Annotated in this window: 30 protein-coding genes; 19 read left to right on the top strand and 11 right to left on the bottom strand. The window is 60.7% G+C overall.

The genetic code is table 11. From position 1 onward, the window contains the following. Positions 1–58: 58 nt before the first annotated feature. Positions 59–2047: an alpha-1,4-glucan--maltose-1-phosphate maltosyltransferase gene (locus tag WBR57_RS25365; protein WP_424087725.1), complete on the bottom strand. Its 1989-nt coding sequence runs from the start codon at positions 2045–2047 to the stop codon at positions 59–61. Between the two features lie 204 nt (positions 2048–2251). Here WBR57_RS25365 and WBR57_RS25370 point away from each other — a divergent pair, with 204 nt between their 5' ends. Both WBR57_RS25370 and WBR57_RS25375 read left to right on the top strand, forming a co-directional pair. Further along, positions 2252–2410, top strand: coding sequence for a hypothetical protein (locus WBR57_RS25370; protein WP_424087727.1), 159 nt, complete (start codon positions 2252–2254; stop codon positions 2408–2410). Positions 2411–2628: 218 nt separating this feature from the next. Continuing rightward, entirely contained in the window at positions 2629–3645 is a 1017-nt protein-coding gene (locus WBR57_RS25375; RefSeq protein ID WP_424087729.1) for a M10 family metallopeptidase C-terminal domain-containing protein, read from the top strand. A gap of 7 nt (positions 3646–3652) precedes the next feature. On the opposite strand, the gene WBR57_RS25380 is transcribed toward WBR57_RS25375, so the two are convergent. After that, entirely contained in the window at positions 3653–4147 is a 495-nt protein-coding gene (locus tag WBR57_RS25380; protein ID WP_424087731.1) for an MgtC/SapB family protein, read from the bottom strand. A gap of 121 nt (positions 4148–4268) precedes the next feature. On the opposite strand from WBR57_RS25380, the gene WBR57_RS25385 reads away from it, so the two are divergent. The 3 genes from WBR57_RS25385 (at position 4269) to mapR (ending at position 7530) form a co-directional block, all read left to right on the top strand. After that, positions 4269–4508, top strand: a complete 240-nt coding sequence (locus WBR57_RS25385; protein ID WP_424087733.1) for a DUF3203 family protein — start codon at positions 4269–4271, stop codon at positions 4506–4508. 184 nt (positions 4509–4692) lie between these two features. Next, positions 4693–6087 carry a cytochrome c oxidase accessory protein CcoG gene (gene ccoG / locus WBR57_RS25390; protein WP_424087735.1) on the top strand — a complete coding sequence of 465 codons (1395 nt, stop codon included), beginning with the start codon at positions 4693–4695 and terminating at the stop codon, positions 6085–6087. A gap of 33 nt (positions 6088–6120) precedes the next feature. Then, positions 6121–7530 carry a GntR family transcriptional regulator MpaR gene (mapR, locus tag WBR57_RS25395; protein WP_424087737.1) on the top strand — a complete coding sequence of 470 codons (1410 nt, stop codon included), beginning with the start codon at positions 6121–6123 and terminating at the stop codon, positions 7528–7530. 22 nt (positions 7531–7552) lie between these two features. On the opposite strand, the gene WBR57_RS25400 is transcribed toward mapR, so the two are convergent. The 7 genes from WBR57_RS25400 to tpx all read right to left on the bottom strand — a co-directional run bounded on the left by WBR57_RS25400 (position 7553) and on the right by tpx (position 20430). Further along, positions 7553–8299, bottom strand: coding sequence for an SDR family oxidoreductase (locus tag WBR57_RS25400; RefSeq protein WP_424087739.1), 747 nt, complete (start codon positions 8297–8299; stop codon positions 7553–7555). A 54-nt stretch (positions 8300–8353) separates the two neighbouring features. Continuing rightward, the gene (locus WBR57_RS25405; RefSeq protein WP_424087741.1) at positions 8354–10450 is read right to left on the bottom strand and encodes a putative bifunctional diguanylate cyclase/phosphodiesterase; all 2097 of its coding nucleotides are present in this window, start codon (positions 10448–10450) and stop codon (positions 8354–8356) included. A 274-nt stretch (positions 10451–10724) separates the two neighbouring features. Beyond that, on the bottom strand, positions 10725–12200 hold the full coding sequence (locus tag WBR57_RS25410; protein WP_424087743.1) for an efflux transporter outer membrane subunit: 1476 nt from the start codon (positions 12198–12200) through the stop codon (positions 10725–10727). Next, positions 12197–15304 (bottom strand): efflux RND transporter permease subunit, encoded by a 3108-nt coding sequence (locus WBR57_RS25415; RefSeq protein ID WP_424087745.1) that lies wholly within the window; start codon positions 15302–15304, stop codon positions 12197–12199. Before WBR57_RS25415 ends, WBR57_RS25410 begins: the two co-directional genes overlap by 4 nt. Further along, positions 15301–18402 (bottom strand): MdtB/MuxB family multidrug efflux RND transporter permease subunit, encoded by a 3102-nt coding sequence (locus WBR57_RS25420; RefSeq protein WP_424087747.1) that lies wholly within the window; start codon positions 18400–18402, stop codon positions 15301–15303. Before WBR57_RS25420 ends, WBR57_RS25415 begins: the two co-directional genes overlap by 4 nt. Continuing rightward, the gene (locus WBR57_RS25425) at positions 18399–19697 is read right to left on the bottom strand and encodes an MdtA/MuxA family multidrug efflux RND transporter periplasmic adaptor subunit (RefSeq protein ID WP_424087749.1); all 1299 of its coding nucleotides are present in this window, start codon (positions 19695–19697) and stop codon (positions 18399–18401) included. The genes WBR57_RS25420 and WBR57_RS25425 overlap by 4 nt, the downstream gene beginning before the upstream one ends. 232 nt (positions 19698–19929) lie before the next feature. Next, positions 19930–20430, bottom strand: coding sequence for a thiol peroxidase (gene tpx / locus WBR57_RS25430; RefSeq protein ID WP_424087751.1), 501 nt, complete (start codon positions 20428–20430; stop codon positions 19930–19932). A gap of 159 nt (positions 20431–20589) precedes the next feature. Between tpx and WBR57_RS25435 the strand changes: the two genes are divergently transcribed. The 12 genes from WBR57_RS25435 (at position 20590) to WBR57_RS25490 (ending at position 39082) form a co-directional block, all read left to right on the top strand. Beyond that, entirely contained in the window at positions 20590–21879 is a 1290-nt protein-coding gene (locus WBR57_RS25435) for a glycosyltransferase (protein ID WP_424087753.1), read from the top strand. Between the two features lie 72 nt (positions 21880–21951). Then, entirely contained in the window at positions 21952–22857 is a 906-nt protein-coding gene (locus WBR57_RS25440; RefSeq protein ID WP_424087755.1) for a helix-turn-helix domain-containing protein, read from the top strand. Between the two features lie 151 nt (positions 22858–23008). Next, the gene (locus WBR57_RS25445) at positions 23009–29557 is read left to right on the top strand and encodes a hypothetical protein (protein WP_424087757.1); all 6549 of its coding nucleotides are present in this window, start codon (positions 23009–23011) and stop codon (positions 29555–29557) included. Positions 29558–29799: 242 nt separating this feature from the next. Then, positions 29800–31110 carry an ABC transporter substrate-binding protein gene (locus tag WBR57_RS25450; RefSeq protein WP_424087759.1) on the top strand — a complete coding sequence of 437 codons (1311 nt, stop codon included), beginning with the start codon at positions 29800–29802 and terminating at the stop codon, positions 31108–31110. 161 nt (positions 31111–31271) lie between these two features. Next, positions 31272–32198, top strand: a complete 927-nt coding sequence (locus WBR57_RS25455) for a carbohydrate ABC transporter permease (protein ID WP_424087761.1) — start codon at positions 31272–31274, stop codon at positions 32196–32198. A gap of 10 nt (positions 32199–32208) precedes the next feature. After that, positions 32209–33039, top strand: a complete 831-nt coding sequence (locus tag WBR57_RS25460; protein ID WP_003215312.1) for a carbohydrate ABC transporter permease — start codon at positions 32209–32211, stop codon at positions 33037–33039. Between the two features lie 23 nt (positions 33040–33062). After that, positions 33063–34166 (top strand): ABC transporter ATP-binding protein, encoded by a 1104-nt coding sequence (locus WBR57_RS25465; protein ID WP_424087763.1) that lies wholly within the window; start codon positions 33063–33065, stop codon positions 34164–34166. A gap of 15 nt (positions 34167–34181) precedes the next feature. Further along, positions 34182–35663: a mannitol dehydrogenase family protein gene (locus WBR57_RS25470; RefSeq protein WP_424087765.1), complete on the top strand. Its 1482-nt coding sequence runs from the start codon at positions 34182–34184 to the stop codon at positions 35661–35663. 140 nt (positions 35664–35803) lie between these two features. Then, positions 35804–37285 carry a xylulokinase gene (gene xylB / locus WBR57_RS25475; protein WP_424087767.1) on the top strand — a complete coding sequence of 494 codons (1482 nt, stop codon included), beginning with the start codon at positions 35804–35806 and terminating at the stop codon, positions 37283–37285. A gap of 12 nt (positions 37286–37297) precedes the next feature. Further along, positions 37298–38236, top strand: coding sequence for a carbohydrate kinase family protein (locus tag WBR57_RS25480; RefSeq protein ID WP_424087769.1), 939 nt, complete (start codon positions 37298–37300; stop codon positions 38234–38236). Positions 38237–38335: 99 nt separating this feature from the next. Further along, the gene (locus WBR57_RS25485) at positions 38336–38605 is read left to right on the top strand and encodes a DUF2790 domain-containing protein (RefSeq protein WP_424087771.1); all 270 of its coding nucleotides are present in this window, start codon (positions 38336–38338) and stop codon (positions 38603–38605) included. A gap of 78 nt (positions 38606–38683) precedes the next feature. After that, entirely contained in the window at positions 38684–39082 is a 399-nt protein-coding gene (locus tag WBR57_RS25490; protein ID WP_424087772.1) for a hypothetical protein, read from the top strand. A gap of 7 nt (positions 39083–39089) precedes the next feature. Here the strand turns inward: WBR57_RS25490 and WBR57_RS25495 are convergent, their stop codons facing one another. Then, on the bottom strand, positions 39090–39359 hold the full coding sequence (locus WBR57_RS25495; protein WP_424087773.1) for a DUF1652 domain-containing protein: 270 nt from the start codon (positions 39357–39359) through the stop codon (positions 39090–39092). A gap of 244 nt (positions 39360–39603) precedes the next feature. Beyond that, positions 39604–40626 (bottom strand): threonine ammonia-lyase, biosynthetic, encoded by a 1023-nt coding sequence (ilvA, locus tag WBR57_RS25500; protein WP_424087775.1) that lies wholly within the window; start codon positions 40624–40626, stop codon positions 39604–39606. 274 nt (positions 40627–40900) lie between these two features. Between ilvA and WBR57_RS25505 the strand changes: the two genes are divergently transcribed. Further along, positions 40901–41101 (top strand): ParD-like family protein, encoded by a 201-nt coding sequence (locus tag WBR57_RS25505; RefSeq protein WP_003173664.1) that lies wholly within the window; start codon positions 40901–40903, stop codon positions 41099–41101. Continuing rightward, entirely contained in the window at positions 41101–41856 is a 756-nt protein-coding gene (gene map / locus WBR57_RS25510) for a type I methionyl aminopeptidase (RefSeq protein WP_424087778.1), read from the top strand. The genes WBR57_RS25505 and map overlap by 1 nt, the downstream gene beginning before the upstream one ends. Positions 41857–42085: the final 229 nt, after the last annotated feature.

The following is a 42085-nucleotide window of genomic DNA, read 5'->3' on the forward strand; positions in this document are numbered from 1 at the left end:
CCGCTATCGCAGGCAAGCCAGCTCCCACATTTGATCTCACTTGGATTGAAGATCAGCTTCAGGAAACAGTGATGCGCCAGATGCCAAACGGCATCTGCGGGTCCAGGCGGGTCCACTGGGTCTTGCCGTACCACGTCCAGCGGTGGCCGTTCATCAAGTCTTCGCCTTGCACCTGGGCATCGTCTGGCAAGCCCAACTCCCACAAAGGCAACTCGAAATTCGCCTCTTGGGCGTTGAACGGATCGAGGTTGACCGCCACCAGGATGAAGTTGCCGCCATCCTCGCTGCGCTTGCCGAAATACAGGATGTTGTCATTCCAGGCGTTGTAGAGCTTGAGCCCCAGGTGCGTCTGCAGCGCCGGGTTCTGCCGGCGGATGCGGTTGAGCTGGGCGATCTCGGCAATAATGTTGCCGGGCGCGGTGTAATCCCGAGGGCGGATTTCGTATTTCTCCGAGTCCAGGTATTCCTCTTTGCCCGGCACCGGCGCCGCTTCGCACAGCTCGAAGCCCGAGTACATGCCCCACAGGCCTGAGCCCATGGTGGCCAACGCCGCGCGGATCAAGAAGCCTGGGCGGCCGGATTCGTGCAGGAAGCCTGGGTTGATGTCCGGTGTGTTGACGAAGAAGTTCGGCCGGTAGCATTCGCGCCACGGCGACTGGTTCAACTGCGTCAGATATTCGGCCAGCTCGGCCTTGGTGTTGCGCCAGGTGAAATACGTGTAGCTCTGGGAATAACCGACTTTGCCCAGGCGCGCCATCATGGCCGGCGTGGTAAACGCTTCGGCGAGGAAAATCACCTCGGGGTACTTTGAACGCACGTCACTGATCAGCCATTGCCAGAACGGCAGCGGCTTGGTGTGCGGGTTGTCGACACGGAAAGTCTTCACGCCCTCTTCCACCCAGCCGACCACCACGTCGCGCAACTCGGTCCACAGGCTGGGGATCGCGTCCGCTGCATAGAAGTCGACGTTGACGATGTCCTGGTATTTTTTCGGCGGGTTTTCCGCGTATTTGATCGTGCCGTCCGGGCGCCAGTTGAACCAGCCCGGATGCTGTTTGAGCCACGGGTGGTCCTGGGAGCACTGGATCGCGAAATCCAGGGCGATTTCCAGGCCATGGTCGGCGGCGGCCTTGACCAGGCGCCGGAAGTCATCGCGGGAGCCCAGTTGCGGGTGAATCGCGTCGTGGCCGCCGTCTTCACTGCCGATTGCGTACGGGCTGCCGGGGTCATCCGGGCCAGCGGTCAGGGAATTGTTCTTGCCCTTGCGATGGCTGCGGCCGATCGGATGGATCGGCGGGAAGTACAGCACGTCAAAGCCCATGTCATGGATCATCGACAGCCGCGAGTGCACGTCATTGAAGGTGCCATGGCGCGCAGGATCATCGGTGATCGAGCGGGGAAACAGCTCGTACCAGCTGGCAAATTGCGCCGCGGTGCGTTCCACATCGATCGGGTACGCGGGGCTGATGCTCAAGTAGGCGCGATGGTCGGCCTGGGTCATCAGGTGTGCACTGTCTTCGTGCAGAAATTGCGCGACCTGCTCGGTTTCCAGCAGGCCGGAGAGTTCATGGTGCAGCAGCATCAGGCGGTCACGCAGCTCGTTGTCGCTGCGTTCGGCGGCTTGCAGCACCAGGCTGCGACCTTCCTGCAGCTCCAGGCTGACCGGCACCCCGGCCTCATGTTTCTTACGCAGCTCGTAGCAAAAGCTGGCAAACACATCGATCCAGGCTTCGATGCAGTACTGGTGAGGGCCCTGTTCGGTCACCGTAAACGCGCCTTCCCAGCCATTATTGCCGACATCAGCCATGACCACGCTGTGCCAGCTTTCCTCATGCAACGCGCGCCAGCGAATCAGCACGGCGAGCTTGTCATGGCCGTCGGCGAACACCTTGCTGGTGACGTTGACCCGCTGGCCGACCACGGCCTTGACGGCAAATTCGCCGCCGTCGATCACGGGTGTGGTGCTTTCAATCGCAATCCTGGGCAGCAACAACGCCTGGGACAGCGGCAAGATTGAGTCTTCTGGAACCTGTGTTTCAGCAGTCATCGAGCATCTTCCCCTTACGCCTTGTGGACGCTGTTTGCTTGATCCGAATTCTGAGCCGGCGACACTCTCCCTGAGCAGGGCCGTATAGGGTCCGAGCCTGCGCCGCAGGGAAAAGTTCAGGTGAATGTGCCGCCATTGGGCGGGGAATCAATTCGCCCCGGTGGATGTCCACCGTAAGAGCAAAGCACAAAGGAGGCCATACCGATGAATATCCCGATCCCCGCTGAAACCCCTGATCCAAACATCGACAACCCGACCCTGCCGCCGACCGAACCCGAGCCTATTCCCGAGCAGGAACCGCCGGAAAACGAGCCGCCACCGGTGCAGGAGCCACCGACGACGATGCCTCCGGTGATTGTCTGATCGGTTATTACAGGTCCAGCGTCCGCTGGTAGCGTCGGTACAACGCTGACCGTCGACCCGCAAGCGGACGTTAATAGGTAATAGGTGAAATTTCCCACTTACTTAAGAGGGAAAACCTAGATCCAACTCACTTGATCGTTCTCATACTAGTGTTGCGCTAGCTTCAAATCACAGCCCATTCGGCAAAGCGTTATTACATCCTTTTGTGAGAAATGAACATGTCGAACGTCAACTCTGTTTCGCGTCATCCTTCAGAATCCCCAGTCAACCGTATGCATTTTCCGCCTGCCCCCGCTTCAGCTACGCAGGTGCACGCGAACGATTTGAAATCGCTACTGGAGTCAGGCCCGAACCAGGCTCGGCGGGCCAAGATGCCGGACACACTCAAGCCATCACCCGCCAATCGGTCATTGATTGAGCAACAGATTGACGACCTGGGCGCTCAGTTGAACCACAAGACTATTGAACGCATGCTGCGCGCGCCTGACGCCGAAGACTCACAAGCCTGCCTCAACAAGCTCGACACACTGTTAACCAAAGACAACATCAAGGCATTGTTGAAAGGCCCCAACGCCAGCGCGAACGCAGAGACCTTTGCCAGAATCGAGGCACAACTGAATAAAGGCTCGATCGCCGCGATGGTGAATCCGATTGAGACCGAAAACGTAGATACCTATCGCAAGCACGTGGACTCGGAAATGTTCAACTTGAAGGCCAGCCTGATGAAAGCTTCGCCGGAAAGTCGCTTTGCAATGGTTCGCGCTTTCTCACGTAAAGAAGATCCCACCCTGACGAACATTCAAAACTATGTGAATGGCCTGAAGATCAAGAGTGAGCATCTTTGCGATGTTGCCACGCAGGTGAAAGAGGCAATCGGGTCGCTTCAATACCCGCATGACGATCATTGGGTCACCAATGAACGCTATGATCCCACCGTCAAGCCGCACGTCAGGACTTACAGTTTCACCCACATGGCTGAATCCACTCAGGACAACCCCAGCGAAATCAGGAATTTCTCAACCGATCAAGACAAACTGGATCTTACGGGTATTGGTAAGCAACTGAATAAACCGCTGCTGTTCGTCAATCAGCTCTCCGGAAGCAGCGGCGAAATACAGTTGCATCACTCCCACGCAAAAAACACCACCGTCGTGGCCATTTCCGGCAACCCGGGGCAGCCGCCATTTGTCTTGAAGGTATTCGGCCATGTGAAAGAAAAGGACATGGTGATTTGACCGATGCTCAATCACGCTTCTCGAAAGCCTTGACAATCCTGGGCATCACACTGAACACCGCCAGCGCCAACAACGTACTGAGCACCGCTGTAGATTCCCGCCCCAATCCCGCCGCCACACCAATGGCGGCGGTCATCCATAGGCCGGCAGCAGTGGTCAGCCCTTTGACGTGACCCTCTTCATCGTCCTTGCCCTTGAGGATGGTGCCGGCGCCCAAAAAGCCGATCCCTGCGATCACCCCCTGCACCACCCGGCTCATGGCGTCCGCCTGGTTGCCGGACATCTGCGGCACCAGCACAAACAGCGCAGCGCCCAAGGCTACCAGCATGTGGGTACGCACCCCGGCCGCCTTGCCCTTGTGCTCGCGCTCAAACCCGAGAATGCCGCCCAGGATCGCGGCGATCAGCAGGCGCACGGTGATCTGGGTCAGCTGCTTTGCATCACCGATATCCGCGAACTCGGTTTGCAAGGTTTGCCACGCTTCGTGCCACCAGGCATCCATGATGTTTTCCTTTTTAATTGTGGGTGGAGGATGGACAGCGTCGACCGCCAGTCAGTTGCCTGGAACGTCCGGCAACCGACTCAACCCTAAGAGTAAATAGTCGATAAAAAAGGAGATCACCATGCCCGTACGTATCGAAAACCAGACGTGCTACTTCAAGCTCAACGAAAACGGCGAAGAACAAGGCCTGCCGGCGACCGAAGTGACGGTCAGTACGGATATTCCGAAGGCCATGTCGTATGTGGAGCTGAATGCCGAGCGCATCTACATTACCGAGCAGGAAGCCGATGCACTGACAGTGGCCGGCGCCACCGATGGACGCCAGCACAAGAAGGTCACCGAGCCTGGTTCGGCGATTTAATTGATCTGTATCAGCACCGGCCGAACCCAGCTGCACCCTAGGCCACACGGGGTGCAGCGGTTTGTCGCAGAGCAGCCGGGCCTGCCCATCTGATCCGCTTTTTAACGCCTTACCTGAGTCTGTTATGCAAACAGCCTGGCGCCCATAGTTCATCAGCCTGATGGAGGCTGATGAGCGGACGACCATGAGCGAAATTATCCCAACCGTCATTCACCCAAAGACGGTGAAGGCCAAATCCAGCGACAACCTGATCCATACCCGCAGTTTTACCGGGCTGTTCCGCACCTTGCGCGTGAGCGGTGCCGGTATGCTGTTCCTGGTCTTTTTCGGCACTGTGTGGCTGAACTGGGGTGGGCGGCAGGCGGTACTGTGGGACTTGGCTGAAAGCAAATTCCACATCTTCGGCGCCACCTTCTGGCCGCAGGATTTCATCCTGCTCTCCGCCCTGCTGATCATCTGCGCCTTTGGCCTGTTTGCCATCACCGTGTTTGCCGGCCGCGTATGGTGCGGCTACACCTGCCCGCAAAGCTCGTTTACCTGGCTGTTCATGTGGTGCGAAAAAGTCACCGAGGGCGAACGCAACCAGCGCATCAAGCTGCACGCCGCGCCCTGGAGCCTGAATAAACTGGCGCGGCGCTCGGCCAAACATACCTTGTGGCTGGGCATCAGCGTGCTCACAGGGCTGACTTTCGTCGGCTACTTCACCCCGATTCGCCCCCTGGCCAGCGAACTGCTGAGCTGGCAACTGGGCGGCGTGAGCCTGTTCTGGGTGCTGTTTTTCACCGCGGCCACTTACCTCAACGCCGGTTGGCTGCGCGAGGCGGTGTGCATGCACATGTGCCCGTATGCACGCTTCCAGAGCGTGATGTTCGACAAAGATACCCTGACCATCGCCTATGACGCCGCCCGTGGCGAACGCCGTGGCCCGCGCAAACGCGAGGCCAGGCCCGCCGACGTCGGCCTCGGCGACTGCATCGACTGCCAGCTGTGCGTGCAGGTATGCCCCACCGGCATCGACATCCGCGACGGCCTGCAAATGGAATGCATCGGCTGCGCGGCGTGCATCGACGCCTGTGATTCGATCATGGACAAGATGGGCTACGCCCCTGGCCTGGTGAGCTACACCAGCGAACACCAACTGCAGGGCGGCAAAACCCACCTGCTCAGGCCACGCCTGATCGGCTACAGTGCGGTGCTGCTGGTGATGATCGTTGCGCTGGTGGTGGCCCTGGTCGGGCGGCCGATGGTGTCGCTGGACGTGACCAAGGACCGTGGCCTGTTCCGCGAAAATGCCCTGGGCCAGATCGAAAATATCTACAGTTTGAAGGTCATCAACAAGACCCAACAGCGCCAGGATTACCGCCTGGAACTGGTGGAGGCCGATGGCTTCCAGCTGCAGGGCAAGACCGAATTCAGCCTGGCGCCGGGAGAAATCAGCGATGTGCCGGTGTCGGTGGCGCTGCTGGCTGAAAAACCGGCGAGCAGCTCGCAGACCCTGCGCTTCAAGGTCACGGATGTGGACGAACCCTGGGTCTACAGCGCCGCCGACAGCCGCTTTGTAGCGCCGTTGCATAGATAAGTCATCCCACAAGACCGACCGTACTGAGCCACCATGAAACGCTACGAAAAATTCGCCGACGACATTGCAGAACTGATCCGCTCCGGCGTACTCGGCCCCGGCCAGCGTGTGCCCTCGGTGCGTTACGCCAGCCAGACCTACGGCGTCAGCCCCTCCACGGTGTTCCAGGCCTACTACCTGCTGGAGCGGCGCGGGCTGATCCGTGCACGACCGCGCTCAGGCTACTTCGTCAACACCCATGCGCCCAGCCCGTTCTCCGAGCCGGTGGTGAGTGAACATGTGCATGAGTCCACCGAAGTCGATGTCAGCGAATTGGTGTTCTCGGTGCTCGATTCGATCAAGGACCCGAACACCGTGCCGTTCGGCTCGGCGTTTCCCAGCCCGATGCTGTTCCCGCTGCCGCGCCTGGCGCGCTCCCTGGCCAGCGCCAGCCGCGAGATGGACCCACGCCTGGTGGTCACCGACATGTCACCGGGCAACCCGCAGCTGCGTCGGCAAATTGCCCTGCGCTACATGGTCGGCGGCCTGATGCTGCCGATGGAAGAACTGCTGATCACCAACGGCGCCCTGGAAGCGCTGAACCTGTGCCTGCAAGCCGTCACCGAACCCGGCGACCTGGTGGCGATTGAAGCCCCGGCGTTCTACGCCTGCCTGCAAGTGCTCGAACGCCTGAAGCTCAAGGCGGTGGAAATTCCGGTGCACCCGCGCGATGGCATCGACCTCAACGCCCTGGCGCAAACGCTGGAGCGCTACCCGATCAAAGCCTGCTGGACCATGACCAGCTTTCAGAACCCCATGGGCGCAACCCTGCCGGAAGCCAGCAAGCAGGCGCTGGTGGAACTGCTGCGCAGCCATCAAGTGCCGCTGATCGAAGACGATGTGTACGCTGAGTTGTACTACGGGCAGCACGCGCCAAAACCGGCCAAGGCCTTCGACACCGAAGGCCTGGTGATGCACTGCGGCTCCTTTGCCAAGAGCCTGGCGCCCGGCTATCGCGTGGGCTGGGTGGCGGCCGGGCGCTATGCGCAGAAGGTCGAACGCTTGAAGCTGATGACCTCACTGTGCCCGTCGATGCCGGCCCAGGCGGCGATTGCCGATTACCTGCAACACGGCGGCTATGACCGCCACCTGCGTAAATTGCGCTATGCCCTGGAAGAACAGCAAAGCGCCATGCTCGCCGCCATCGCGCGCTACTTTCCGGCGCAGACGCGCGTCAGTCAGCCGGCCGGCGGGTATTTCCTGTGGCTGGAACTGCCCGAGCAGACCGACTCATTAAAGCTGTTCCAGATGGCCCTGGCCCAGGGCATCAGCATCGCGCCGGGGCCGATTTTCTCCGCGACCCGGCGCTTCAGGAACTGTATTCGCTTGAATTACGGCAGCCCATGGACCGAGGCCGCGGAACAGGCCATGGAGACGCTGGGGCGGATCGTGCGCTCGTTTTGAGCATCGCCCCGATTGCGCCTGATCAGCGGCCGCCGCCCAAATCCAGGAAGGTCCCGGTGGTATACGAAGCCTTGTCCGACAGCAACCAGATGATCGCTTCCGCCACTTCATCCGGGCGGCCGCCACGGGCCATGGGGATCCCGGACTCAAGCTTGCTGACCCGGTCCGGGTCGCCGCTCAGGGCATGGAAGTCGGTGAAGATATAGCCGGGGCGTACCGCATTGACGCGAATGCCCTCGCCCGCCACTTCCTTGGACAGGCCCAGGGTGAACGTATCGACTGCGCCCTTGGAGGCCGCGTAATCGACGTATTCGCCCGGCGAGCCCAAACGCGCCGCCACCGACGACACATTGACGATACTACCGCCCTGCCCGCCATGCTTGGGCGACATGCGCAGCACCGCATGCTTGGCGCACAGGATCGGCCCCAGCACATTAGTCTTGATGATTTTCAGGATACGGAATTCAGACATCTCATCGACCCGCGACTTTTGCGCCACGGTGCCGGCGTTGTTGACCAATGCGGTGACGCGGCCCAGCTCGGCGTCGACGCGATGGAACAGCGCGATCACCTCGTCTTCGATGCTGACATCCGCGCGCACGGCAATGGCCTGGGCGCCCAGGGCACGGACCTGTTCAAGTACGCGATGGGCGGCTTGTTCATCGCAGTGGTAGTTGATGCAAATGCGGTAGCCCTCGCGAGCGGCCAGCAATGCGGTCTCGGCGCCAATCCCGCGGCTGCCCCCGGTGATGATGACAACTTTGTCCATGGGTGCGGTCTCCTCATCCAACTTGATGTCAGTGGTTGGATCCAATACTAACCGTCACCCACGACCTTTGTCAGGCGCCAGCGCTTCTTCGGCGCGCTGGATATCGGCCATGAAACCGTCGGCCGGCAACGGGTGGCCGAGCAGGTAGCCCTGCAGGGAATTACATCCCAGCCGCGTGAGGAACGTCTGCTGCACGTCGGTCTCCACGCCTTCGGCGACGATCCGCAGCCCCAGGGCCTGGCCCAGGGCGACAATGGCCGAGACGATCGCCGCGTCGTCGCTGTCGTGTTCCAGGTCGCGCACAAAACCCCGGTCGATCTTCAGTTCATTGGCCGGCAAGCGCTTGAGGTACATCAGGCTGGAATAGCCGGTGCCAAAGTCATCGATGGACAGGTCGACGCCCATGTCCGACAACTGCTGCAACACCGTCATGCTCGCGTCGGCGTCGCTCATGGCGGTGGTTTCAGTGATTTCCAGGGTCAGGCTGTTGGCCGGCAACTGGTGACGCTCAAGCGCGGTGGCCACACTCTTGACCAGCCCGGCGTGGCAGAACTGCAGCGCCGACAGGTTCACCGCGATGCGCCAGTCCTCATAACCCTGCACGTACCACAGGCGCATCTGGCGGCAGGCTTCATCCAGTACCCACTCGCCAATCGAAATAATCAACCCGGTCTTTTCCGCCAGCTCGATAAAGGTGGCTGGCAACAGCAGCCCCTGTGACGGATGCTCCCAGCGCAGCAGGGCCTCAGCACCGACCGGTATACCGCTGAGCGCGTCGAACTTGGGCTGGTAGTAGAGGCGAAATTGCCGCTGCTCAAGCGCATTGCGCAGGTCCTGCAGCAACTGCAACTGCTTGCGCGCATTGGTGTTCATCGATGCATCAAAGAAGCTGTAGCCGTTCTTGCCCACGCCCTTGGCGTGGTACATCGCGGCATCGGCGTTCATCAGCAATTCTTGCGGGCTGTTGCCGTTGCCGGGGAACATGGCGATCCCCACGCTGGCGGAGATTTTCAGCTCGTGCTCGGCCACCTGGAACGCGCGGTTGATCAGCATCACCTGGCGCTCGGCAAGGCCAAGGGCGTCATCCGGCTGGGTCAGTTGCACCAGCAAGACAAACTCGTCACCGCCGATACGCGCGAGGGTGTCATGGCTGCGCAGGTCTTCGCGCAGGCGCAGGCCGACTTCGCGCAGCAACTGGTCGCCCATATGATGGCCAAAGGCATCGTTGACCGGTTTGAAGCCGTCCAGGTCGATGAACATCAAGGCGAAGCAACCGCCCTGCTCCGTCACGGCCTGCATGGCTTGCTGGATGCGATCGGCAAGCAACGTTCGATTCGGCAGGCCGGTGAGCATGTCGTGCAGGGCCAGGTGGGTCAGCTCCTGGTTGGCCTGGCTGAGGGAGTTGGCGAGCACGGCGGTGCGCGCTTCCAGGCGTGCGTCGAGCAATGACGTCAGCAAGGCGATGGCCAGCACGGCCAAGGTGGTGACCAGTACCAGGTTATCCAGGCCTTTACCGCTCAGGCCTTCCAGCGCTGCGCCACAGAAACTCTCGTCGGCAAACTGCGCCGCCGCCATGCCGGTGTAGTGCATGCCGACAATCGCAAAGCCCATGACCACCGCCGCACCGCCCCGCGCCAGGCGCACGTAGGGCGTGTTGCGGCGTAAATTGAACGCAATCCACAGCGCCGCGCCGGACGCCACGACCGCGATCAGCAACGAGGCGCCAAACAGCGTCGGGTCATAGTCGATACCTGGGGTCATGCGCATCGCGGCCATGCCGGTGTAGTGCATGCTGGCGATGCCGGCGCCCATGATCAGTGCGCCGAACGCCAGCTGCCAGGCCGGCAAACGCGGCTGGCTGACCAGCCACAGCGCAAAGCCGCTGGATAACACGGCGATCAACAGTGACAGCGCGGTAATCCCCAGGTCGAAACCCAGGGTAAACGGCAGGCGCAGCGCCAACATGCCGATAAAGTGCATGGACCACACGCCCACCCCCATCGCCAACGCCCCGCCGGCCATCCACAGGTAGACGGCGCGGCCCTTGGCGGTCGCGAGGCGGCCGGCAAGATCCAGCGCAGTGTAGGAAGCGAGGATCGCGACAAACAGCGAAATCACGACCAGGGAGGGGGAATAACTACCGATAAGCATGGGACTTCTCGTGAACGACGGGCCTGCTGGGCACGTGTCAGGGCTGGCAAAGCGGCGGATTGTAGCGAGAATAATTCTTGAGCACTTGATTAATTATCAGAGGGCCATCAGTGGCCTTTTGACGTCAAATAGCCGGCTCGAATTGATAAAAAAGTGGGAGGGGGCTCGCCCCCGATTGCGCTGTTTCAGCCAATGAAAGCTTGGCTGGAAGACCGCTATCGGGGGCAAGCCCCCTCCCACACTTGACTGGCGTCAGGCTTGAAAAACAGGGGCGTCAGTCCTTTTCGGCGATCGGCGTCTGCCCATCCCAGCCACCGCCCAGTGCAGCGATCAGTTGCACACTCGCTACCAGCCGCGTTTGCAGCAGGGTCAACACCGTGCGCTCGTTACTCAGCGCAGTGGCCTGCACTTGCACCACGTCCAGGTAAGCAATCAGCCCGGCCTTGTACTGGTTCTGCGTCAGGCGCAGGGATTCGCGCGCGGCATCCAGCGCTTCATTGCTGACCACCGCCTCGTCTTCCAGCACCTTCAATTGCACCATGTAGTTTTCCACTTCACGGAAGCCGTCGAGCACGGTCTGGCGGTACTTGGCCACGGTTTCATCATAGGACGCCACCGTGCGGTCGACCTCGGCCGAGCGCTGGCCGCCGTCAAACAGGGTCATGGCCAGTTTCGGCCCCACCGACCAGAACCGGTTCGGCAAGCTGATCCAATCCGAATAGGTGCTGCTGGAGTAACCACCGGCCAGGCTCAAGCTCAGGTCCGGGTAATAGGCCGCCTTGGCCACGCCGATATTCGCGTTGGCCGCGATCACCGAGCGCTCGGCCGAGGCAATATCCGGGCGGCGCTCAAGCAGTTGCGACGGCAGGCTGACCGGAATCTGCGGCAGCGCCGGGATGTCCTTGCTCACCGCCAGGTTGAAGTTGGCCGGTGCTTCGCCGATCAACACGGCAATCGCGTTTTCCAGCTGGGCGCGTTGCCAGATCAGGTCGATCAGGCTGGCCTGGGTGGTCTTGAGCTGGGTTTGCGCCTGGGCGACCGCGTCCTTGCCGGAAACGCCCGCGCGGTATTGGTTTTCGGTCATCTGCAGCGAGCGCTGATAGGTCTCCAGCGTGGCTTGCAACAAGCGCGTCTGTTCGTCCATGACGCGCAATTGCAGGTAGCTCTGCACCAGTTCCGACTGCTGGCTCAGGCGCATCGCGGCCAAGTCGGCCGAGCTGGCTTCGGCGCTGGCCTCGTTGGCCTCCAGGCCACGGCGCAGCTTGCCCCAGATGTCCGCTTCCCAACTCACGCCCAATTGCGCGTTGAGCGTGTCGCGAATGCCGCTGCTGGAACTGCTGAGGCTCGCGCTGCTGCTGCCGGTGCCCTGGCTGGCACGGGTTTTACCGACGCTCAGGTCGACGGTGGGGTAAAACGCCCCGCGCGAGCTGCGCACCAGTGCCTGGGCCTGACGGAAGCGCGCCTCGGCCTGGGCCACGGTCTGGTTGGCGTTGTTCAGGCGCAGCACCAGGTCATTCAGCTGGCGGTCGCCGTACAACTCCCACCAGGCGCCACGGGCCAGCGAATCACTGGGCGTAGCCTGGCGCCAGCCCTGGGCTTGCTTGAATTGCGCCGGCTCGACGACCTCCGGGCGCTGGTAGTCCGGGCCGACGGCGCAGGCGCTGAGCAGCACGCCGCAGAGCAGCAGGCTGGCGACACGCGAACCACGTGGCATGCTCATGGCCAATTTGGCAAAGGTTGAATCGGTCATAGCGCGGTGTCCAGGGCAGCATCGGTACGCACGCCGCGCCAGGCGTTGAAGCGGTGGCGCGCGCGGTCGAGATAAAGGTAAACCACCGGGGTGGTGTAAAGGGTCAGGACCTGGCTGAACACCAGGCCGCCAATGATGGTCAGGCCCAGCGGGTGGCGCATTTCCGCGCCATCGCCAGTGCCGAGCAACAGCGGCAAGGCGCCGAGGATCGCCGCCAATGTGGTCATCAGGATCGGCCGCAGCCGCAGCAGGCAGGCGCTGCGGATCGACTCCAGCGGCCCCAGGCCTTCATTGCGTTCCAGCTGCAAGGCCAGGTCGATCATCAGGATCGCGTTCTTTTTCACCACGCCGATCAGCAGGAACAGCCCGAGCAAGGAGATCAGGCTGAACTCGCCTCCCGTGAGGTAGATGGCGAGCATCGCGCCGACCCCCGCCGACGGCAAGGTCGAGAGAATCGTCAGCGGGTGGATATAGCTTTCATACAAAATCCCCAGCACCAGGTACACCGCCACCAGCGCACCGAGGATCATGAACGGCTGGCCCTTCTGCGTCGCGGCGAAGGCATCGGCGGTGCCGGCCATCTTGGCGATCACGTCTTCGGGCAAGCCGACCTTGGCAATCGCCCGCTCGATGGCGGCCGTGCCCTGCTCCACCGTCACCCCAGGCGACATGTCGAAGGCAATGTTTTCCGAAGCGAACTGGCCTTCATGGCTGACGCGGTCATCCGCCAGGCTGTTCTCGTAGTGGGCGATGGTCGACAACGGCACCCGCGCGCCATCGGCGGTGATCACCTGCATCTGGTTGAGGGTGATCGGGTCCTGGGCGTATTTGGGGTTGACCTCCATGACCACCTGGTACTGGTTGAGGCTGTCGTAGATCGTCGAAATCTGCCGCTGGCTGTAGGCGTTGTTCAGCACTGCGGTGACCATGTCCATGTCGATCCCCAGGCGCTTGGCCTGGTCGCGGTCGACAATCAGCGTGACCTGGGCCGCGCCCCGGCCTTCGCGGGCGTCGATGGCAGTCAGCTCCGGCAGCTCGCGCAACGCCGCCACCACTTTCGGGTACCACAGGCGCAGGGCGGCCAGATCGCCACTTTGCAGGATGTAGGAATACTGCGCGCTGGTCTGGTCGCGGCTGCCGCCAAATTGCAGGTCCTGGTCGGCCATCAGGAACAGGCGCCCGCCCGGCACCAGCGGCACGTCCTTGCGCAGGCGCTCGATCACCGCTTGCGCGGACACCTTGCGTTCGCTGATCGGCTTGAGGCGTACCAGCATCACCGCGTTATTGGTGCCGTTGTTGCCGCCGATAAAGCCGGCCACGCTGAGCACCGCCGGGTCGTTGAGCACGGCCTTGCGGAAGGTTTCCATCTTCGGCTGCATCACACTGAAGGACAGCCCGTCATCGCCGCGCACAAAGCCGATCAACTGGCCGGTGTCCTGCTGCGGCATAAAGGTCTTCGGCACCACGACGTACAGCGCGACGTTGACGCCAATGGTCAGCAACAGGCTGAGCAGCGTCAGGCGACGGTGGCGCAGCACCCAGTCGAGGCTGGTGGCATAACCCGCGACCATGCGGTCGTTGACCTTCTGGCTCCAGCGTTGCAAACCGGTCATCTGGCCTTTGACATGCGGCTTGAGCCAGCGCGCGCAGAGCATCGGCGTCAGGGTCAGCGAGACAATCAGCGACACGATGATCGCCGCCGACAGGGTGATCGAAAACTCGCGGAACAGGTTGGTGACGATCCCGCCCATAAACAGAATGGACAGGAACACCGCCACCAGCGACACGTTCATCGACAGCAAGGTAAAGCCGACTTCCTCGGCGCCCAGGTACGCCGCCTTCATCGGCGGCACGCCTTCGTCGATATGCCGGGAGATGTTCTCCAGCACCACGATGGCGTCGTCCACCACCAGCCCGGTCGCCAGGATCAGCGCCATCAACGAGAAATTGTTCAGCGAAAAACCGTACAGGTACATGATCGCGAAGGTGCCCACCAGCGACACCGGCACCGCCAGGGTCGGAATCAGCGAGGCGCGGAAGTTGCCGAGGAACAGGTAGACCACCAGGATCACCAGCCCTACCGCGATCAACAGGGTCATCTCGGCTTCGTGCAGGGTCGCGGTGATCACCGGCGAGCGGTCCATCGCCAGGCTGAGCTTGACGCTGGACGGCAGCACGGCCTGCAACGCCGGCAACTGCGCCTTGATCTGCCTGACGGTCTCGATGATGTTGGCGCCGGACTGGCGGTTGATCACCAGCAGCACCGCCGAATCATTGTTGAAGAAACCACTGTTGTAGCGGTCTTCGACGCCATCGGTGATCTTCGCCACGTCCTTGAGACGCAACGCGGCGCCGTCCTGGTAACGAATCAGCAGCGGTTCGTAGTCCTTGGCTTTTTCCAGCTGGTCATTGGCCTGGATCTGCCAGTTGCGCTCGCTGTCCTCCACCGAGCCCTTGGGTCGGCGCTGGTTGGCATTGGCGATGGTGTTGCGCACGTCATCCAGGGCCACGCCGTACTGGTCGAGGGCCTTGGGCTCCAGTTCAATGCGCACCGCCGGCAAGGAGCTGCCGCCGATCTGCACTTCGCCCACGCCCGGCACCTGGGACAGGCTTTGCGACAGAATGGTCGAGGCCAAGTCATACAGCTGGCCCTTCTGCAACACGTCAGAGGTCAGCGACAGCACCATGATCGGCGCCTGGGACGGGTTGATTTTCTTGTAGGTGGGCATGCTGCGCATGCCGCTCGGCAGCAGGTTGCGCGAGGCATTGATCGCCGCCTGCACCTCGCGCGCCGCGCCGTTGATATCACGGTCGGAGTCGAACGCCAGGATCACTCGGGTCGAGCCCTGGCTCGACGAACTGCTCATGGTGGTGATGCCGGCGATCGCGCCGAACGAGCGCTCCAGCGGCGTGGCCACGGTGGACGCCATCACCTCCGGGCTTGCACCGGGCAGGCTGGCCGACACCACGATCACCGGGAAGTCGATCTGCGGCAGCGGCGACACCGGCAACAGGTTGAAACTGACGCCGCCCAGCAACATGATCGCCAGGCTCAGCAGCAGGGTCGCTACCGGCCGGCGAATAAAAGGTCCGGACAGGTTCATGACTCAACCGGCTCCAGGCTTTGCGGCTCTTTGCGCCAGCGACGGCCAAGGCGGTCGAAATACAGGTAGATCACCGGCGTGGTGAACAGGGTCAGCACCTGGCTGACCAACAAACCGCCGACCATCACCAGGCCCAGGGGTTGGCGCAGCTCCGCACCGGAACCAGTGGCGAGCATCAGCGGCACGGCGCCGAACAAGGCCGCCAGGGTAGTCATCAGGATCGGCCGGAAGCGCAACAGCGCCGCCTGGTAGATCGCGGTCTGTGGGTCGAGGCCCTGGTTGCGTTCAGCGTCGAGGGCGAAGTCGATCATCATGATCGCGTTCTTTTTCACGATACCGATCAGCAAGATGATGCCGATAATCGCGATCATCCCCAGGTCATTGCCGCTCAGCAGCAAGGCCAGCAAGGCCCCGACCGCCGCCGACGGCAAGGTCGAGAGAATGGTGATCGGGTGGATATAGCTCTCATAGAGCACGCCAAGCACGATGTACATGGTCACCACCGCCGCCAGGATCAGCAACAAGGTGCTCGACAGCGACGCCTCGAACGCCTGGGCCGCGCCCTGGAACTGGGTCTGCACGCCCACCGGCATGCCAATGTCTTTCTGCGCCTGGTTGATCAGCTCCACGCCTTTGCCCAGCGCAACGCCGGGCGCCAGGTTGAACGACATCATCACCGCCGGGAACTGGCCGATATGCGCGATCGCCAACTGCGCCTGGCGCTGCTCTACATGGGCCAGGCTGGACAGGCGCACCTGGCCGCCGTCGGTGGTTTTCACGTGGATCTGGTTCAGTGCCGCCGGCCCCAGGGTTTCCCCGGATTGGGCCTGCAAGACCACGCGGTACTGGCTGGCCTGGGTGTAGATAGTGGAAATCTGCCGCTGGCCGAAAGCGTCGTACAGTGCATCGGTGATGGTCGATACGCTGACACCCAGGCGTGAGGCCGCATCGCGGTCGATCACCAGGTACACCTGCAGGCCTTTGTCCTGCAGGTCGCTGGCGACGTCGGTGAGTTCCGGCATCTGGCTCAGGGTGTGCACCAGCTTGTCGCTCCACAGCGCCAGCAGGTCGGCGTCCGGCGAGGACAGGCTGAACTGGTACTGGGTGCGGCTGACGCGGTCTTCGATGGTCAGGTCCTGCACCGGCTGCATGAACAGGCGAATGCCCACCAGCTTGTCGATTTCCGGTTGCAGGCGGGTGATCACCTCGGCCGCACTCAGGTCACGCTGGCCATGGGGCTTGAGGTTGATCAGCAAGCGGCCGCTGTTGAGCGTGGCGTTATCGCCATCCACACCGATATAAGACGACAGGCTCTGCACCGCCGGGTCGGCCAGGATGATCTTGGCCAGGTCCTGCTGGCGCTGGCTCATCGCCGCAAAGGAAATCGACTGCGGCGCCTCGGAAATACCCTGGATCACCCCGGTGTCCTGCACCGGGAAAAAGCCCTTGGGCACCACCATGTACAGGAATACCGTCAGGCCCAGCGTGGCGATAGCCACCAGCAGCGTCAGCGGCTGGTGCTTGAGAACCCACTGCAATCTGCGCCCGTAGGCCGCGATCAGCCAGTCGATCCAGGCACCGCTGGCTTTGTAGAAACGGCTTTGCTCCTCTTCCTTGGGTTCGCGCTTGAGCAACCGCGCGCACATCATCGGCGTGAGGGTCAGGGACACCACCAGGGAAATCAGGATCGCCACCGCCAGGGTGATGGCGAATTCGCGGAACAACCGCCCCACCACGTCAGCCATGAACAGCAGCGGGATCAATACGGCAATCAGCGACAGGGTCAGGGAGATCAGGGTAAAGCCAATCTGCCTGGCGCCCTTGAGCGCCGCCGCCATCGGCGTCTCGCCTTCCTCGATGTAACGCGAGATGTTCTCCAGCATCACAATCGCATCGTCGACCACAAAACCCGTAGCGATGGTCAGGGCCATCAGCGTCAGGTTGTTGATGGAGAAACCGGCCAGGTACATCACGCCAAAAGTGCCGACCAGCGACAGCGGCACGGCAATCGACGGAATGATCGTGGCGCTGACCCGGCGCAGGAACAGGAACGTCACCATCACCACCAGGGCAATGGCGATCAGCAATTCGTGTTGCACATCGGTGACCGAGGCGCGAATGGTCTGGGTGCGGTCGGTGAGCACCGCCACGTCGAGGCCGGCCGGCAGGTTGTCGGTGATGCTCGGCAGCAACGCCTTGATACGGTCGACCACCTCAATCACGTTAGCGCCCGGCTGGCGCTGGATATTCAGCAGCACGGCCTGGTTTTCATTGGCCCAGGCGGCGAGGCGCTCGTTTTCGGCGCCGTCGACGATCTCCGCCACGTCTTTCAGGCGTAATGGCGCGCCATTGTTGTAAGCCAGGATCAGTTCGGCATATTGCTGCGGCGAGACCAACTGGTCGTTGGCATCCAGCATCGACACACGAGTCGGGCCGTCGAAGTTGCCCTTGGGCTGGTTGACGTTGGAGGCGGCGATCAGGGTGCGCACATCCGAAAGGTTCAGGCCGTTGGCCGCCAGGGCCTCGGGGTTGACCTTGATCCGCACCGCCTGGCGCTGGCCACCGGCAATGCTGACCATGCCGACACCGCTGATCTGCGCAATTTTCTGCGCCATGCGCGTATCCACCAAGTCATTGAGCTTGGGCAGCAGCATGGTTTTGGAGGTGATGGCCAGGGTCAGCACCGGGGTATCGGCCGGGTTGACCTTGTTGTACACCGGCGGCGCCGGCAAATCCTTGGGCAGCAGATTGGTGGCGGCGTTGATCGCGGCCTGCACCTGTTGCTCGGCGACATCCATATTGATGTCGAGGTTGAACCGCAAGGTCAGCACCGACGCGCCGCCGGAGCTGGTGGACGCCATCTGGGTCAGGCCGGGCATTTGCCCGAACTGGCGCTCCAGCGGCGCGGTGACCGCGCTGGTCATCACATCGGGGCTGGCGCCGGGGTACAGGGTCATCACGCGGATCGTCGGGTAGTCCACCTGGGGCAAGGCGGACACCGGCAGCAGGCGATACGAGATGATGCCGGCCAACACAATCGCCAACATGCTCAGCGTGGTGGCGACCGGGCGCAGGATAAACAGCCGCGACAGGTTCATGAACCGACCTTTTGCGCCTTGCCGGCGGTGGTGCCGGTCTCCCCTTTAGCCGCCGGCTTGCCTTGCAGGTGTTCGGTTGGCGTGGTCGGCACTTCACTGCTGTCGTTGACCACGTCGATTTCGCTGCCGTCCTTCAGGCGGTCAGTGCCCTCCAGCACCACGCGGTCGCCGGCCTTCAGGCCTTGCTTGATCACGGTGTTTTCGCCATCGGTGTCGCCGACTACCAGTGGCTGGACCTTGACCTTCTTGTCACCGTCGAGCACATAGACAAAGGTGCCGGTGTTGCCGAACTGGATCGCCGCCGACGGCGCCAGCACCACGTTATGCAGGGTATCGGCAAGCAGGTGCACATTGACGAACTGGTTGGGGAACAGCGCCTGGTCCTTGTTATCGAAGCGCGCCTTGAATTTCAGGGTGCCGGTGGTCACGTCGATCTGGTTGTCCAGGCTTTGCAGCACGCCGGTGGCCTGTTGCTTCACGTCGCCGCGGTCCCAGGCTTCCACGGGCAGCTTGTTGCCGGCGTGGTAGCGGGTGAGCACGGTTTCCAGGGTGTTTTCCGGCAGAGTGAAAGCCACGCTGATCGGCTGGGTCTGGGTGATCACGGCGAGGAAGGTGGTGTCGTTGGCCGCCACCAGGTTGCCCACGTCGACCTGACGCAAACCGACCCGGCCGCTGATCGGCGCGCGGATCTTGGTGAATTCCAGGTTGAGCTTGGCGTCATCCACCGCGCCCTGGTTGGTCTTGACCGTGCCCTGGTATTGCAGCACCAGCGCTTCGGCGGTATCCAGGGTCTGCTTGGCGATACTGTCCTGGGCGTAGAGGCCGCGATAACGCTCGACATCGACCTGGGCGTTTTTCAACTGGGCCTGGTTCTGCATCAACGTGCCCTGGGCCTGCAGCAAGGCGTTTTGATAACTGCGCGGATCAATCTCGGCCAACAGGTCGCCGGCCTTGACCATCTGCCCCTCTTCAAAGGCGATTTTCACCAGCTCGCCGCCCACCCGGCTGCGCACATTGATGGTGTTGAGCGCCGTCACCGTGCCTAACGCCTTGTAGTAGACCGGGAAGTCACCCAACGCAGCCGGCGCCACGCGTACCGGAATCGGGCCGGTGGAACCGCCGAACCCCGGGCGCGCCATGCCGGTTTTACCGGTGTGTCCGGCCGGTGCGTCTTTGTGGGCAGCGCCAGTGGGCCAGAATTTCCAGCACAGGCCGGCGATAACCAGCAGCACAAGCAGGCCGAACAGCCAGCGGCGGGATTTACGGGGGGAGGATTGCATGGAGTGATCAACCATTGGGCGCGAGAGCTTCTTCTTCGGGAGGCTGAAAGATAAGCACTGGAGCGCTTTAAGAAAAGCGCCTTTACCGGCTATTTACCTTGGGCTTACAACTTTTCACTTTTGCGACTTAGTCCTATGGCTATTTCGCTAAGCGTCTGACAAGCAAATAAAAACGGCCTGGACTAGGCCAGGCCGCAATCATGTAGCAAGCGTGTTACTGCGAAACGACAGTAATGGAGCGATACGGTTACTTCAAGACAGCCAGGGCTGCTTCGTAGTTCGGCTCTTGGCCGATTTCCGCGACCAACTCGCTGTGCAGCACGTTGTTGTTTTCGTCCAGCACCACCACGGCGCGGGCGGTCAGGCCTTGCAGCGGGCCGTCAGCCAGGGAGACACCGTAGTCGACCGCGAAGTCGGCGTTGCGGAAGTCCGACAGGCTCAGCACGTTGTCCAGGCCTTCAGTGCCGCAGAAACGCTTCTGCGCGAACGGCAGGTCGGAGGAGATGCACAGCACCACCGTGTTGCTCAGGTCGTTGGCCTGGGCGTTGAACTTGCGCACCGAGGTGGCGCAGGTCGGGGTGTCGACGCTCGGAAAGATGTTCAGCACTTTGCGCTTGCCGGCGAACGTTTCCAGGGTCGACTCAGACAGGTCGACGGCGACAAGGCTGAACTCTGGAGCGCTGGAACCGGTTTTCGGCAACTCGCCTTCAACCTTGACAGGGTTACCACGAAGGGTGACTTGAGCCATGAATGGAATCCTTATGCTGGGTTTTGATAAAACCAATTCGAGAGGCCGAAGTTAACCACAAAGTGCCGTGGCTACCTACCGCCAGACGCAAATTGTCATCCAACCCGATTGTGGTTTAATTGCGCGCTTTGCGCCTGCCCTTCAAGGAACCCGTTGTCGATGAATCAGCCCGCCACCCACGTCCTGGTCATTGGTTATGTCTGGCCGGAGCCGCGTTCCTCGGCGGCGGGTGGGCATATGATGCAGATTCTCGAGAGTTTTCTGGCGCAAGGTTGGGACATTACCTTCAGCAGCCCGGCGACCATCGGTGAGCACAAGGCCGATTTGCCCGCACTGGGCATCGCCGAATGCGCGATTGAGCTGAATAACAGCAGCTTCGACGACTTTATCCGTGAACTGGCGCCGGATATCGTGTTGTTCGACCGTTTCATGATGGAAGAACAGTTCGGCTGGCGTGTGGAAAAATGCTGCCCCGACGCCCTGCGCGTGCTCGAAACCTCCGACCTGCAAAGCCTGCGGGATGCGCGCCAGCAGCGCCTCAAGGAACGCCTGAAAACCGAACCCGACAACCATGACTTCAGCGCCGTGTTTGCGCCGTCCCTGAAACAAGCATTCGAATCGATGGCCGATACCGACCTGGCCAAGCGCGAAATCGCCGCGATTTACCGCTGTGATATCAGCCTGATGATTTCCGACGTGGAGATCCGCCTGCTCACCGAACACTTCAACGTACCGGCCGCCCTGCTCCACTGGTGCCCGCTGATGCTGCAACCGCCGACCGAGGCGTTTGCTCCGTTTGAACAGCGTGCGCACTTCCTCAGCATCGGCAACTTCCGCCACGCGCCGAACTGGGACGCGGTGCTGTGGATGAAGCACAGCCTGTGGCCGCTGATCCGCCAGCAATTGCCGGGCGCCCAATTGCACATTTACGGGGCCTACACCCCGCCCAAGGCCACGGCGCTGCATAACCCGGCGCAGGGTTTTCATGTGATGAACTGGGCTGAAGACGCCCTGCAGGTCATGACCGCGGCGCGTATCTGCCTGGCCCCGCTGCGCTTCGGCGCGGGCATCAAGGGCAAATTGGTGGATGCAATGCTGTGCGGCACGCCTAACGTCACCACACCAATCGGCGCCGAGGCCATGGGCGATGAGCAAGCGTGGCCGGGTGCCGTCGAACAGAGTGCCCAGGCATTGGCTGACGCCGCGGTGCGCCTGTACCAGGACCCTGAACGCTGGGCCCAGGCCCAGGAAAACGGGCGCCAGCTGTTGGCCCGCCGTTATGACCAGCACCTGCACGGCCCGGCGCTGGTGGCCTGCCTGGAAGACTGCCGCAGCCGCCTCGCCGCTCACCGCCGGGATAACTTCACCGGCAGCATGCTGCGCCATCACGCGCATAAAAGTACGCAGTACATGTCCCAGTGGATCGAGGCGAAAAACCGCAGCGTATAAACACGGGAGCTGGCGAGGTCGCACGCGAGGGGGCATTATCCTACGCAGCAACCACAATAAAGCGACGGCAGCATGACCCGAGCAACGCGAATCACCGACCCTTCCTACGAACTGATGGACGATCACAACGGTCTGTCCATCATCTATCGCCAACACGGCTTCCCCTGCCCGCTGGTGCGCTGGCATTTCCACAAGGAATACGAGCTGCACCTGATCGTCGCCAGCTCCGGCAAGGTGTTTATCGGCGACTACATCGGCAACTTCTACCCCGAAAGCCTGTTCCTCACCGGCCCCAACCTGCCCCACAACTGGATCAGCCAGGTCGAGGAAGACGAAGTCGTGCCCAAGCGCGACATGCTGGTGAATTTCACCGATGACCTGTTTGAGAGCGGCAGCCAGGTTTTCGCCGAGCTGAAAACCCTCACCCCGTTGCTGGAGCGCGCGCAGTACGGCATTGAATTTCGCTGCAAAAAGACCATCGCCCAGGCCATGGCCCTGATGCAACGTATCGAAGATGCCCAGGGCATGGCGCGCCTGGGGCACTTCTTTATCCTGTTGGAGGTGCTCAGCGCGTGTGAGGACTACCAGTTGCTGTCCGGCGTGAACACGCCGCAATTGGCCGACGAACACAGCGTCGACCGCACCAACCGCGCGGTGGATTACATCTTCGCCCACTACGCGCGGGAGTTGCCGCTGGAAGAAGTCGCGGAGCACTTGGGGATGAAGCCGACGTACTTTTCCCGGGTATTCAAACAGGCCACTGGCCGCACGTTCATCGAATTCGTCAATCGCTTGCGCATCAGCAAATCCTGCGAGTTGCTGGCGGACGGCGACAAGGCCGTGACGGATGTGTGTTTCGAGTCGGGATTCAACAACATCTCCAACTTCAACCGGCGCTTTCAGCAGCTCAAGGGCATGACACCGTCCCATTACCGCCGCCTGGCAGTGCAACGGCTGACTGAACAAAACACAGCTTGATGGCGATACCGAAGTAGATAATTACAACTTAGTCGGCATTCCCACTTCATGTCAGGAACGTCGTATTTACCCAAAACCACGTAACGAATGCACTGCCATTTCCGACAGCTAATGGCGTCATTTCGCATATGCAGGCTAAGGGGTACAACACATGCTCAACGTTCAGACGTCACGCACTATTGGCGCCGTCAATTCCTCCGACCAAAATCCGACAGTGAAAGTTGTGGATTCGGCCACAACTCGCATCATCGAGTTTTTTCATAAAAAACTGCAGGACATTCAAACCTTCCCTGCGCCTGCGCAGCCGAGCAACCTGACGAAGCACGCCCAACACCGCATCGAGCACTTGCTCAGGTTCGCGGTGACAAAAGAACAGCCAAGTTTGGCCGAGCAAATCAAACAACGGGTTGAAAACAGCCGCGAGCCGCTGAAAGACACGCAACTGCACAGTGACGTGGCGAAACTCCTGGGCCAGCCCAGCCCACTGGACGCGCAAAAAACCTATGCGCAACTGATTCAAGTAATCCTCGAAAGCCCCTCACCCAGCACATCGAACGTTCGCCCACTGCTTTCACGCGCACGTCGTCATTCGCATGAGGTTGACCCGGCACCCACCTCACGCAATGCGTCAACGCCGGCATTCGCCAAGGCTCTGGTTGAACGTGAAGACCGCAAGCTGGCCATGAACCTCGCGGATAATCTGATCAATCTGCGCAATGCTGCCGAGCAGGGTCACACCAGTAATTCACTGGTTGCCATCCCGCCTGACTCGTCCTTCGGCCAAGCCTGGGGCGACCTCGACGACGCGGTGAACGCCGAACCGTTCAAATCGTTCGCCTCAGCCAAGAAAATCGATATGAGCAATGTCTCTATCGATTCAAGTGGGACTCTGTACGAACAGAGAGGCACTCAGATTATCAGGTTCGATCTCCAGAACGCCGAGTGGGCGCCCGTTTCCACTGCGGTGTTGGCGGCGGTGAAAAAGTTGGCAGGTGGGACCTCTGCCTCATTCGCGTTAACCGGCAAAAATCACGCCACCTACAGCACTGTCGGCGCGTTCTACGGCTTGCCCCTGGGGGGCATCAGCGGCAACGACACGCTCTACAGCATCGGCATACTATTGCGCCAGGGCAACTTCGACGCCTTCAGCGACGACGACCCGCTCTTCGCCCCCGTTTATGACCCGGTCAAACGGCGACAAAGCGATGCTATCCAACGGGTTGCCAATTTGCCGCAGCAGCAGTTGAATCAACGCCTTGCGCCGTTTACCGCCAAGACTGCCGAACAAAAAGTTCAGGAGGCCGATCAACGCCTGGCGCAGCAAAGTAACCACGCCCTGATGAAACTGGTACCCGACATCAGCGATGACTGGGAATACGACCTTTCAAAGGTCTTGCTCACCGACATCCCTGAGTACTCAACATTCAACCAGGCGCGTAAAAACCTTCTGACTGCGCTGACCGGCAGTACCTTTACGACCTTCGTGCGGGAGCACAACCTTGACCGCAGCAGCATTCGTATCGACCCCGTCACCGGTGACTTGACTGGCAATGTGAACGGTGTCGAGACCCACTTCAGCGCGAACGATGTTTCGGGTTGGAGTGACGTCTGGGACGAGATAGAGCGGGCAGTCAGCAACATGGCTGCAGGGTCGCACACCCCTATCAGGTTTCCGACTACCCAATCCGCCTCGCTCAGTGAGGTAATGAATTTCTACAACGAAGAAATCCCTTACCTGGAAGACTATCGGGTGAGTGACTTCAGGCGTCTTCGGCGGCGCGCAGTGTTGGAACGAAGCGCCGATATGAATCAAAACAAAGGCTTCAAGGCGCTGAACAGCACCGACGCTGCTGACGGCCGTTCTACTGCCGTGCGGGCTAGCCAAAACGCCATAATGACCGACCTGGCCAATGCGCCGATTCCTCTGTCACCCCTTGAAACCCTGGCAGCCGCTGTAGTTTCCAGCTCGGGGGCGAACACAGACCCGGTAGAAACACCCGAGGACGATGTGGCGACAGCCGAAAGCGCTCTGGCGACCACGGTACATAGCGCGATGCTTGAACTGAAAACCGACGCGACCCAGGCGTCATCGAAGATGATCGGGCCGATACCGGCAGACAGCCTGTTCGGCCAGTGGTGGGGCCAACTGGGCAAAGCGCTTAAATCCCGCGGCCTTGTTGAGTGGGCACGCCAACAGCATGTTGACCCGGCATCCCTTCGCTTCGATCCCGTCGGCAAGGTATTGATCGGCAAGGTCAACGGCGTCGATCAGCGTTTTGAAGCCGACGATTTCGGCAAAAAATACCCTGATCACTTCGACGTACTGACGCCTGTCGTACGCGCCGCACAGGCGCTGGTTCCAAACGGCAAGTCGATCATGCTGTCCTACACCGGGGAGAGCCGCGCACCTTATGAACTCGTTGCGAATTTCTATGGCATTGACAACGGTGATTACAGCAGCGCGAGATTCGCCGGCACGACCGCGCTGATGGGCCGTACACAGCGCTTTCCGGAGCGACCCGAAAACCCCGAGCAAAGCCTGGAGCAACTGCGCCGGCAAAAAACCGCGCTGGGCGACAGCAACGACCGCTACGCGTTAATCGGCCAGCTAAATCGCGGAGCATTTGAGAGGGACGAAACGCAAGATGCCGCGCGCTTTGTGGTCGATCCAGATTCTTCTCATCGGCAAAAAGGGGTCAAAACAGCCCGGGCTTTTATCACGGAGAACGGCTGGAAGGTGCCAGAGTGGAAAGCCGATTACGACAACCTGTTATTGGCGTTGCGCACCCCCGTGCCGCAGCCCGCCCCGCTCCGAAACAACTGGGGTTTTCTCGCTACGGATGTATCCCTGTCCACAGCCCAGCGCGCAGCAGTGGCAGGTTTCGTCACAGAGCATATCGGCTCCCTGAACAACCCCTTTCGGTTCATGGGCAACCGCGTGACCAACCTCAGTGCCGACCCCGCACAAGCGCTGGAACAACTGCTCTCCAGTAACGACGCGACTGGGCTTGCCAATCACCTGCAATCGCAGATGAAGGGTGTAGCAACCCCGACCAGCCTCAAGCAGTGGTTATTGACCGCGATGGTCTTGCACCTCGACCCGACGGCGGGCACCCAGAGCAACACCGTGGCAGGCTACGACTTCATGAAACCAGGCAACTGGGGGCGACCGGCGAAGGAAATCCTGCAGGACCTGACTCGACATCTGGTTGCCAGCAACAAGGTGCAGCCTGCTCACGCGCCGGTAGCCGCTTATGTGCTGGCCTCGGGTACCGCGCCACAGTTTCTGGTCAAGGACATGCCGGACTCGCTGATTTTCGGAACGCGCCAATGGGTCCATTTTCATACGGCAGTGAACCGCATCGAACAGATAGCGCCTGGTGCCACACGCAACATGACGTATCAAAAGGTCATGGATTTCAACGCCGTCAAACCTCTTTCCGACGCTGAAAACCAGCAATTGTCCCGGGCCCAAATGAACCCTATTACTGACTGGGGTATCGTTAACGGCGCCATCTGGAAAGATGACAAACGCCCCTATATCGACCAACTGAAAGATTGTATCCAGGCGCTGTCTAAACAAAATAGCGAGGTGACAGCAGCCAGACAGTACATCAACAGGAACCCCGTACCTGTTCGAAGGGCGCTCGCTCTTGAGAACCTCAAGGAGAAGTTTGGCGATCAGATTCCTTATGAGGCACGGGGACTCTGGCGCGAAGGCGACCAACTTTATGGTATTTCAGCCAGCGTGGTCGAAGCCTATGAGGCTGGGGAATTGGGGGACTCGTACAAGCCGGATAACCTTATCGACTTGGCGGCAAAAGGGTCCAACAGTCCCGCCTGGGAAGCTAAAGACAAGCGTATTCCGATCCAGCGCCTGCATGACAACGCAGGCCAATTACCCGACGTGAATGCGCAGTACGATGCCGCTTTCGAAAAAGACTATGTGCCACGTCGAGAGCACTCCATCGTCCTCATCAAAGACTTGTTGGCCAGGCTTCCAGTCGAGGACCGTAAAAGACTTGCTTATGGCAAGCTGGAGTACTTCAGCGTTCGAGAAACGGACATCAGCTTCTGGGCCCACCTCAGCGCCAAGACCGGTAAGAAAGGCACCCACGGCATCATTATTCGCGCCACCAGCACCGATGGTAAAACCAGCGATATTGGCATCTTCCCCGACGCAGCCGTGGCAAAGATCCTCCCGGGCTTGCCCAAGCCAATGCCCATCGGTGGCACTAATAAGGTTTATGGGAAAATCTACGACGGCAGAGACGAAGGCACGCATGCGTTACCCCTGGACTTTACCGCCTTCAGTTCCTCGGCTGCGCCGCGAGACGGTATTACCTCCAACGTCATCGTCGATCGCATTGAACCGGTAAAGAAGAAGGACGGTGAGCTGGTCAGTGTCGGTTCTGAGACGTTCGGCACCGTTAACCAAAACACGGCCCCTGCCTATTCCAACGCAGAATTTGAGAACATCGCCGCAACCGTGGTCGACTCACACTTCATGCTTAAAGATGAACGCAAGGCATTCAACCATGGCCATAACCATCTGGAAAAAAAAGGCCCTACGTTTCTTGAGAGGCTCAACTTCCTGGTGCGCATGATCCCGGGTGTCACCCCCCTTGAAGATCTTTATGAAGGTCACTACGCGGACGCCGGCCGGGATCTGTTCTTTGATGCAATGAGTATCGTCATACCAGGTGCACTAGGTAAAGTATGGAAATTCGCAGCGACCTCTTTCGAACGTGCGGCGGTGAAAGTTGGCGAAGAACTCGGTGAATCTGTCGCTGAAAAACTAGCCGGCAAGGTTGCGTTCGGCGACGTGTCTGCCTCCCGCGCTTCAACCTCGTTCAAAGCCATCAACCGAATGCAGGGCGACCTCCCGCCTGTACACGCAGACGGAAGCTTTGCTGCCACTCCCGACCTGGCCAACGGCGCAGTGAGCGGTTCCTCCATCACCGACCCGTTAAAGGCTACCGCCATACGCCGTGGCGAGAATTGGTATGCTTTTGATGCCAAGACCCAGCAGCCTTATGGGCCGGCCCTGGAGAATTTCGTCTCGGAAACATCGTCAGGCGTGCAGAAAGAAACCTTTTCTGACGGGACTCAAGCCCTCGTAACGGAAAAGAACTTGAGCGCTGATGCTTATACCGTACCGCGCTCGACCGGCTTCGACCTGGTCGATGGGGGCAAGGTTTACCGGTATGAACGTCGCACCCCTGGGGTGCTGGTCGATCTGGAATCAGCCGATAGGTTCAAGCCTCTGGAGGGTTTTGACGCAATCTGCCCGATTCCGGCGGTTCCCGGGAGGTTAAGGCGCGCGTCCAACGACACATGCTTTAGCAAAGTCATCAAAAATGTCTCCGAGACCTCAGGCAAGGAACTTCAAGCGCTTGAGCATCAGCGCCTGTTCCCTTCAAAAACTTCTTCGCTGAAAAACGAACAGTTTGTCATTTTCGAGCGCCGCAAATACAAAATGGTCGATGGCGAAACAGGCCCGCAACTGATTCCGACACTGGATGGCGAGCGCATAACCTACAAGCCAGAAATCAGCGGCAGCCTCAAAGATGATCCGTCATTCGGCTTCCTTCCCGAAGAGTCTACAGATGCGGTGACGAGAAATACCCGCGTGGTCAAGCTCGATAGCATCAGTGACGCCGTCAAGGACACGCGTGAACTTCGAGGCGTGGTCGTGAATCGCTGGTCCAAAAATTACCTGATCATAGAGGCTGATACCGCCGAGTTTTACTACGCCGATCTGGGTGAGGCGCGCGGCGGCAAACTGAACTTCAAAAAATGCACGCCCGGAGAGTTTTCGATGGTCAGAGAATACCGCGATGCATTCGTCAGCCGCCAAGGTACCGCCCTGGCGTCATTTGACGCTAATTTCATTGCCTTACCCAAACTCGATGTTGCGTTTGAAGAGCTGGAGCGTTCGGGCATCACGAAGGAGGACGTCGATGAAATCAAAAGCTGGTGCAAAGACCTTGCCCCAGAACAGCAGCGCGAAGTGCTCTACCAACTGCAACGGAGCAACGCCATTGGCAAAGCGGATATCGCCTTGAGGCCGAATCAAGTCTCCACGCTGACTAAACCCGAAGGTTTCATTACATGGACGACGCAGCGGCAAAACGAGTTCTATGCACGCCAAGCCAAGGAAAGCGCAACCCGTTCCATGACGGCCACCGGGCTGGGGCACGGTAATGTGATTCGCTCAAACGCCGATAAGGCGCGCGCGGAGGCAGCGAGCAGGACCCTGGGATGGTTACGCGGATGCGTGGCGAAAAGACCCCGTAACTACGCAACTCTGTTGGTGAAAACCGGCGCCGGTAACTGTGGAGAAATGGCCGCGTTGTCCAAGGACATCATTGAAAAAAGCGGCGGGCGTGCCTACGAGTGGGCGATCCCAGGCTCGCACGCATTCACTGTCGTCGGAGGGCCGTCTACACTGCCCGCAGGGTCGGTGAATTTCTCGGAGGCGGCATGGGCGGATGCGTGGATTGTCGACCCATGGGCAAATATCGCGTGCCCGGCGCGCGAATACACACAGCAGCTGAGCAATGTCATGCACAAGTGGGAACAGGAAGGTGTGAAAATAATACTCGAGAACGGGCCAACCAGCCCCATCGACCCAGCCTGGCTGAAAGGAATCACCTCGGGATCTAAGGCTCCATCCCCTTACGCTTACCAGTCGTGACAGATAAAGTTATTTGAATAGCCGCATACTCTGCCACCGCAGCAGCCGACCCCCTCGGCTGCTGCGCGCGTGCAGAGCCCTAGCAACAGTGCAAAAAAGTATCAGTCCCAGTGCGCCCAAGGATTTGTCATAACCCCATTTGAAGGCTGTAATCAACGCACACTCTTCCTGACCGTTCGTGGGAAGGCACAACAACAATAACTGTCCTTCTGTAGCCCCTGGGTGCAGAAATGGAGTGCGCGATGAAGTTCACAGCAAAAGTATTGCTCGCATCTACCTGCATGACTCTCAGCGCCGTCAGCCTTGGCGCGCAAACCCTGACCATTGCCACCGTCAACAACAGCGACATGATCCGCATGCAAAAGCTCTCGAAAACCTTCGAGACCGAGCATCCGGACATCAAGCTGAACTGGGTGGTGCTTGAAGAAAACGTGCTGCGCCAGCGCCTGACCACTGACATTGCCACCCAGGGCGGGCAGTTCGACGTGTTGACCATTGGCATGTACGAAGCCGCACTCTGGGGCGCCAAGGGCTGGCTGGAGCCGATGAAGGACCTGCCGGCTTCCTACGATCTCGATGATGTATTCCCTTCGGTGCGTGACGGCTTGTCGGTCAAAGGCTCGCTGTACGCCCTGCCGTTCTATGCCGAAAGCTCGATCACCTACTACCGCACAGACCTGTTCAAGGACGCCGGGCTGAGCATGCCTGAGCACCCGACCTGGAGCCAGATCGGCGAATACGCAGCCAAACTCACCGACAAGAGCAAAGAACAATACGGCCTGTGCCTGCGCGGCAAAGCCGGTTGGGGCGAGAACATGGCGCTGATCACCACCCTGGCCAACGGCTACGGCGCGCGCTGGTTCGATGAAAAGTGGCAGCCTGAATTCAACGGCCCCGAGTGGAAGGACGCGCTGAACTTCTACGTCGACAACATGAAAAAATCCGGCCCGCCGGGTGCGTCCAGCAACGGTTTCAACGAAAACCTGGCGCTGTTCAACAGCGGCAAGTGCGCGATCTGGGTCGACGCCAGCGTGGCCGGCTCGTTTGTCACCGACAAAACCCAGAGCAAAGTGGCTGACCATGTCGGCTTTACCTTTGCACCGCACGAGAAGACCGACAAGGGCACCTCGTGGCTGTACTCCTGGAGCCTGGCGATCCCGACCAGCTCCAAAGCCAAGGACGCCGCCAAGGTCTTCACCAGCTGGGCCACGTCCAAGGAATACAGCCAACTGGTCGCCAAGACCGACGGCATCGCCAACGTCCCGCCAGGTACGCGCAAATCGACCTACAGCGACGAATACATGAAGGCTGCGCCATTCGCCAAAGTGACCCTGGAATCGCTGAAAGTCGCCGACCCGACCAAGCCTACACTCAAGCCGGTGCCGTATATCGGTATCCAGTTGGTGACCATTCCTGAGTTCCAGGCGATTGGTACCCAGGTCGGCAAGTTCTTCTCCGGTGCGCTGACCGGTCAGCAAACGGTCGACGCCGCATTGACGGCCGCGCAGACCACCACCGAGCGTGAAATGAAGCGGGCCGGTTACCCCAAGTAACCCAGGCCCACCACAGTCAAATGTGGGAGGGGGCTTGCCCCCGCTAGCACTCTACCAGTTGATGATTTTGTGACTGATACACCGCTATCGGGGGCAAGCCCCCTCCCACACTGACCGCGCTTCGATCCTCGTTCTGAATGCATCTGACTGGTTCTGATCCTATGAATACCACCACTGCCAAAGTGCAAACCGCCGCGCCTGAACAGCCGCGTAAAAGCCGCCTGGCCAACCCCGGCTGGTTTCTCGTCACCCCGTCGGTCGCCATGCTGCTGCTGTGGATGATCGTGCCGCTGGGCATGACCCTATACTTTTCGCTGATCCGCTACAACCTGCTCTACCCCGGCGAAAATCAATTTGTGGGGCTGGAGAACTTCACTTACTTCGTCACCGATTCAGGCTTTTTGCCCGGCGCCACCAATACCCTGTTGCTGGTCGGTAGCGTGCTGCTGATCAGCGTGGTATTCGGCGTGTTGATCAGTGCCTTGCTGGAGGCCAGTGAGTTCCTTGGCCGCGGCATCGTGCGGGTGATGCTGATTTCGCCGTTCTTCATCATGCCCACCGTCGGTGCGCTGATCTGGAAGAACCTGATTTTCCACCCGGTGTCGGGGATTCTCGCCGCCGTGTGGAAGTTCTTCGGCGCCGAGCCGGTGGACTGGCTGGCGCACTATCCGCTGCTGTCGATCATCATCATTGTCTCGTGGCAATGGCTGCCCTTCGCCATCCTGCTGCTGATGACCGCCATGCAGTCGCTGGACCAGGAGCAAAAAGAAGCCGCACGCCTGGACGGTGCCGGCGCCATCGCCATCTTCTGGCACCTCACGCTGCCGCACCTGGCGCGCCCGATTGCGGTGGTGGTGATGATCGAGACGATCTTCCTGCTCTCGGTGTTTGCCGAAATCTTCACCACCACCAACGGTGGCCCGGGCTACGCCTCGACCAACCTCGCCTACCTGATCTACAACCAGGCGCTGGTGCAGTTCGACGTGGGCATGGCCTCGGCCGGTGGCTTGATCGCCGTGGTCATCGCCAACATCGCGGCGATCATCCTGGTGCGGATGATCGGCAAAAACCTGACTGACAAACCTTGAGGGCCGCGCCATGACGCTTCAACAATCCCGCCGCCTGCAAAGCGTGTTGCTCGGCACCCTGGCCTGGGCCATCGCGATCCTGATTTTCTTCCCGATCTTCTGGATGGTGCTGACCAGCTTCAAGACCGAAATCGACGCGTTCGCCACGCCGCCGCAGTTCATCTTCACGCCGACGCTGGAGAACTACCTGCACATCAACGAGCGCAGCAACTACTTCAGCTACGCCTGGAACTCGGTGCTGATTTCGTTCAGCGCCACCGCCCTGTGCCTGCTGATTTCGGTGCCGGCCGCCTACTCCATGGCCTTTTACGAAACCAAGCGCACCAAGGGCACTCTGCTGTGGATGCTGTCCACCAAGATGCTGCCGCCGGTGGGCGTGCTGATGCCGATCTACCTGCTGGCCAAGAGTTTTGGCCTGCTCGACACGCGCATCGCGCTGATCATCATCTACACCCTGATCAACCTGCCGATTGTGGTCTGGATGGTTTACACCTACTTCAAGGACATCCCCAAGGACATCCTCGAAGCCGCGCGCCTGGACGGCGCCACCCTGTGGCAGGAAATGGTCCGCGTGCTGCTGCCCATCGCCAAGGGCGGCCTGGCTTCCACGGTGTTGCTGTCGCTGATCCTGTGCTGGAACGAGGCCTTCTGGTCGCTGAACCTGACCTCGTCGAACGCCGCGCCGTTGACCGCGTTGATCGCCTCCTACTCCAGCCCCGAAGGCTTGTTCTGGGCCAAATTGTCCGCCGTGTCGACCCTGGCCTGTGCGCCGATCCTGATCTTTGGCTGGATCAGCCAGAAGCAATTAGTGCGTGGGCTGTCCTTCGGCGCCGTTAAATAATAATTCCAAGCGGAGGGCCCATCATGGCCAACCTGAAAATCAAGAATCTGCAAAAAGGCTTCGAAGGTTTCTCGATCATCAAGGGCATCGACCTGGAAGTGAACGACAAGGAATTCGTAGTCTTCGTCGGCCCGTCGGGCTGCGGCAAATCCACCCTGCTGCGCCTGATCGCCGGGCTCGAAGAAGTCAGCGACGGCACCATCGAACTCGATGGCCGCGACATCACCGAAGTCACCCCGGCCAAGCGTGACCTGGCGATGGTGTTCCAGACCTACGCCCTGTACCCGCACATGAGCGTGCGCAAGAACATGTCGTTTGCCCTGGACCTGGCCGGCGTCGACAAAAAGATTGTCGAGAGCAAAGTCAGCGAAGCCGCGCGCATCCTCGAGCTGGGGCCGCTGCTGGAGCGCAAGCCCAAGCAGTTGTCCGGTGGGCAGCGCCAGCGCGTGGCGATTGGCCGGGCGATTGTGCGTAACCCGAAGATCTTCCTGTTTGACGAACCGCTGTCCAACCTCGACGCCGCGCTGCGCGTGCAGATGCGCCTGGAGCTGTCGCGCCTGCACAAAGAGCTGCAAGCGACCATGATCTACGTGACCCACGACCAGGTCGAAGCCATGACCCTGGCCGACAAGGTGGTGGTGCTCAACAGCGGCCGCGTCGAACAGGTCGGCTCGCCGCTGGAGCTCTACCACCAGCCGGCCAACCTGTTTGTGGCAGGCTTTTTGGGCACGCCGAAAATGGGCTTCCTCAAAGGCAAGGTCACTCGCGTGGAAGCGCAAGGCTGCGAGGTCGAACTGGACGCCGGCGGCCGTATCAGCCTGCCGCTGAGCAGTGCCAGCTTGAGTGTCGGCAGCGCCGTGACCCTGGGCATTCGCCCCGAACACCTGGAAATCGCCACCCCGGGCCAGGCAACCCTGACCGTCACCGCCGACGTCGGCGAGCGCCTGGGCAGCGACACCTTCTGCCACGTGATCACCGCCAGCAAGGAGCCGCTGACCCTGCGCATCCGTGGCGACATGGCCAGCCAATATGGCGAAACCCTGCAGCTGTACCTGGACCCGACCCAATGCCATCTGTTCGACGCTGATGGCGTTGCCGTGGCCCGCCCACTGCGCGCTGCCGCCTGATTTGCGAGAGTTATGATGAAGCTGAATAAACACAACCTGACCCAACTGGCGCCCGAAGTGCAGCTGCCGACTTACGCGATTGCCGATACCACCCAGGGCATCGCACACATCGGCGTCGGCGGTTTCCACCGCGCGCACCAGGCGTACTACACCGATGCACTGATGAACACCGGCGAAGGCCTGGACTGGAGCATCTGCGGCGTCGGCCTGCGGGCCGAGGACCGCAAGGCCCGCGACGACCTCGCCGGCCAGGACTACCTGTTCACCCTGTATGAACTGGGCGACACCGACGACACCGAAGTGCGCGTGATCGGCTCGATCAGCGACATGCTGCTGGCCGAAGACGGTGCCCAGGCGCTGATCGACAAGCTGGCCAGCCCGCACATCCGCATTGTCTCGCTGACCATCACCGAAGGCGGCTATTGCATCGATGACAGCAACGGCGAGTTCATGGCCCACCTGCCGCAGATCCAGCATGACCTGGCGCACCCGCACGCACCGAAAACCGTGTTCGGTTTTATCTGCGCTGCGCTGACCCAGCGCCGCGCGGCCGGGACGCCGGCCTTTACGGTGATGTCCTGCGATAACCTGCCGCACAACGGCGGCGTCACGCGCAAGGCGCTGCTGGCCTTCGCCGCGCTGCACAATGCCGAGCTGCATGACTGGATCAAGGCCAATGTGAGCTTCCCGAACGCCATGGTCGACCGCATCACGCCGATGACCAGCAGCGCCCACCGCCTGCAGTTGCATGACGAACACGGCATCGACGATGCCTGGCCGGTGGTGTGCGAACCCTTTGTGCAATGGGTGCTGGAAGACAAATTCGTCAACGGCCGCCCGGCCTGGGAAAAGGTCGGCGTGCAGTTCACCGATGACGTCACGCCTTATGAAGAAATGAAGATCGGCCTGCTCAATGGCAGCCACCTGGCGCTCACCTACCTGGGTTTTTTGAAGGGCTACCGGTTTGTCCACGAGACCATGAATGACCCGCTGTTCGTGGCCTATATGCGCGCCTACATGGATCTGGACGTCACGCCGAACCTGGCGCCGGTGCCGGGTATCGACCTGACCGAGTACAAGCAGACCCTGGTCGAGCGCTTTTCCAACCAGGCGATTGCCGACCAGCTGGAGCGCGTGTGTTCGGATGGCTCGTCGAAGTTTCCCAAGTTCACCGTGCCGACCATCAACCGCCTGATTGCCGATGGCCGCGAAACCGAGCGCGCCGCGCTGGTGGTCGCTGCCTGGGCGCTGTATTTGAAAGGTGTGGACGAGAACGGCGTGCGCTACAAGATCCCCGACCCGCGTGCAGAGTTCTGCCAGGGGCTGGTGAGCGATGATGCGCTGATCAGCCAGCGGCTGCTGGCGGTGGAAGAGATTTTTGGTACGGCTATTCCCAACTCGGCTGAGTTTGTGGCAGCGTTTGAGCGGTGTTTTGTGAGCTTGCGCGACAAGGGCGTGACGGCAACCCTGCAAGACCTCCTGAAGAAACCGGCTTGAAAATGTGGGAGGGGGCTTGCCCCCGATAGCAGTGTTTCAGTGTAAATATTCTTTACTGACCCATCGCAATCGGGGGGCAAGCCCCCTCCCACACTTGAACGGGTTACCCCTCCAACAATAATACTGCTGAGCAACTCATCATGACCCAGCAAAACCTCTACGTCGGCATCGACTGCGGCACTCAGGGCACCAAGGCCATCGTGCTGGACGCCAGCAGCGGCAAAGTCCTGGGCCTGGGCGCCGCCAGCCACACGCTGCTCAGCGGCGCCAACGGCCGCCGCGAGCAGCATACCCAGGAATGGCTGGACGCCTTTACCGAGGCCACCCACCGCGCTCTGCAACAAGCCGGGGTGGACGGCCAGGACATCCTCGGCATCGGCGTGTCCGGCCAGCAGCACGGCCTGGTGCTGCTGGACGAGAACGGTGAGGTCCTGCGCCCGGCCAAGCTGTGGTGCGACACCGAAACCGCCGCCGAAAACGACCGCCTGCTGCAACACCTGGGCGGTGAAAGCGGCTCGCTGGAACGCCTGGGCGTGGCGATTGCGCCAGGTTACACCGTATCCAAACTGCTCTGGACCCGCGAGCAGCACCCGGATGTGTTCGCGCGCATCGCCCATATCCTGCTGCCCCACGACTACCTCAATTACTGGCTCACCGGCCGCGCCGTCGCGGAGTACGGCGATGCCTCGGGCACCGGCTACTTCAATGTGCGCACCCGGGAATGGGACGTGGCGCTGCTCAAGCACATCGACCCCAGCGGCCGCCTGGAAGCCGCCCTGCCCGAGCTGATCGACGCCGATCAAGCCGTGGGCACGATCCTGCCGGCCATCGCCGAACGCCTGGGCATCAACCGCAATGCGCGCGTGTCCAGCGGCGGCGGCGACAACATGATGGGCGCCATCGGCACCGGCAACATTGCTCCCGGCGTGATCACCATGAGCCTGGGTTCGTCGGGCACCGTGTATGCCTACGCCGACCAGCCGAATGTCAGCCCGCAAGCGTCGGTCGCAACGTTCTGCTCATCCAGCGGCGGCTGGTTGCCATTGATTTGCACCATGAACCTGACCAACGCCACCGGGGTGATGCGCGAGCTGTTCGACCTCGACCTGGCGGCCTTCAACGCCCTGGTCGCCGAAGCGCCCATCGGCGCCGACGGCGTGAGCATGCTGCCGTTCCTCAACGGCGAACGCGTGCCCGCCCTGCCCCACGCCACCGGCAGCCTGCACGGCCTGACCATGACCAACCTGACCCGCGCCAACCTCTGCCGCGCGGTGGTCGAGGGCACCACGTTCGGCCTGCGCTACGGCCTCGACCTGCTGCGCCAGACCGGCCTGCAGAGCCAGAGTATCCGTTTGATCGGCGGCGGTTCAAAAAGCCCGGTATGGCGGCAGATGGTTGCCGATATCATGAACACCGAAGTGATCTGCACCGAACAAAGCGAAGCCGCAGCCCTGGGCGCGGCAATCCAGGCGGCGTGGAGCCAGTCCGGCGAGTCCCTGGCCAACCTGTGCGACACCTGCGTGAGTGTCGACCCGGCCAGCCGTACCCTGCCGGTGGCGGCCAGCGTCAGCGCCTATCAACAGGCTTACGAGCGCTACCAACAGCTTGTGGCCACCCTTTAAGAGCGAACGACTATGTATCTGGTGTGTGGTGAAGCGCTGTTTGATTTTTTCAGCGAGGAAGACGCCAGTGGGCAGGCTTCCAGGGTTAACTACAAGGCAATCGCCGGTGGCTCGCCGTTCAACGTCGCCGTGGGTTTGCGCCGCCTCGGCATCGAGGCCGGGCTGTTTGGCGGGCTGTCCACCGACTTCCTCGGCCGCCGCTTGCTGCAAGTGCTCAGGGATGAAGGCGTCAGCGAACAGTTCCTGGTGGAATTCGCCGCGCCAACCACCTTGTCGATGGTCGCCGTGAGCGCCAATGGCTCGCCGCAGTACAACTTCCGCGGCGAAGGCTGCGCCGACCGCCAGCTGGGAGTCGAGCATCTGCCGGTGCTCGGCGATGACATCCGCGGCCTGCATATCGGCTCGTTCTCCCTGGTGGTGCAGCCGATCGGCGACACATTGCTGAACCTGGTCAAACGCGAAAGCGGCAAGCGCCTGATCAGCCTCGACCCGAACGTGCGTCTCAACCCGCAGCCGGACATCCAGCTGTGGCGCGACCGCGTGGCGGAACTGGTCAAGCATGCCGACCTGATCAAGGTCAGCGACGAAGACCTGCACCTGCTCTACCCCGACCAGTCGCCAGAAAGCGTACTGCAAGGCTGGTTGCAACACCGTTGCCAGTTGGTGTTCCTGACCCGTGGTGGCGACGGCGCCAGTGTGTTCAGCCGCCAGCACGGCCACTGGTCGGCACCGGCGGTGAAGATCGTGATGGCCGATACCGTGGGCGCCGGGGATACCTTCCAGGCCGCACTGATCGCGTGGCTGACCGAGCAGCAACTCGACTCAGTCGAGGGCCTGCAACAGCTGAGCCGCGAGCAGATCGACAGCATGCTCGGTTTCGCGATCCGCGCCGCCGCGTTGACCTGTACCAAGACCGGCCCGGACCTGCCCTATCGCCGGCAACTGGGGTAAATCCTGCATTTATGAAGGTTTTGTCAGCCAGCCAAATATTAATCGATGGTTAATCCCCCAAGCCGACAGTGAGGTTGTACCCACTTTCGGAGAACCACCATGAAACTGCGCACATTGATGCTGACCGGCGCCCTGGCGCTGGCAGCCGTGTCGGGCCTGGCCCAGGCGGATACGCAACAAGCCGCGGTCAAACCCGTGCCTTACCAGTACGGCATGCCCATGAACATTGCCAAAGTCCTGGCCATGAACGAAACCCCGACCAACGACTGCAAAGTCATCAAAGCGGATATCAAGTTTTTGGACAAGGCCGGCCAGGTGCGAGACGTGAGCTATCGGAAAATGTCCGAAGCCTGCGATTTCCAGAATTGAGCCGGTGAAGGACAAGGGACAAGCCCGCACATAACAGGGTAGTCTTGCGGGCTTGTCATACGGCTGAAAGGATTCGCCATGCAGTTGAGTTTCCGCGCCCTCGCAACCCTCACCGCCCTTCTTTGCTTCGCACTCGCCCTGGCCTGGGGCCTGCGCCCCGAGCTGCTGCTAAGGTGGTGGAGTGTTGAGTATTCAAATGCCACAGGGCTGGTCTCACGCCGCAACGCCGCGCTGTTCCTGGGCATTGGCGTCATGTTCTATCGCGCCCGCCACGCCCGTCCTTCGGATACACGCCGCGCCATGACTGCCGGGTTCAGCATCGGGTGCCTGGTATTGGCCGTGTTGGGCTTGGGCGAATGGATCAATGGCAATGCAGGTCCTGGAATCCTGCTGGCGGTGACAACGGAAACCGTACTGGGCCTGGCGTTTATCCAGGCCCACAGGTCTTCGGTGGTTCAACCTCAAGCCTCCAGCTAGCCAGTCGCTAGTAGACGCCGCGCCCTGCCGCTCTTTGCAGGGCGGGTGTATGGGCGTGTTTGAGGTCTTCGCGCAACCCGGCAATCAGGTTGCAAATCGCTCGACTGCTGTCGAGTTTGTCAGCGTTTATACCTTTGACTTCCAAATCTACCCGGTCACGGTCACGGTCGTCATACACCTTGATCGTCAGCGAAGCATCTTCGGCTTTGGTGCACTCGCACCGTTTAGGCAGGAAACTTCCTTCAATAATACTGCGAAGCTCTAGTTCCGAAAGCATGGTCAACCTCTCCTTTCTTGAGACTGCCAATGGGTTGTAATCACTGTTCAAGTGGTCGGCAGGCGCTCGCCTGCCGCGCCTTGCCGACCTTGGAAGACGCTTGTAATCACCAAGCCTACTCGGCAAATCAAACTCTGCATGTAACTTTTCTTCATAAGCCCAGCGCTGATTTATACAGGTTCAAACGTAGGGTTTAAATTATCGCCGAACCACTTCGATTAAACGTTTAACCCCGCTTCTTTAATCAAACGACAGTTTGCGCAGCCACTCTTTCGGCAACATGTCGCAAACTATCAAAGTTGATATTCGCCCCTGAATTAACCGCCACCAAGGTTTGCCCGCGTATAGAACGGCTGGCGACATAGTTTCGGATACCCGCCACCGCCAACGCACCGGAGGGTTCCGTGATCGAGCGCGTGTCGTCGTAGATCAACTTTATCGCGCTGCACAGCTCATCGTTATTGACCGTGATCACGTCATCTACCCATTCCCGGCAGATTTCAAAACCATAAGCGCCGACCTGCGCCACCGCGGTGCCATCGGCGAAGCCGTCGACACTCGGCAGCACCACCCGCTCACCGGCACGCAACGCCGCGAGCAGGCAACTGGAGCCTTCGGGCTCGACGCCGATGATGCGCACATCAGGCCGCAGGTATTTGACGTAGGCGGCAATCCCGGCGATCAGCCCACCGCCGCCTACCGGCACGAAGATCGCGTCCAGCGGGCCCTGCTGCTGTTGCAGGATTTCCATGGCCACGGTGCCTTGGCCGGCAATCACCTGCGGGTCATCGAAGGGCGAAACAAAGGTGCAGCCGGACGTCTCGGCCAATTGCAGCGCGCGGGCCAGCGCAAAGGGGAAGCTCGCCCCGTGCAGCACCGCCTCGGCGCCTCGCGAGCGCACGCCCAGTACCTTCAACTCGGGCGTACTGCACGGCATGACGATGCGCGCCTTGATCCCCAATTCCCGCGCGGCCAGCGCCACGCCCTGGGCATGGTTGCCCGCCGACGCGGTGACCACGCCACGGCTTTTCTGCGCCTCCGAGAGCTGCACCAGCTTGTTGTACGCGCCGCGAATCTTGAAGGAAAAGGTCGGTTGCAGGTCTTCGCGCTTGAGCAGCACCTGGTTGCCCAGCAATGCCGACAACCCTGGCGCGGCTTGCAGGGGCGTGCGCACCGCCAGGTCATAGACCGGCGCGGCAAGGATCTTTTTCACATAGTGTTCAAGCAATCCCGCATCAGCGGTACACGTATCGGGACAGGTGCTCATCGGTGTCTCCTGGCTTTGTGTAAAAGGGCACTGGAGACGGAAAAACAAAACCCGCCTCTAGGGCGGGTTTGGGTGCAGCCGTGTGCTATCCCGCCAAATGAGGAATGGCGGTAATAATGCTTGGTTGGCTGCGGAAGGCTTGAAATGTCATGTCACGAAATTAACCGGCGGATGTGGGGCAAGTCAATCACCCAGCGCCATTTGGCGGCTGAGGGTTTACGATCGATATACGAAACGTATACGCTTTGTATATCCACTCATCACAGTGAACACCATGGGCATCGTCAAGATCACCGACCAACTGCACGAACAACTGCGTCTGGCCAGCGCCGCGATGGACCGTTCCATCAACGCCCAGGCCGAGTTCTGGATCAAGATCGGCCTGCTCGCCGAACTCAATCCTAGCCTGCCGTACAACGAACTGATCAACAAACTGTTGCTGGACAAACCCGACCTGATCCGGGGGCGCAGTTGATGATCAAGACCGCCGCCCAACTGGCTGTCATGCGTGAGTCCGGGCGCCTGCTGGCCCAGGTATTCACCATGCTCGACGGCTTTGTCGCTGCCGGCCGCTCGACGTTGGAACTGGACAGCGCCGTCGAGGCGTTTATCCGCAACGACCTGCAGGCCCGCCCCGCCAGCCTCGGTCAGTACGACTACCCCTTCAGCATCAACACGTCGATCAACGAAGTGGTGTGCCATGGCATGCCGAGCGCCAAGGATGTGTTGAAAGACGGCGACATCATCAATATCGACATCACCCTGGAAAAAGGCGGGTTTATCGCCGATTCGAGCAAGATGTACATGATCGGCAACGTCGCGCCCAAGGCGCGACGCCTGGTGGAAATGACCTTTGAGGCCATGTGGGCCGGCATTCGCCAGGTCAAGCCGGGGGCTCGCCTGGGGGATATCGGGCATGCGATCCAGCGCCATGCGCAGGCCAATGGCTACAGCGTGGTGCGTGAGTATTGCGGGCACGGGATTGGGCGCGAGATGCACGAGGAACCGCAGATTTTGCACTTTGGCCGACCGGGTACCGGGTTGGAACTGCGTGAGGGGATGGTGTTTACCATTGAGCCGATGCTGAATCAGGGTGGCGCCAAGGTGCGCAGTTTGAAGGATGGTTGGACGGTGGTGACCAGGGACAATAGCTTGTCGGCGCAGTGGGAACACACGGTGGCGGTGACGGGGGATGGGTTTGAGGTGTTGACGTTGCAGGGGGGTGGTTGAGGGGTGTTTGGTGTTGGGTGTATATCCGTTATTTGGGTGATGGCCGCGTATGGTTTCGCCCTTACGGCGAGTCACTTTGGAAAAGAGCCGGAATGCCGGCCCAGCCCAAAGTAACCAAAGGGCTCTTGCCCCACCACTCGGCACCTCGCCTCCGGCTCGGTGTGCCCGAAAACAGGTAGTACTGCGCGGGCCGCCGCGACGGGCCGTCCCTGCCCCGTCGCGGCTAAAC

This window comes from Pseudomonas sp., from assembly GCF_049590575.1.
Taxonomy (GTDB): domain Bacteria; phylum Pseudomonadota; class Gammaproteobacteria; order Pseudomonadales; family Pseudomonadaceae; genus Aquipseudomonas.

What these genes read in the sequence shown, in the direction of transcription:
- WBR57_RS25365 (WP_424087725.1), bottom strand. Translation starts at nt 2,047, where the DNA reads ATGACTGCTGAAACACAGGTTCCAGAAGACTCAATCTTGCCGCTGTCC.
- WBR57_RS25370 (WP_424087727.1), top strand. Translation starts at nt 2,252, where the DNA reads ATGAATATCCCGATCCCCGCTGAAACCCCTGATCCAAACATCGACAAC.
- WBR57_RS25375 (WP_424087729.1), top strand. Translation starts at nt 2,629, where the DNA reads ATGTCGAACGTCAACTCTGTTTCGCGTCATCCTTCAGAATCCCCAGTC.
- WBR57_RS25380 (WP_424087731.1), bottom strand. Translation starts at nt 4,147, where the DNA reads ATGGATGCCTGGTGGCACGAAGCGTGGCAAACCTTGCAAACCGAGTTC.
- WBR57_RS25385 (WP_424087733.1), top strand. Translation starts at nt 4,269, where the DNA reads ATGCCCGTACGTATCGAAAACCAGACGTGCTACTTCAAGCTCAACGAA.
- ccoG (WP_424087735.1), top strand. Translation starts at nt 4,693, where the DNA reads ATGAGCGAAATTATCCCAACCGTCATTCACCCAAAGACGGTGAAGGCC.
- mapR (WP_424087737.1), top strand. Translation starts at nt 6,121, where the DNA reads ATGAAACGCTACGAAAAATTCGCCGACGACATTGCAGAACTGATCCGC.
- WBR57_RS25400 (WP_424087739.1), bottom strand. Translation starts at nt 8,299, where the DNA reads ATGGACAAAGTTGTCATCATCACCGGGGGCAGCCGCGGGATTGGCGCC.
- WBR57_RS25405 (WP_424087741.1), bottom strand. Translation starts at nt 10,450, where the DNA reads ATGCTTATCGGTAGTTATTCCCCCTCCCTGGTCGTGATTTCGCTGTTT.
- WBR57_RS25410 (WP_424087743.1), bottom strand. Translation starts at nt 12,200, where the DNA reads ATGACCGATTCAACCTTTGCCAAATTGGCCATGAGCATGCCACGTGGT.
- WBR57_RS25415 (WP_424087745.1), bottom strand. Translation starts at nt 15,304, where the DNA reads ATGAACCTGTCCGGACCTTTTATTCGCCGGCCGGTAGCGACCCTGCTG.
- WBR57_RS25420 (WP_424087747.1), bottom strand. Translation starts at nt 18,402, where the DNA reads ATGAACCTGTCGCGGCTGTTTATCCTGCGCCCGGTCGCCACCACGCTG.
- WBR57_RS25425 (WP_424087749.1), bottom strand. Translation starts at nt 19,697, where the DNA reads ATGGTTGATCACTCCATGCAATCCTCCCCCCGTAAATCCCGCCGCTGG.
- tpx (WP_424087751.1), bottom strand. Translation starts at nt 20,430, where the DNA reads ATGGCTCAAGTCACCCTTCGTGGTAACCCTGTCAAGGTTGAAGGCGAG.
- WBR57_RS25435 (WP_424087753.1), top strand. Translation starts at nt 20,590, where the DNA reads ATGAATCAGCCCGCCACCCACGTCCTGGTCATTGGTTATGTCTGGCCG.
- WBR57_RS25440 (WP_424087755.1), top strand. Translation starts at nt 21,952, where the DNA reads ATGACCCGAGCAACGCGAATCACCGACCCTTCCTACGAACTGATGGAC.
- WBR57_RS25445 (WP_424087757.1), top strand. Translation starts at nt 23,009, where the DNA reads ATGCTCAACGTTCAGACGTCACGCACTATTGGCGCCGTCAATTCCTCC.
- WBR57_RS25450 (WP_424087759.1), top strand. Translation starts at nt 29,800, where the DNA reads ATGAAGTTCACAGCAAAAGTATTGCTCGCATCTACCTGCATGACTCTC.
- WBR57_RS25455 (WP_424087761.1), top strand. Translation starts at nt 31,272, where the DNA reads ATGAATACCACCACTGCCAAAGTGCAAACCGCCGCGCCTGAACAGCCG.
- WBR57_RS25460 (WP_003215312.1), top strand. Translation starts at nt 32,209, where the DNA reads ATGACGCTTCAACAATCCCGCCGCCTGCAAAGCGTGTTGCTCGGCACC.
- WBR57_RS25465 (WP_424087763.1), top strand. Translation starts at nt 33,063, where the DNA reads ATGGCCAACCTGAAAATCAAGAATCTGCAAAAAGGCTTCGAAGGTTTC.
- WBR57_RS25470 (WP_424087765.1), top strand. Translation starts at nt 34,182, where the DNA reads ATGAAGCTGAATAAACACAACCTGACCCAACTGGCGCCCGAAGTGCAG.
- xylB (WP_424087767.1), top strand. Translation starts at nt 35,804, where the DNA reads ATGACCCAGCAAAACCTCTACGTCGGCATCGACTGCGGCACTCAGGGC.
- WBR57_RS25480 (WP_424087769.1), top strand. Translation starts at nt 37,298, where the DNA reads ATGTATCTGGTGTGTGGTGAAGCGCTGTTTGATTTTTTCAGCGAGGAA.
- WBR57_RS25485 (WP_424087771.1), top strand. Translation starts at nt 38,336, where the DNA reads ATGAAACTGCGCACATTGATGCTGACCGGCGCCCTGGCGCTGGCAGCC.
- WBR57_RS25490 (WP_424087772.1), top strand. Translation starts at nt 38,684, where the DNA reads ATGCAGTTGAGTTTCCGCGCCCTCGCAACCCTCACCGCCCTTCTTTGC.
- WBR57_RS25495 (WP_424087773.1), bottom strand. Translation starts at nt 39,359, where the DNA reads ATGCTTTCGGAACTAGAGCTTCGCAGTATTATTGAAGGAAGTTTCCTG.
- ilvA (WP_424087775.1), bottom strand. Translation starts at nt 40,626, where the DNA reads ATGAGCACCTGTCCCGATACGTGTACCGCTGATGCGGGATTGCTTGAA.
- WBR57_RS25505 (WP_003173664.1), top strand. Translation starts at nt 40,901, where the DNA reads ATGGGCATCGTCAAGATCACCGACCAACTGCACGAACAACTGCGTCTG.
- map (WP_424087778.1), top strand. Translation starts at nt 41,101, where the DNA reads ATGATCAAGACCGCCGCCCAACTGGCTGTCATGCGTGAGTCCGGGCGC.